Source organism: Terrabacter sp. FW104-15G4B (genome assembly GCF_058790095.1).
In genome coordinates this window covers 1-55,041 of record NZ_JBYTCI010000025.1, presented here as the reverse complement: position 1 = coordinate 55,041, position 55,041 = coordinate 1, and the positions used below count along the sequence as shown (strand labels likewise).

The following is a 55,041-nucleotide window of genomic DNA, read 5'->3' as shown; positions in this document are numbered from 1 at the left end:
TCCGCGCCCCGGCCCCGCAGCCCGAGCAGCCTCCCCCTCCGCCGACCCGCTCCGAGCGCGTCCGGGCCCGGTTGGCCGGTCTCCCCCGTCGCGTCTCGTGGCTCGTCGCGGCCCTCGTCATCGTGGTGGCGGCGACGACGTCGTATGCCGTCACGCGTCCTCCCGGCCCACCCGTCCTCACGCAGCGCGACGTCGACGTGAGCGTCAAGCGCGGCATCGAGAAGCAGGCCGAGGCGGACGCCGCGAGGCCGGCCGACGGGTCGGTCGCGCACGCGGTCATCAGCCCGTCCCTCGTGCTCATCCAGACACGCGACACGGTCGGCGGCCGCCAGGAGGCGGGCACCGGCGCCGGCGTGGTCGTCAACGCCGACGGGACGGTGCTCACGGCGCTGCACGTCGTCGGCGGGTCGACCGCGATCACCGTCACCTTCGCCGACGGCACCGTCTCCCCGGCTCGGATCGCGACCCAGAAGCCGGAGAGCGACACCGCGACGCTCCTGCCGGCGAGGCTGCCCGACACCGTCGTACCGGCCGTGCTCGGCAGCCCGGTGCCGGTCGGGGCGCCGGTCTTTGCCGTCGGCCACCCGCTCGGGCTGGTCGACTCGCTCTCGGCCGGAGTGGTCTCCGCGCTCGACCGGACGGTGACCGTGGAGGGCAAGCGCAAGCTCGAGCACCTCATCCAGATCGACGCCGCGGTCAACCCCGGCAACTCCGGCGGGCCTTTGCTCAACAAGGCCGGTCAGGTCGTCGGCATCGTCACGGGCCTGGCCAACCCCACGGACCAGAGGCTCTTCGTCGGCATCGGCTTCGCGGTCCCGATTGAGACGCCGGGAGGGGCGGCGGGCAGCCCGCCCCGCTAGGAGGCCCGCTGGCACGGGCGTCCCGTAACCCGGACGGTCAGCACACGGCATACGCAAGCGGTCACGACGACGTGACCCGCCACCGGCAGGAGGAGGACGGCATGGACGGACAGGCACCCGCCGGTCAGCAGGGGCCGCAGGTTCGGGCCGCGCTGGAGCAGGCGCTCTACGAGGTGAAGCGCACGATCGTCGGGCAGGACGTGCTCGTCGAGCGGATGCTCGTGGCGCTGCTCGCGCGCGGGCACCTGCTCGTCGAGGGGGTGCCGGGGCTGGCCAAGACGATGGCGGTCAAGACGCTCGCGCAGGCGATCGGCGGCGACTTCCAGCGCATCCAGTTCACACCCGACCTCGTGCCGGCCGACCTCGTCGGGACCCGGATCTACAACCAGAAGGACGGCGAGTTCCAGGTCTCGCTCGGGCCGGTCTTCGCCAACCTCGTGCTCGCCGACGAGATCAACCGCGCGCCGGCGAAGGTGCAGAGCGCGCTGCTCGAGGTCATGCAGGAGCGGCAGGTGACGATCGGGCGCGAGACCTACCCGGCGCCCGACCCGTTCCTCGTCATGGCGACCCAGAACCCCATCGAGTCGGAGGGCACGTATGCGCTGCCCGAGGCGCAGGTGGACCGTTTCATGCTCAAGGTCCTCATCGGATATCCCTCTGCAGCCGAGGAGTTCGTCGTCGTCGAGCGGCAGATCGCGGCGGCGGTGACGACCGTGCAGGTGCTCGACCCGGAGCTCCTGCGCGGCTTCCAGCGCGACGCGGACGCCGTCTACGTCGACCCTGCGGTGATCGAGTACGCCGTCCGGCTGGCCACCGCGACCCGCGAGCCTGCCAGCGTCGGGCGGGACGACCTGGCGCGGTTGCTGACGTACGGCGCGAGTCCCCGGGCGTCGATCAACCTCGTGCTGGCGGCTCGGGCGCTGGCCTTCCTGCGGGGGCGCGACTACGCGCTGCCCGAGGACGTGCGCGACCTCGCGCGCGACGTGCTGCGGCACCGGATCGTGCTGTCCTACGAGGCGCTTGCCGAGGAGCTGTCGGCCGACGACCTGCTGACGCCGCTGCTCGAGGCGGTGCCCGCGCCGACGGTGCCGCTGCGGCAGCCGGCGGGTGTGGGCGGTGATGCGACATGGGCCAGACCGCCCCGCTGACGGCCGAGAGCCTGCTCCGCCGCCTCGAGTGGCAGGTCGTGCGGCGGCTCGACGGGCGGCTGCAGGGCGACTACCGGACGCTCTTCCGCGGCACGGGACTCGACTTCACCGATCTGCGCGAGTACGTGCCGGGCGACGACGTGCGCCACATCGAGTGGAACGTCACCGCCCGACTCGACGAGCCCTATGTGCGCGACTTCATCGAGGACCGCGAGCTGACGGCCTGGCTGCTGCTGGACCACTCGGCATCGATGGGTTTCGGCCCGGTCGACCGGCAGAAGGACCTCGTGCTCGCCGAGATCGCGACGACGCTCGCGCACGTGCTGACCCGTGGCGGCAGCCGGGTCGGGGCTGTCGTGATGGACGTCGGCGTCGAGCTGGTGATCCCGCCCGCGTCGGGTCGAAACCAGGTGCTGCGTATCGCCAAGGCCCTCCTCGACCGCCGCGAAGCCCGCGCCGACCTCGGCTCCTCGTCCTTGAACCGTCGAAAGGCCACGAACCGGGAGGAAGGCGGGTCGCTCCTTCGTCGTGGAGTTCGCCGCGTGCTGGGTCGCCGGGTGCCGGCTGGAGACCCAGCCCGCCCGGGGACGGTCACGGACCTCGGGGTGCTGCTCGCGGCGGCATACGGAATCGCGCGGAGGCGCTCGCTGCTGCTGGTCGTGTCGGACTTCATCGCGGTGGACGGATGGGAGGCGCCGCTGTCACGGCTGGCGCGGCGGCACGAGGTGGTCGCGATCCAGGTGGTCGACCCGCGCGAGAGCGAGCTGCCCGACGCGGGCGCGATCTACGTCGAGGACGCCGAGACGGGCGAGCAGATCTTCGTCGACACGAGCGACGTCGGTTTCCGGGCGCGGCTGGCGGCGGCCGCGGAGGCGCGACAGGCGGACCTCGAGGCGAGGGCGCGGCGGGCCGGCGTGGACCTCTACCCGGTGCGCACGGACGACGACCTGGTGCGCTCGCTGATGCGGATCTCCGAGCTGCGGCGGCGGAGACGGCGATGAGGTGGCGGCGATGAGGTGGCGGCGATGAGCACGGTGTCCCTGACGTGGCCGTGGGCCCTGTTGGGGCTGCTCGTCGTGCCGCTCCTCATCGCCGGCTACCGGCGCGTGCTGCGGGCGCAGGAGGCGCGTCGTGCGGCGCTGGCGGCGGACGGGCTCGTCATGCCCGCGCCGCGCGGGCGGTGGCGGCACCTGGGGCCGGCCCTGCTCATCGCTGCGCTGGCGGCGATGGTGCTGTCACTGACGCGGCCGGTGGCGTCGGTCGCAGAGCCACACCGGGAGGGCACGGTCGTGCTCGCGTTCGACGTGTCCAACAGCATGGCGGCCACGGACGTGAAGCCGTCGCGGCTCGAGGCCGCGAAGGCGGTGGCGCTCGGGTTCGTGGCGAAGCAGCCGGAGTCGGTGCGGATCGCGGTCGTCGCCTTCGGCGGGACCGGGCTCGTGACCCAGCGGCCGACGGACGACCGGGATGCCGTGCTGGCGGCGGTGGCGCGGCTGCGGCCGGCCGGGGAGACGTCGCTGAGTGACGGGATCCTCGGTGGGCTGAGCGCGATCGTCGGCAAGCCGGTCAAGCCGCCGGGCGACGCGGAGAAGGGGACGGACGAGGAGGTGCCGATCGGCTACCACGGCGGGACGGCGATCGTGCTGCTCACCGACGGTGAGGACACGACGGGCCAGGGGTCCTCGGGCGCGGCCGAGCTCGCCTCGGCGGCCGGGGTGAAGGTCGAGCCCATCGGCCTCGGGACGCCGGCGGGGACGACGATCCAGGTGGACGGCTTCAGCATCGCCACGGCCCTGGACGAGTCGGCGCTGCAGTCGATAGCGCAGACGACCGGAGGGACGTATCGACGGGCGTCGGACGCGGCGTCGCTGGCGGCGGTCTATGACGCGATCGAGCTCCAGTGGACGACGCGGACGGTTCCGCACGAGGTGACGTCGTGGGTGGCCGGTCTGGCCGCGTTGCTGCTGCTCGGCGGGGCGACCGTGTCGGTCCTGCGGCAGGGGCGGGTGGTCTGACATGTCGTTCGGGCTCCCGCTGATGCTGCTGGTGCTGGTCTTCGTGCCCTTGTTGCTCGGGATCTACGTGTGGCAGCTGCGGCGTCGTCGGCGGCAGGCGGTGCGCTACTCGAACGTCGCGCTGCTGCAGGTCGCGGGCGCCGGGTCGGCGTCGTGGCGACGGCACGTGCCGATCGCCCTCGTGCTCGGGGCTCTCGCGCTGCTGGGGGTGGCGAGCGCGCGGCCGACGGTGCGGGCGGAGGTGCCGACATCGAGCTCGACGGTCATCCTGGCCCTGGACGCCTCGGGCTCGATGTGCGCCACCGACGTCCTCCCGAACCGGTTGAGCGCGGCGCAGGCGGCGGTCCGGTCGTTCATCGAGGGGCAGGACGACGAGACGAAGGTGGGGCTCGTCGTCTTCTCCGGGTTCGCGCAGCTGGCCGTGGCGCCGACCCGCGACCGGGACGAGCTGCTGGCCGCGCTCGATGCGGTGACGACGGGACGCGGGACGACGATCGGGGCGGCGATCCTGCGCTCGATCGACGCGATCGCCGAGTTGGACGCGAACATCTCACCGGCCGATGCGGTGGACGAGCCGACGACGGACGGGCCCGGTTTTGGGAGCGCGCCTCCTACTCCTCAACCTTCGGTCGCTGCGGGCGGCGGCGGTGCGGGCTCGGCTGGTGGGGGCGCGGGGCCGGTGGCCGTGGCGCCGGAGATCATCGTGCTGCTGACGGACGGCGCGAACACGCGCGGGGTGACTCCTGGAGTGGCAGCGGCCCAGGCAGCGGCTCGAGGGGTGCGGGTCTATCCGATCGGCTTCGGCACGACGCACCCGACACAGATGGCGTGCACCCGCGACCAGTACGGCGGCTTCCAGCCCCCCCGCCTTCGGGACCTCAGTGGTGGCGGTGCAGGGGCGCTGGGTGGCCGAAACTTCCTCGTCGTCGACGAGGCGGCGCTGAAGGGAGTCGCGCAGACGACTGGCGGCGAGTACTTCGCTGCGACCGACGCCGACGGACTGACCAAGGTCTTGGCCGACCTCCCGAAGCACGTCACGGTGAGCAAGCAGGACATCGACCTCAGCGCCGCCTTCGGCCTGCTCGCCGCTGTGCTGCTGTTCAGCGGCCTGGGAGTGGCCGTAAGCAGCGGCCGCCGCCAATGGCGTGCTCGCGTGCAGCGTTGAACCCAGGCGGTCTCGTGGTCCAAGAGCTCGCCGGGCTGGGCGGGACCAGCCGAACCGCCGAACCAGCCGAACAGCCGGAAACGGTGGTGCGTCGATGCGCAGCCTGTTTGGTCGCTCGTCTCCGCGGGGCGCCGAGAACCTGACCGAGGCTCACGACCGCGCGGTGCGTCTCGACTTCAGTCTTGCGGGCAACCGCGCTGGTCGTACCAGTCCAGGACGCGTAGCGCGCGCAGCGTGTTCCAACGGCTCGGTTGCCCGTCGCCGTCCTCGAAGTCGAAGTGCGTTTCTCCCGGGTGGGTGTTCTCCAGCAGCCAGGTGCCATCGGGTCGACGCTTGTCCCGGACCAGGTGCACAGCCTCGGTGATCCGGCTGTCGGGCTCTGCTCCGGAGAGCCTGAAGTAGTCGAGCGCGCGAAGCACGTCGTAATGCCAGCGCGGCGGCCAGGAGAACTGCAGCCACCTCTCGGCCGGCACCTCGCCTGTGCTCTTGCGCCGGAACAGGTGCCGCTGCAACAGGTACTCCTCCGCGTGGCGGCGAGACGCCCCCACGGCGACCTTTCCGCCGAACCGCTCGTACTCGAGCAGGCCCTCGAGCACGCAGATCGTCGAGTCGAAGGACGAGACGGTGGCGCCGTTCTCGCTCTCGCAGTTCCAGCCGCCGTCGCTGAGCTGCTGGTCGAGCAGACCCGAGACCAGCGCGTCGACGTCGACACCGAAATAGGCGCCGATGGACAGTGTCCGGCCGTTGATGCAGGGCTCGACCTCGCCATCGAAGAACGCCTGGCCGTCGTGCTCCCACCGGCAGTTCGCCGCGACCAGCGCGACCGTGTCGCGCGCCGCCGCGCTCTGCGGGTCAAGGCCCAGGTCTCGCAGCAGCACCAGCGTGGGCAACGTCGAGGTCCACGGCTGACCATGTGAGAAGTCCGGCTGGATCCCCGCCCGCCAGTCATCGGCGACGCGCCGCGGGAAGCACGCTCCACCGTCCCACTGGCCATCAGCATCGCGGAGCGCCAGCAGCCGAGCTCCCCACCCCTCCGTCTCGACCCGGGCGCGCTCGGCTGCCACCTGGTCGGGAGGTGCATCGAGCACGTCGCGCAGCACCTGCCACCGAATCGCGGGATCACCCTCGAGCAGCCAGCCGATGACGTCCATGGTCGCGATCCTAGGCACCGGCTGGCCGCATCGGTGATCCGCTCGCCCCTCAGAACGGGCCTGTGCCGCCGCCGCCCAAGGGGACGAAGATCGGTCTGTCGTTCTCGCGTGCCTCGCGGTCCGGGTGGACCGAGGCGTCGAAGCGGTTACGGCCGCAGTCGACGCAGATCCGCTCACGCATCCCGGTGACGGTGGTGGGCTCCCAGCGGTGCCGGCCGATCCTGCATCTCACGCTCTTCTTCGTGTCCATGTCTCGAGAGTCCCCTTGGGACTCCTCCCTGTCTGTGCGCTGGGTGACACAAGGGGACCAGTCCACGGCAGCGTCAGCCCATCCGGGACTTCCGGGGCATGTTGGCGGCCGTCACGACGAGTCTCGGCACCCGCCTGACGCCTTCGCCGGACACCGGACGGAGAGCGGTCCATGCTGGTGAAGGTGCAGCGCTCGGTGAAGGTCGCAGCTCTGGCCGCGTCAGTGTTGGCGCTCGCCGGAGTCGCCTGCAGCCCGTCCGCGACAACGCCGCAAGCGACCACGACGGCCTCGACAGCGACCACCAGAGCCACGACAGCCCCCACGGCCGCCACAGCCCCCACGGCCACGACGGAGACCGCGCCGTCGCGGACGAGCTCCCCCACTGGCGCTTCGGCACCTGCGCCCTCCGCGACCGCCCAGCCGGCACCCCCCACCGCGGCGAGCACGAGCTGGGCCTGCTCTGCCGGGCTCGGCGATGTCTGCGGCGCCTACGACTACCGCGACATCCCGAACAGCAACGGCTCCAACACGTACGTCTCCAACCAGGCGGTCGGGCCCCAGTCCGGCACGACGCAGACGGTCTACGCGAACCACCCCGGCGACTGGAAGCTCGTCGCCCACGGCGTGCCGTTCGGCTACCTCGGCGTGCAGACCTTCCCCGACGTGCAGCAGCTCTTCGACAACTGGTGCGGCTCCGGTTGGGAGGGGTGCGCCAACCCGACCAGCACGCCACTGAACTCGCTGTCCACCCTCAAGGTCACCTACAGCGAGACGTCCCCGACGGACGCGCACAGCATCTACGAGTTCGCGGTGGACGCCTGGAGTGAGAACTACGACTCCGACGTCATGTTCTGGACGGACACGCGCGGCCGCTGCGACGAGGGCGCCTTCGGTGGAACGCTCCTCGGGCATGCCGACCTCGACGGCCAGAAGTGGACGGTGCACCGCTACGGCGATCCTGGGGCGGAGATCATCTTCGTCCTCGACGGCAGTGGTGGATCGGGCACGTGCGCTCGCCAGGGGTCCGGGACGGTGAACGTCAAGGCCGGGTTCGAGTGGCTCGCCGCCAACGGCTTCGCCAAGGGCCCGCACGCGATCACCCAGCTCAACACCGGCTGGGAGATCACCTCCGCAGGCAACTCCACCTTCACGATGCACAGCTACTCCATCCAGGCGGTCCCCACGGCGCAGTGACGCTGCCCAGCCAGCGCGCTCGGCCCCGAACTCCGCTTCAGGCGCCGGGCATCGACGTGTCCACCGAGGCTCCGTCGACGAAGACCGTCGCCGGCCGCCAGAAGCAGACCAGGTCCTTGACAGGGAGCGCGTCGAGCAGCGGTTCGGGGTAGAACCACGCCACGTCCCGGGCGCCCTCAGCGCTGAGGTAGGACGCCACGCCCTTGTAGGCGCAGACGCTGTGGTGCTCGGACGGCGTCAGCAGGTCCACCCGGACGTCGTCGCGCGGCAGGTACCACCGCACCGGCAGGCTGGTCTCGACGAGCATCATCGACCGGGTGGACTCGGCGACGGTGACCCCGTCGACCTCCACGCGCACGTGGCGGTCGGAGTGCAGCACGTCGATCCGCTTGAACGGGTCGTGCGGGTGGCCCATGACGGACTCGTCCTCCTCCAGCCACTCGAACGGCTCCCAGTGCAGCATGACGCGGCCGTCGAGGTCGGGGTCGTCGGGCCGGAAGGCCACCTCGCCGTGGCCGTCCAGGTGCAGCGAGCGCCCCGGCACGGTGTGCCACTCGTTGTGGGTCGGCGGCAGCACCGGCGCCCGCAGCTCGGGCACGGCAGACGGGTCGCGCTCGGTGAGGTCGAGGTGCAGATCGCCGGGCGGGACGGCATACCAGGGCACGACCCGGCGTGGCTCGTAGACGAGCAGCGCGTCCCGGGTGTCGAGCACCGTCTGTCCGTCGAGGAGCGCCCGGACCCGCTTCGGGGTGGCTGCGTAGCGGAGCTGGCTCAAGCCGCGGAACCACTCCTGCTCCAGATTGATGGCCATGCTCCAGTGTGCACGCCGTCCCGCGCTCCCGACCCCGTGTCGGTGCGGATGGCTAGGGTCTCGGACATGGCGGTCCACCGGCTCACTGTCGAGCAAGCGCGTCGCATCGCGGTGCACGCGCAGCTGCTCGACGTGCCGCGGCCGACCCACGTCGTCGCGACGGTCGAGCGGCTGACGTTCCTGCAGATCGACCCGACCGCGGCCATCGCGCCCAGCGCCGACCTCGTCCTGTGGTGCCGGCTCGGCAAGAGCTACGACCCCTCCCACCTGGTCCAGGCGCTCGAGCACGACCGCACCCTCGTCGAGACCGTCGCCTACATCCGCAGCCCGCAGGACGTCCCGGCCGTCATCGCCGAGGCCCGCGACACCGACCCCTACCCGTTCATGGCCGACTGGCTCGCCGCCAACGACTCGTTCCGCCGCGACATCCTCGCGAAGCTCGAGGCCGAGGGTCCGCTGCTGTCGCGCGACATCCCGGACACGAGCGTCGTCCCGTGGCCCTCGACCGGCTGGACCAACAACCGCAACCTCACCAAGATGCTCGAGGCCCTGGCCCTGCGCGGCCAGGTCGCCATCGCGGGCCGCAAGGGCCGTCAGCGCTACTTCGATCTTCCCGAGCGCGTGTACCCGCCCGGCCTGCCGACGCTCACCCTCGACGAGGCGATCCGGCACCGCAACGAGCGCCGCCTCGCCGCCCTCGGCATCGCCCGCGCCACCGGCACCGTCATGCCGGGCGAGCACTCGTATGCAGCCGACGCCGGCGAGCCCGCCGAGGTCGAAGGGCTTCCGGGCTCCTGGCGCGTCCACCCGGCATACCTCGACCTTGCGGACTTCGAGGGGCGCACGGCGCTGCTCAGTCCCTTCGACCGGCTGATCCACGACCGCGTCCGGGCCGAGCAGCTCTTCGGCTTCGAGTACATCCTCGAGATGTACAAGCCCAAGGACAAACGCCGCTGGGGCTACTTCGCGCTGCCGATCCTGCACCACGACCGGCTCGTCGGAAAGCTCGACGCCCAGGCCGACCGCAAGGCCGGCACGCTCGTCGTCAACGCGATCCACGAGGACGTCCGCTTCACCAAGGCCGTTCGCTCTGCCGTCCACCGCGAGATCGCCGACCTCGCCGAGTGGCTCGGCCTGACCCCCAGCGGCCCCGCCGCGCCCTAGGAGACCTCACATGCGCAGGATCGTCCTCTACAGCCTGACCTCGCTCGACGGCGCCGTCGACGACCCGATCCGCTCCTTCCCTGAACACACCGATGACGAGCAGTGCGTCCCGTCGTTCGACGACGTCATGCTCGAGTTCGAGGCCCGCCTCATCGCCGACCAGGACGCCGTCCTGCTCGGCCGGCACATGTACGACCAGTGGTCGCACTACTGGCCGACCTCGGACGAGCAGCCCTTCGCGGACTTCATCAACGGCGTCAAGAAGTACGTCGTCACCTCCAGCCCGCTGCCCGACGCATCGACGAGCGCGTGGGGCGACGCCGAGGCCGTCTCCGGTCCGCTTGCCGACATCGTCCGCGACCTCAAGGCCCTGCCCGGCAAGGACATCGGCGTCCACGGCAGCATCGAGCTCGCCCAGGCACTGCTCGCACAGGGCCTCGTCGACGAGCTCCAGCTCGGGGTCGCGCCCGTCCTCGACCCGCAGGGGCGGCGCCTCTTCGACGGCCTTCCCGAGCTGCAGCGCCTCGCCCTGCACAGCGCGACCCCGACACCCAGCGGCGCGCTGTGGCTCGTCTACCGCTTGGACCGGAGCCGTCCCAGCGAGCCGTTGACGCGGTAGCCACGCACCGCCCGCCTCGACTGCGCCGACAGGATCGACCAGTCGCTCTCGTGCGAAAGGATGGACAGCTTCGACATGTTGGAGAGCAGGCCGAGCGCGCTCATCGACGACCCGATCGACAGGAACGACGCGAACGAGCCCACGTCGCCGATCGACAGCACCGACCCGATGCTCCCGATCGAGAGCACTGATCCCGTGGAACCGATCGACAGGAAGGAGTCACGCGACGCGATCGACCACTTCCCGGTGCGCACCCTCGCCATGCGCCGAGCCTACGAGGGCGTACCCGCGACCGTGGCGGCATACGCGAACCGACCACGCCAGGAGCAGCCATGAGCACGCGCCGCACCGACTGCGCCAACGAGCCGCCCCACATCGTGGAGACGCGGACGGCATACGACACGGTCGCGGTCGACTACACCGCCCTCCTCGAGGGTGAGCTGGCGCGCAGCCCGCTCGACCGCGCCCTGCTCGGGCACTTCGCGGAGCTCGTCCTCGGCGAGGGCGGTGGGCCGGTCGTGGACGTGGGATGCGGACCGGGGCGCATCACCGGCCACCTCGCCGGGCTGGGCCTCGACGTCAGCGGCATCGACCTCTCGCCGGGCATGGTCGCGGAGGCGGCACGGCGTCACCCCGAGATCTTTTTCCGCACCGGCAGCCTCGCCGCCCTCGACCTCGCCGATGCCTCGCTGGCCGGCGTCGTCGCCTGGTACTCGATCATCCACACGCCGCCCGCCCTGCTGCCAGACGTCTTCACCGAGCTGCGCCGCGTCACCCGGTCCGCCGGCATCCTCCTGCTGGCCTTCCAGGCGGGTGGCTTCTCGGTGCGGCACGAGCAGGCCTACGGCCACAAGGTCTCCTTCGAGGCGCACCGCCTCGACCCCGGCCACGTCACGGCGCTGCTGGCCGGTGCCGGCTTCCGGGTGACTGTCCGCACCGAGCGCGCCAGGCAGGACGACGAGAAGACCCCGCAGGCGTTCCTGCTCGCCCGCGCCACCTGAACGGCGACGCGGGCGGGCAGGTGTCGCCGGTGCGGTGCCGCGCATGCCTACGCGGCGGCCGGGTGCAGCAGCACCTTCGTGTAGCCGGCGGCCCGCTCGTCGAACTTCTTGTACGCGTCCACTGCGTCGTCGAGCGACACCTCGTGGGAGACGATGAACGACGGCGTCGCGACCCCGCGGATGATGAGGTCGCGCAGCTGCTCGTTGTAGCGCTTGACCGGGCACTGGCCGGTGCCGATCGCGATTCCCTTGTCGAAGGCGGCGCCGAAGTTGAACTCCACCCGGCCCTCCTTCGCCGGATCGGTCGCGGCCTCGGGGTCCTGGGGGACGTAGACCCCGACGACCCCGATGTGGCCGGTGGCGCGCACCACCTCGACGAGGTTGTCGAGCACCATCGAGGGGTGCTCGTTGCCTGAGGAGTCGTGGGCCTGGAAGCCGACCGCCTCGACGCCGCAGTCGACGCCGAACCCGTCGGTGCCGTCCATGATGCTCTGCACCACGTCGGTGTCGGCGGCGTTGACGGCCGTTGCGCCGGTCTGCTCTGCGAGGGCGAGCCGGTCCGGCTGGTGGTCGACGACGAAGACCTGCGAGGCGCCGCGGATGGCCGCGCTGTGCGCCGCCATCAAGCCCACCGGCCCGGCGCCGAAGATGGCGACCGTCTTGCCTGGGCTGACTCCGGCGAGCTCGGTCCCGTGGTAGCCCGTCGGGAAGATGTCCGACAGCATCGTGAAGTCGGTCTCGTGCTCCTTGCCCTCCGGCAGGTGCAGCAGGTTGAAGTCGGCCCACGGCACGCGCAGGAACTCCGCCTGACCGCCCCAGTAGGGGCCCATCTGCGGGTAGCCGTAGCCGGCGCCCGGCTTGCCGGTCGGGTTGGCACGCAAGCACGCGGAGGTCCAGCCGTCGGTGCAGTTGCGGCAGGTGCCGCAGGCGAGGTTGAAGGGGACCGAGACGCGGTCGCCCTTCTTGATCCGGTTCACTCCCTGGCCGACCTCCTCGACGATGCCCATGTTCTCGTGGCCGAGGACCGTGCCCGCGTCGAGCGGCGCACGGCCCTCGTAGGGGTGCAGGTCGGAGCCGCAGATGTTGGCGGTGCTGATCCGGATGACGGCATCCAGGGGTTCCTCGATCCGCGGGTCCGGCACCTCCTCGACGGAGAGCTCGTAGGGGGCCTTGAAAACGACTGCCTTCATGGGGTTTCCTTCCGCGTCGCTCGAGCGATGGACGTGTCGCGTTCGGGTTGCCCACGCCTGTTACCCGAATGGCTGTGCTGCTCACGCCTCCCGGCGCCGTCCCCGGCCCTGTCTAATGTTCGGAACGAAACCGGCCGCACCGTGGTTGTGCTCGAGGAGCGTCCCGACCGGGACCCGAGCTGAAGGAGGCACCGTGCGCGCGATCTGGAACGGCAAGATCATCGCCGAGAGTGACGACACCGTGGTGGTCGAGGGCAACCACTACTTCCCACGCGAGTCCGTCGACACCAGCGTCCTGGTCGACAGCGACACGCACACGACATGCCCGTGGAAGGGCAAGGCGTCCTACTTCTCCATCGCCGTCGACGGTGACACCAACCGCGATGCCGCGTGGTACTACCCGGATCCCAAGAGGGCCGCGGCCCAGATCCAGGACCGCGTCGCCTTCTGGCGCGGCGTCACCGTCGCCGACTGAGCCAGCCGGCCCCCGCAGAGGCACGAGGGGCATCACCGGATGGTGGCTCAAGCGGGGCGACAAGCACCCTGCCGGTGCATCGCCATACGTCAGTGACCCGCTGGGCGGGTCACTGTCGCAGTTGGAGCGGGTATGCCGTGTCCCGAGCCCGCCGCGGCAGGTAGTCAGCTCAGTCGTCGAGCTCCAGGACGCAGGCGGTGCCGACGTCGACGAAGCCGACCCGGCGGTAGATCTCCGCCGCGGCGTCGGAGCCGGCCGACAGGAAGACGACCTCGACACCCTGTTCGCGACAGGCGGCAACGAGCGTGCTCGTGATCGCCGTGCCGTGACCGCGGCCCCGATGCCCCGGCGGTACGGCGATGCCCATCAGCTCGGCGACGTCTCCACGTGGCGCAGCCGACCCGGCGCCACAGAGCCGGTTGTCCTCGAACGAGGCGACGACCAGGAGGTTGCCGCGCTCCATCAGCTCCGGCCGCTTGCCCGGGTCCTTCGGGACGACCTCGTCCCGCCCGGCGAAGCCCGCCGACACGGTGCCCATCGCCAACGACAGGTGCGGCTCGGACGGGTGCAGCGCACGCGCTCGAGGGTCGGGCGACACCGACACACCGGGCGGCATGACGAGCAGCGGATAGCGCTCCGGTTCGAGCCCGGCCGTCCGCACCGCCGGCAGCAGCGAGGGCGTCACCTCGTCGACCCACTCCACCGCCCGCGGCACCCCGAGCTCCTCCTGGCGCTGGAGCACGCGGCACACGTCCGCGGGGCTGAAGGCACCGTGCCGACCGAGGCGCGGCCGCGCGTAGAACTGCCACCCCGTGCCCCCCTCGGCGGCGAAGAGCGTGAAGGGACCGACCTCCTCCACTGCCGCGACGGCGCGCGGGACGCAGTCGTAGTACGCCTCGATGCGGTCCAACCGCGCGTCGTGAGCCCTCACCGCGCCACCATGACAGCCACCGGCGCCGCCGGGCGACCCAATTGACAGGCGGCCTACCCGTCAGGCGGTCACCAGACGACCTCGCGGACGTCGGCGACCCTCTCCGGCGCGGTTCGCGCTCGGGTGGCGACCGACGGCTCGCGCAGGGAGGCGAACGACAGCGACACCAGCTCCTCGAGCCGCGCGAGGGGGACCTCGTACGTCGCGAAGTCGTCGAGGCTGGACGCGGGCAGCAGCGGCTCGACCAGCTGGGCGAGCACGAAGCAACGTGCGGTGAGGACGCCGTCGAGCACGTAGACGAGGACCTTCCAGAACGCGCCCGGGATCCTCACGTCGCGGTAGACGACATCGGCGCCGGTCAGCACCGGACCGCCGAAGAGCGTCAGACGGCGCCGGTCGAGGTTCGCCAGCTCGAGCACCGCGTTCTCGAGCAGGCCCCAGACGCCGTCCAGCCGCGACTGGTTGAAGTCGTTCATCTGCGGCGAGATGTTCGGGAAGAAGAACGAGTCGTGGTTCGCGGCGCGGGCCTCGGCGAGGGTGCCCCACAGCAGGTCCGAGCGGCGGGCCAGGTGGCCGCGGTCGAGGTCGTTGCCGGTATAGAGGGCATCGCCGGTCTGGGCGTCGGCCGGCAGCCGCGGGTCCAGCCGGAACTGCTCACCGGCCCGCGAGATCGACTCGCCGGGGAAGAGCCGCAGCCCGTCGATGTTCCAGCCGACCCACCGGGCCAGCCGCCGGGAGGCGCTCATCGAGAGCGAGAAGTGCGTGTAGTCCCACCGCGTCGTGCCCTCCACGTGGAGCACGTCGGCGGCGGCCTCCCCCTCCGGCTGGGGCGGCGCGACAACGGTGCCGAGAAACGTCTCATCATACATGGCGGGCTACCTGGCTGCGGCCGTGCAGACTCAGCGACGTCCGCGCCGGGTCCGCAGGTAGTCGGCGACGACGTAGTCGCCGAGCCGGGAGATGTCGGGGGTGAAGACTCGTCCACCGGCCCGCCGCGCCACGGCGTCGACGAACCGGGCGAGGCCGGGATCGTCGCCGAGCATGAAGATGTTGAGCTGTGCGCCCGAGCGCCGCAGCTCGTCGACCTGCGCCACCGTGGCGCGGACGGTCTCCTGCGTGGCCGGCCAGTGGAAGCTCGGCCGCCCGTCCGCCTCGAGGTGCGCGGTCGGCTCGCCGTCGGTGACGACGAGGACGACCGGCTCGGCATCGGGGTGGCGGCGAAGGTGCCGTGACGCAAGCATCAGCGCGTGCTGCAGGTTGGTGCCCTGGACCCACTCCGGCTCCGCCTCGGTGAGCTCGGTGGGAGTGAGCCGTCGTGCCGCCAGGTTGAAGCCGATGATCTGCAGCGCGTCGTGCCGGAACCGGGTCTGCACCAGGTGCGAGAGCGCGAGCGCCGTCTGCTTCATCGGCCCCCAGCGCCCCTCCTGCATCATCGAGAACGACATGTCGACGCACAGCGCGACCGCCGCCACCGATCGCCGCTCCGTCTCGGCCACCTCGAAGTCCTCGACGAGCAGCTCCACCGCACCCGTCGAGTGGGCCCTTTCCCTCGTTCGGGCCTGCCGTTGCAGGGCGTTCGAGACGGTGCGCACCGTGTCGATCGGCAGCTCGTCGCCGAACTCCCACTGGCGCGTGAGCCCGGTCAGCTCGTCGGCCTGGCCTGCTGCGCGGTCGTCGTGGTCGCCGCGTCCAGTCGCGTCGACGCGCTCGAAGACCCGCTTGAGCGCGGTCTCACCGAGGCGGCGGACGGCCCGCGGCGTGAGGCGCAGCCCGTCGTCGCCGCGGGAGACATAGCCCTGGCGTTCGAGCTCGCGCTCGAGCTGGCGCAGGGCCTCCATGTCGCGGGCCGCGTCGGCACCGAGGTACTGCTCCAACCGCTCGACGTCGACGTCATCCAGCGTCGCCCCGAAGTAGCCCTGCCCCAGCTGCTCACCGAGCTGCTCGAGGTCGGCCAGCTCGGCGACCGCTTCAACCCCGTCGCCGTAGCCCATGGGCTCGCCGCCCTGGCCCTGCTGGACGGGACTGCGCCGGTCGAGACCGGGTCGCAGGGCGCGCAGGTTGTCGGAGAGCTGCGCCATCTGCGAGGCGAGGTCGGGGTCCCCCAGGGCGTCGGACATCAGCTGTCCGAGCTGGGCGCGCTGCTCGGGCGTGAGCGACGCCATCAGCCGCTCGGCCGCCGCCTGCCGGCGGGCGAGGGCGTCGATGAGCTCGTCGACGTTCTCGGGCTGCTCGGGGAAGAGGTCGCCGTGCTTGTCCATGAAGTCGCGGAACTGGTCCTCGGTGTCCTCACCGCGGGCATGCGCGGCCAGCAGCTGGTTGAGGTCGGCGAGCATGTCCTTGACCGCCTGCATCGCCTCGGGGTCGTTGCCCGAGAGCGCCTGCTTGAGCCCCTCGAACTGGGCCCCGACGACCTCGCGCTGCAGCATCTGCTGGATCTGCTCGTAGGTCTCGCGTGCCTCCGGCGAGTGCCACTCGTAGTCGCCGAGCGCGCGTACGGCACCGGCGACGTCGTCCGGGATCGTCGCGAGGTCCATCTCCGCCAGGCGTGCGTCGTCCCCCGACTCACCGGCGAGGGTGTCGCGCTCCTCCGCGAGCGCCTGGTCGAGCATCGCCCGAACCTGGTCGAGCGTCCCGCCGAGGTCGCCGCGGCGACGCGCGGCCTCACGCAACCGGCGTACGCGGTCGGCGAGGTCGTCGAGCCCCCGGCGACCGTCCATGCCACGGCGCATCAGCTCCCGCAGCGACTCCCGCAGCGAGCCGCCGGCGAGGACGTCCTGGCCCACCTCGTCCAGGGCCGAACGGACGTCGAAGGGCGGAGCGAGCGGGTCGGGCCCGCCGGACCACGGCGCGTAGCGAAAACGCCCGTGCACGTCACTGCCTCCACCACCGCCGTCGCGTGGGCTCATCGCAAACTCCTGGTCATGGGGCTCATGGCACGACCTACGCCCCGTACACGGTACGGCCGGCGACGGAGTCCTTGTCGATGCGACGCGTCAGGTGCAGGCCCTCGAGGACGAACTCGACGGCCGCCGCGACCTGGCCGGGCGTCGCGTCGTCGCCGTGACCAAGGCGGTCGAGCACCTTCGACAACCCCGGCACCGGACCGACCTGCGCGAGCAGGTCGGTCCCCGGCACGAGCTCGCCGGTCTCGACGACGGCGCCCTCGGCGAAGAGGTTGGTGAAGCCGCTGAGGTCGAGGCCCGACAGCCGCGCCCGGTAGGTCTCGGCGACGGCGAGCCGCAGCAGGTGCGTCAGCACATCCCGCTCGCGCCCCTCCTCGCCCATCTCGAACTCGACCTTCCCGAGCAACGTGGGCACGACGGTGGGGACGTCGCAGACGCGCGCGACGGCATACGCCTCACCGGTGCGGGCGGCGCGGCGTAGCGCAGATCCCGCGACCCCTTCGGCCCCCGCGATCGCGAACCGCGCCGAGACGCCGGAGCGCTGGTCGACGGCCGACGACTCGCGCAGGCCACGGGTGAAGCGGGCCACGACCTCGAGCAGGTGCTCGGGCACGTCGGCGACGAGCGCCGACTCCTGCGCGATGAGGGCGACCTCGTCGACGACCTCGGTGGGGTAGTGGGTGCGGATCTCGGCGCCGAAGCGGTCCTTGAGCGGGGTGATGATGCGGCCGCGGTTGGTGTAGTCCTCGGGGTTGGCCGTGGCGACGAGCAGGAGGTCGAGCGGCAGCCGCAGCGAGTAGCCGCGGATCTGGATGTCGCGCTCCTCGAGCACGTTGAAGAGGGCGACCTGGATGCGCTCGGCGAGGTCGGGCAGCTCGTTGAGGCCGAAGATGCCGCGGTTGCTGCGCGGCACGAGGCCGTAGTGCACCGTCTCGGGGTCGCCGAGGGTGCGGCCCTGCGCGACCTTGACGGGGTCGACATCACCGACGAGGTCGCCGACGCTCGTGTCGGGCGTCGCGAGCTTCTCGGTGTAGCGCTCGCTGCGGTGGCGCCACGCGACGGGCAGGTCCTCACCGAGCTCCCCGGTCAACCGCCGGCACCGCACGCACGACGGCTGGTGGGGGTCGTCACCGATCTCGCAGCCATCGACGACCGGGCTCCACTCGTCGAGCAGGCCCGCGAGCGTGCGCATGAGGCGGGTCTTGCCCTGCCCGCGCTCCCCGAGGAGGACGAGGTCGTGACCGGCGAGCAGCGCCGTCTCGAGCTCGGGCAGGACCGACTCCTCGAAGCCGACCATCCCCGGGAACGCGTCCTCACCCGCGCGCAGCCGGGCCAGCAGGTTCTCGCGGAGCTCGCTCTTGACGCTGCGGTGCACGTGCCCGGAGGCCCGCAGCTCGCCGAGGGTGGTGGCACGACCGGTGTGGGGGTGGGTCATTGCTTCACGCTACGTCCGACTCCCGGCACTGTCGAAGGGTGGACGCCGGCAGCCTGCGGCCCAGTCGGCGCGGAGAGGTGGCGCCGCCGGCCCCTCGGACACTGTTCCGCCCAGCGCACCCGTGACGCAGCGATCGCGCGCTGCCAAGTGGGTACGCGCCGACTGGTTGCCCCGTTCGGGGGCCCACAGCCCAGGACGGTGAGGCGCATGGAGTCCCGGATCACGCTCAACGTCGACGGACGGGCACGTGACGTCGTCGTCGACCACCGCACGAGCCTGCTCGACGCGCTACGCGACCGGCTCGGGGTGACCGCACCGAAGAAGGGCTGTGACCACGGCCAGTGCGGCTCGTGCACCGTGCTGCTGGGCGGGCGCCGCCACCTGTCGTGCCTGACCCTGGCTGTCGCCCAGGACGGTGCCGACGTCACGACCGCCGAGGGTCTTGGCGGCGGTGACGGCCGGCTGCACGCCGTGCAGGACGCCTTCCTCGCGCACGACGGCTACCAGTGCGGCTACTGCACACCGGGCCAGGTCTGCTCGGCAGTGGGCATGCTCGACGAGGTGAAGCAGGGCCACCCGAGCCACGTCACCGCCGACCTCACCGGCGACGTGGAGCTCAGCGACGACGAGATCCGTGAACGGATGAGCGGCAACCTCTGCCGGTGCGGCGCCTATCCCAACATCGTCGACGCGATCCGGGAAGGGGCGGGGACGTGAAGGCCTTCGTTCACGAGATGGCCCGCGACGCTGCCTCAGCGGTCGCCGCCGTCAGCGCCGACCCGGACGCCGCCTTCCTCGCAGGCGGCAGCAACCTCGTCGACCACCTCAAGCTCGGGGTCGCCACACCCAGCCGGCTCGTGGACGTCAGCCGGCTGCCGCTCGCGGAGGTCACCGAGCTGCCGGGCGCCGAGGACACCGGCACCGAGACCAGCACCGGCACGGGCACCGGCCTGCGGATCGGCGCGAACGTCCGCAACAGTGACCTCGCGGCGCACCCTGTCGTGCGGGAGCGGTATGCCGTGCTGTCCCGCGCGCTGCTCTCCGGCGCCTCGGGTCAGATCCGCAACCAGGCCACGACCGCCGGCAACCTGCTGCAGCGCACGCGCTGCGTCTACTTCCAGGACCTCAGCACGCCCTGCAACAAGCGGGAGCCGGGCACGGGGTGCTCGGCCGTCGACGGGTACGGCCGCTACAACGCGATCCTCGGGCACTCGCCGGACTGCGTGACCGTCCACCCCTCCGACCTGGCGGTCGCGATGGCGGCGCTCGACGCGACGGTCGTGGTGCTCGGCCCCGATGGCGAGCGCCGGCTCCCGTTCGAGGAGCTGCACCGCCTGCCGGGCGGCGAGCCGCAGCACGACACGACGCTCGCGCACGGCGAGCTGATCACCGCGGTCGAGCTGCCCCTGATCTCCGCCACCGCGGCCTCGACCTACTACAAGGCCCGCGACCGCGCCTCCTACGCCTTCGCCCTGGTCTCGGCGGCCATCGTGCTCGACCTCGACGGCGACCGCGTCGAGGACGTCCGCATCGCCTGGGGAGGGGTGGCCCACAAGCCCTGGCGCGCCAGACGCGCCGAGGAGGCGCTGCACGGTGGAGCCCTGACACCGGAGTCGATCCGGAAGTCCCTCGACACGGAGCTGGCCGCGGCGTCGCCGACGAGCGAGACGGCATACAAGATCCCGCTGGTGCGGCGGGTCACCACGATGCTGCTCCACCAGCTCGCCAGCACCGCGGGGGAGGCGAGCGCATGACCGCGCAACCGACGGACCACGGGCAGCTCGACGCGGTCGCGATGGGCTCGCGGGTGGCTCGGGTCGAGGGGCCGCTCAAGGTGCGTGGTGCCGCGACCTACGCTGCCGAGGTGCCCGCCGAGGACGCGCTGCACCTCCACATCGTCGGCTCGACCATCGCCAAGGGCACGATCAGCTCGATCGGGACGTCAGCGGCGCTGGCCCACGACGGGGTCGTCGCCGTGATCGACCACACGAACGCGCCACGCCTCGAGCCCGGCGAGAACGCCGAGCTCCAGGTGCTGCAGACGCCCCACGTGGCGTTCCACGGGCAGGTCGTCGCGGTCATCGCCGCCACGTCGCCCGAGGCCGCCCGCGAGGGGGCGCGACTGGTCCGCGTCGACTACGACGTCGAGGAGCACCGGGCGGAGCTGCGCGCCGGCGACCCGGCCGCGTACAAGCCGGACCAGGTCAACCCGGCCCTGCCGACCGACACGAGCACCGGTCGGATGGAGCTCGCGCTGGAGGCGGCCGTCGTGGTCGTCGACGAGACCTACACGACCCCGTTCGAGCACAACAACCCCATGGAGCCGCATGCGACGACGGCCCGATGGGCGCCCGATGATGCACCTCTCGACGAGGGCGAGCCACGGCTGGTCCTCGACGCGTCGACGCAGAGCGTCCACGGCGTGGTCGCCGACCTCGCGCCGGTCCTGGGCCTCGAGCCGGAGGAGATGCGCGTCCGATCCGTCTACGTCGGAGGCGGATTCGGCAGCAAAGGTATGCCGCATGCTCACGACGCCGTCGCCGCGCTCGCCGCGCGGGCCCTTCCCGGGCGCACCGTTCGGCTGGCGCTGACGCGGCAGCAGATGTTCGCGCTCGCCGGCTACCGCACGGCGACGATCCAGCGCTTCCAGCTCGCCGCCGAGGCCGATGGCACGCTGCTGGGGATCAACCACGAGGTGCTCGAACAGACTTCTGCCATCAAAGAGTTCGCCGAGCAGACGGCCATCGCGACGCGACACCTGTATGCCGCGCCGAACCGGCACACGAGCCACCGTCTGGTGAGTCTCGACGTCGCCGTGCCGTCGTGGATGCGCGCGCCGGGCGAGATGCCAGGCATGGCCGCACACGAGATCGCCATGGACGAGCTCGCCGTGGCGTGTGACATCGATCCGATCGAGCTGCGGATCCGCAACGAGCCGGAGGTCGATCCCGACACCGGCCTGTCGTTCAGCCATCGCAAGCTCGTCGAGTGCCTGCGGACCGGGGCGGAGCGCTTCGGGTGGGCGGAGCGCGAGCGCCGTCCCGGCACCCGGCTCGAGGGCGACTGGCTCGTCGGGATGGGCGTCGCGGCGGCGACCTACCCCTACTACCGGCGACCCGTCAACGAGGCGCGCATCGAGGCACTGGAGGGCGGTCGCTACGCCGTCGACATCGGCGCGGCCGACATCGGCACCGGGGCGATGACCGTGCTGGGCCAGATCGCGGCGGACGCCCTCGGCGTCCGGTTCGAGGACGTCGACGTACACCTCGGCGACAGTGCTCTGCCCCAGGCGTCGGTGGCCGGCGGCTCTGCCGGCACGGCGTCGTGGGGAACGGCCATCGTCGGCGCGGCTCGGACCTTCCGCCGCGAGCACGGCGCCGCGCCGGCTGTCGGCGACGTCAGCCAGGACGGACCACCGGACACCCCGGGGATGGAGACCCACTCGCTGCACTCGTTCGGCGCCCACTTCGTCGAGCTCGGCGTCAACGTGTGGACCGGTGAGCCGCGGCTGCGGCGGATGCTCGGCGTCTTCTCCGCCGGGCGCATCGTCAACCCGAGCACGGCTCGCTCGCAGTTCATCGGCGGCATGATCATGGGCGTGGGCGCCGCGCTGCTCGAGGAGTCCGTGCGTGACCCGCGCTTCGGCCACGTGGTGACCCAGGACCTCGCGACCTACCACATCGCCTCGCACGCCGACGTGCCGAACATCGACGCGATCTGGCTCGACGAGTCGGATGCTCTTGCCAATCCGATGGGTGCTCGCGGCATCGGCGAGATCGGTATCGTCGGGTCGCCCGCCGCCGTTGCGAACGCCGCCTGGCACGCGACCGGCATCCGCGTGCGCGACCTGCCGGTCACTCCCGATCGCCTGCTCGACCTGCCCGACCACCTGCCCGCGCTGGCCGGCCACCCAGCCCGGCACGCCTGAGCCACCCGGGCGACGGACGCGGCTCGCCTGACGAGGGGCCGCCGCCATGCGGTTGGGTGGTCCCATGGACACCGAGCACTGGCATGACCGGATCCGGGTGTTCGCTGCCGAGATCGAGCGGGAGGTGCGCGACGATGCGGCGGCAGAGGCGGTGGGCGCCCTGCGCCGCCTCGCCGACGCCCTCGAGGCCGGTGCTGAGTTTCGCCGTTCGGGCCTGACAGGGCGACCGGCTCCGGTCGAGGTCCTCGCTCCGGTGCTCGGCGTGGACGGCTGCTCGGCCGGCTGGGTCGGCGCGCTGCTCGAGCCCGGAGCGCCGCGGCCACGGATCGTGGTGGCGCCGATGGTCGGGGAGCTGGTCGCCATGGTGCGGGAGTCGACCGGCATCCGCGTCGTCGGCATCGACATCCCGATCGGCTTGCCCGACAGCACGATCCGGCAGGCCGACGTCCTCGCCAGACAAGCCCTGCCGGGCAAGGCGTCGTCGATCTTCTCGACGCTGACCCGCTCGGCGTACGCAGCGGCGACCCGCCTCGAGGCCGACGCCGTCAACCGCGAGCTCGTCGGCCAGGGCGTCGGAGCGCAGGCCTTCGCGCTTCGGGGCAAGATCCTCGAGGTCGACGCCTGGCTAGGCACCCGACCGACCGTCACGGTGCTCGAGATCCACCCCGAGGTGTCCTTCGCGACGATGACGGGCGCTCCCATCGCGGCGAGCAAGAAGACCGAGGACGGCCGCGCCCAGCGCCTCGTGGCCCTGGCCGCCGCGGGGATCGCCCGCCCGTCCGTCCTCCAGGGCCAGGGGTATGCCGCCGACGACGTCCTCGACGCCTGCGCGGTCGCGTGGTCGGCTGCCCGCCACGCCGCGGGCCTCGCGCGCTCGATGCCCGACCCGCCGGAGCTCTTCTCCGACGGCATCCCGGCCGCCATCTGGGCCTGAGCCCCACCCGCGCCACGACGCGAACGAGGTATGTCGTCGGGGTGGGGGGCGACGGCATACCTCGAGTCGGGGGTGCCGGGAGTCAGCCGGTGACGGCGGCCCGCAGGGCTCCGGCGGTGGCGTCCCAGCCGGGCTGCGTCGGATGGACGAACTCGGCGACGTCGCGGCCGGGAGTGCCGACGGGGACGAGCCAGGCCTTCGAGTTGTCCGCCACGGTGCGGGGGTCGAGGCCGTGCACGCGGCCGCCCCACGCCGCCTTGACGGTGTCGACGAAGTGGTAGTTGTCGGCGCCCGGCTCGGCGTTGAGCTCGGCGTTGAGCTCGGCGATGCCGCGGGCCTGCAGGTCGTCGCCGAGGCGCTGCAGGTTGTTGAGGGCCTTACCCGCGTCGTAGACGGGCGCGACCCCCGGGATGCCGTAGCTCTCGGTGTTGATCAGGTACGGGTAGCTGAGCAGGTAGACCTGCGCGTGGCCGCCGGAGCGGGCCTCGACGGCGCGCAGGGCGTCCTTGGTGCGCTCGACCATCTCGGGCGCCTTGGCCGTGGCCGCCTCGAGCGACTGGCGGCAGCTCGACGGATCGCGCACGGTCAGGCAGTTGACGACGATCGTGGAGAAGCCGATGTCGTTGCCCCCGATCGTCACGAACACGAGGTCGGTGTCGGGGGTGACGGAGTCGATCTGCGCCCGCGTGACGAGCTGGCACGAGACGGTGCCGGTGTAGAGGTCATTGACGCCCGCACCCGCGACGAACGTGTAGGTGTAGGAGAAGTCGGGCTGGGCCGTCACGCCGCACAGGCGCGCGGTCTGCGCCCGCCGCAGCCACTCGGCCTTCTGGTCGGGGTAGCGCACGGGGTCGATCGAGTAGGTCGCCGTCTTGGTGGAGGCGTTCCCGAGCTTCCGCGGCTGCAGGATGTCGGCGACGACGCCTCCGCTGCACGCGGCGTCGGTGTAGGTGTAGGTGGCGCCGATCGAGGCCGCGACCTGCGACCCGTAGTTGTCCGGCGAGCGGTAGCAGTCGCGCTCCTCGTAGCTCCCGGTGCCGTTGCCGGCCGAGTAGGAGTCGCCGAGCTGGACGATGTGCGGCCTGCTGGTGGCCGCCGCGGACGGAGCGCCCGACGTCAGGGCAGCCGTCGCACCGAGCGCTGCCACCAGGGCGACGGCGCTGCGGGCGAGGCGGCTGGTGCGCGAGGAACGGGGCACGGCGGGACTCCTTCGTCCGGTGACGGTCTCGCAGGAGAACGAGGCCGCCACTCCAGAGGTCACGCGCGCGCCCTTCGAGCGCCACTTCCAGGCATGGTGGGCGCCGACCGGCGTTGTTGATGACGACGTCGAGCCGGCCGATGGTCACGCTTCAGACACGCTCGTGGCGAAGTGGGGCTAGGGAGCCCGGTCCGGGAAAGCGGGCGCCGTGGGTGGCTATACCCTTCGCCTCATGCCTCGCCGCCTGCGCCGATCCGGCGCCCTCCTCTCTGTCCCCGTTGCCATCCTGCTGGCCTCGTGCACCTCCGGTCAGCCGACCTCCGCGGGACAGACCAACGTGCCGGCCAGCACGACCGCGACGTCGAGCACGACGTCCAGCGCAGCAACGACGACGACAACCCCGAGCGCGACCCCAACCACGACGCCTCCGGTCGCGGCAGCCCCCAAGCGCTCCAAGGCTTCGCTCGAGAAGGCCCTGCTGGCGATCGACGACCTGCCCCCCGGCTACTCCGTCGAGCCGGCCGACAAGGCCGACAAGGGAGGCCCGGCCATCTCGTCCAAGGACCCAAAGTGCCGGGCGCTCGTCACCATCATGAACGCCGACAGCGCGCCCGGCGCCCTCGCCACCGCCTCGACGTCGTTCTCCGGAGGGCAGGACGGCCCCTGGGTCGACGAGCAGCTCGCCGCCATGGGCAGCGCCGCTCGTGTCGCGACGTTCCACGACGAGGTCCGCGCGGCCGTGAAGAGCTGCGCCAAGGTGAAGCTGCGCCTCCCGGAGGGCACCTCGACCATGACGGTCCGCACCGTCAAGGCCCCCGACGTGGGCCAGGACGCCGTCGCCTTCCGGATCTCGGCCCAGGGCGGCGTGCTCGACGGCTTCGAGTCGACGCAGGTGGCGACCGGAGTCGACGACGTCGAGCTGATGCTGAGCTTCCTCGGCGCCTACCCCGAGGACATCGAGGGTGGCACCCAGGCCGCGCAGGAGAAGGCCAAGGAGAAGCTCGGGGTCAAGGAATCCAGCTCCAGCTGACGGCTCCCCGCCTCTTGGAGGACCAAGGAGCCGGGTCGAGGTGATGCCGCCATCGACGTGGCTCCCGTCACCACCTCGAACGGGCATAGGCCACACAGCGGGGCTCAGGAGCGGCGCGCCGTCCGGGCCAGCCAGGTGAGGGCGTCCTCGGAGGTGCCCAGCACCGAGATGTGGCCGTCGCCGGGCTGGAGCCGCAGCTCCGCGTCAGGAATCGCGCTCGCGAGCCACCGGCCGTGCGACGCCGGCACGATGCGGTCGGCGCCGCCGTGGACGACGAGGGTCGGCGCCGTGATGTCGAGCGGGTCGACGCCCCAGTCGGAGACGTACGCGAGGTCGTCGTCGATCAGGGCTGCCGGTCCGGCGGCCAGTGCCGGGCCGGCGACCGAGCCGAGCCAGCCCCACCGGCCCGCGAACGCCGCCTCGTCCGCCTCGATGAAGCCGGCGTCGGCCTCGGCCGCAGCGGACGACGACTCGTAGGCCTCCTTGGCCTCACGTCCAGCCGCGGCCGCTCGCAACGACACCTCGCCACCCGACGCCATGCCGGCGAACCAGTCCAGCCCCGGCGCGCCGAACGGAGCAACTCCCGAGACGCTGACGACCGCGCGCACCCGGTCACCGAGCAGCGCGGCAGACGCGAACGCATGCGTCCCACCACCCGAATGACCCATGACCGCAAACGAACCCAGGCCGAGGTGGTCGGCCAGGGCGGTTACGTCTCGTGCGGCCGAGGCGATGTCGCGGCCCGGTCGCGCGGTCGACCCGCCGTAGCCGGGCCGGTCGTAGGAGACCCAGCGGATGCCGAGCCGTGCCGCCGCCCCGAAGAGCGGTCGCGGCGGCGCGCCGATGTTGGGGGTGCCGTGGTGCCACACGACGACGAGGGGCTCGACGTCGGAGCGCTCACTCAGCACGCCGGTGTCGTAGACGTGCAGCACGTGCCCGTCGCCGCGGTCGACGTCACTCTCGGTCACGGCGAACGTCGAGGTGTCGATTACAGGGTCACCCACATGGTCGCTCACAGGGCTTCGGCCTTCCGTCGGAGGTGGTCCTGCTCGGGGATGCTGGTCGTGAGGCGGGACGCGAGCAGGTAGCTCGCCCGCGCGGCGTCGGCGTCTCCCGACATCTCCAGCAGGTGCGCCCGCACGGCGTGCAGGCGGTGGTGCCGGGCGAGGCGCTTGTCCTGCTCGAGGTCGTCCAGCACGGCGAGCCCGGCGGCCGGCCCCTCGACCATCGCCAGGGCGACGGCGCGGTTGAGCGTCACCACCGGCCCGGGCGCCAGCTGATCGAGCAGCCCGTAGAGCGCGAGCACCTGCTCCCAGTCGGTCTCGGCCGACGACGGCGCCTCGTCATGCACCGCCGCGATCGCCGCCTGCACCTGGTAGGGCCCCAGGCGCGTCCGCGTCAGGGCACCGGTCACGAGGGCGACGCCCTCCTGGATGTATGCCGTGTCCCACCGTGAGCGGTCCTGCCCGGCGAGCGGCACGAGCTCTCCCGCGTCGTTCGTACGAGCCGGGCGCCGCGCCTCGGTCAGCAGCATCAGGGCGAGCAGGCCGGCGACCTCGCCGTCGTCGGGAAGCAGGGCGTGCACCTGCCGCGTCAGACGGATCGCCTCTGACGTCAGGTCGATTCGGTGCAGGACGTCGCCACTGGTGGCTGTGTGTCCTTCCGTGAAGACGAGGTAGAGGACGTGCAGGACCTCCCGCAGCCGCTGGGGCACGTCGTCGGGTGGTGGCATCCGGAACTCGGCGCCGGAGTCGCGTATCCGCTGCTTGGCGCGACTGATCCGCTGCGCCATCGTCGCCTCGGGCACGAGGAAGGCGTGAGCGATCTGCGCGGTCGTCAGGCCGCCGACGGCCCTGAGCGTCAAGGCGATCCGTGCCGCAGGGGAAAGCGCAGGGTGGCAGCAGAGAAGGAGGAGCGTCAGGGTGTCGTCGTGGTCACCCGACCCGACGGCATACGGCGCTGGGGCGAGCTGGTCGTCAGCGGGAACCCTTGTCGCGTCGGCAAGCTCGCGCCGCACCCGCGCCTCGTCGCTGCGCAGACCGTCGATGAGCCGACGCGATCCGACCCGGATCAACCACGCCTTGGGGTCCTCGGGCACGCCCTCCTCCGGCCACTGGGCGGCCGCGGCGAGCAACGCCTCCTGGGCGGCCTCCTCGGCGCGGTCGAAGTCGCGGTAGCGGCGCACGAGCGCCCCGATGACCTGCGGCGTCACGCTGCGCCACAGGTCGTCGGTCACGATGGATTCGCCCACGGCTCAGAGGTCCTCGACCGAGCCGCCCATGAGTGGCCGCACCTCGACGGCGGCGAACCGGGCGTCGGGGAAGCGCCCGGCGATCTCCTCGGCGCGCTCGGGCGTCGCACAGTCGACGACGAAGTAGCCCGCCATTTGTTCCTTCGACTCGACGAACGGCCCGTCGGTGACGACGCTCTCACCGTCCCGCACCCGCACACTGCGCGCGGTCAGCGGGTCCGCGAGCGCCTGAGCGGTCACGAGCTCGCCCGACTCGGTGATCTCGCCCATCAGCTCCTCGAAGTCGCGAAGCAGGCGCGCCCGCCCGTCGTCGGGCATCGCCGCCGCCTCGCGAGTGCGCAGGAAGATCGGGTGCCCCCACGTCTGCGGGTTGCTCCAGATCATCAGCAGGTACTTCACGTCGACTCCTTCGTCCGCAGCGCCGGGACGGAACCGTCCCCGTCCGTCAGGGAGACGTCGGAACGGTGACCGCGATCTCGACACGATCTCGACCCTTCCACAGTCAGGTCACCTGCGGCGTGCGCGGTAGCGTCGGCGCGTGTCCGCCGACGACCTCCCGACCCGCCCCGCGACCGCCCTCGACGAGCGGGCCGCCGAGGCCGAGCGGTCAGTCACGGCGCTGTTCGCCGGCTCCCTGGGGCGTATGCCGCGGACGCACCTCGCGGGGATCGTGCACCCCCCACCGGCCGGGTCTCGGACCTTCGGCGGGCTTGGCGGCACATGGCACTACTGGTGGCAGGCGCACTACCTCGACGCGATCGTCGACGCGGGCCTCCGGGCGCTGCGCACCGGCGACCCGGCAGGCGCGGAGCAACACGCGGCTCGCGGGGACCGGCTGCTCTCGACGATCCGGCTGCGCAACCGGGTGCGCTGGGTCAACGACTTCTACGACGACATGGCGTGGCTCGCCCTCGCCTCGGGCCGACTCCAGGACCTCCATGACGAGACCGGGCGCACGGCCAGGCGCCGGCGCCTCCGCTCAGCCAGCCGGCAGCTCACCGCCCAGCTCCGCTCCGCGCACACGGACGACCTCGGCGGCGGCCTCTTCTGGAGCCGGGACCGCGACTTCAAGAACAGCCCTGCCACGGGCCCGGCCGCCCTGCACCTCGCCCGTCTCGGCCAGGCCGACGAGGCCCGCCGGCTCGTCGACTGGCTCTACGCGCGCTTGTGGTCGGCGGAGAGCGGGCTCGTGCTGGACGGCATACGGCTGCAAGGAGGTGCTGAGGTGCTCGTCCCGGACGTCTGGTCCTACAACCAGGGCACGGTGCTCGGGGCGCTCCTGACGCTCGGTGACCCCGAGAGCCTCGGCCGGGCGGCTGCGCTGGTTGCGGCCGTCGAAGCCCGGCTGACGCTCGAGGTCGAGGGCACCCGAGTCCTGCGCACTCACGGCGGCGGTGACGGCGGGCTCTTCACTGGCATCCTCGTGCGCTACCTCGCCCTCGCTGCCCGCACGGCCGAGCTCGACGGCAAGGCGCGGGCGACCGCGCGACTGCTCGTCACCGACATGGCTGAAGCGCTGTGGGCCGGCCGCGGCGGCCTCGCCGTCGAGGGCCGCCGGAACCCGTCGGTCTTCCCGCTGGACCCGGGCGGTCGCGCGCCGGAGCCGCCCCTCGAGCTGTCGCCGCAGCTGCAGGCCTGGACCGTCCTCGAGGCCGCCGCCACCATCCTTGCCTGATCTCGGGTGAGACTGGAGGGGTGCGAACCTCCCGCGTTCTCCTCGCAGGGCTGACCGCCGGCCTGCTGCTCGGTGCCTGCACGGCCACCCCGAGCCCGCCCGAGGCCGGCAGCGCCGGGTCGCGGACGGCATACGCAAGCACGACCGCAGCCCCGTCCCCGGACAGCCCGTCGCCGACCACGCCGGTCCAGCCGGCGCCCTCGCCCAGCGCGACGAAGCCGGCGCCCGACCCGGCGTCCATCGAGGCGCTCATCGCGACCCGCTACGAGGGCGGCCACCTGAGGCTCGGGCCGGAGCGGGGCAGCACGAGCGCCTACCGGCAGTACTACGCGACCTACGAGAGCAACGGCCTGACGATCTCGGGACGCATCAACATCCCGCGCGGCAAGGGGCCGTTCCCGGCCGTCGTCCTCGCGCACGGCTACGTCGACCCGGCGGTCTACACGAACGGCGAGACGATGCTCCGCGAGCGCGAATACCTGGCCCGCAAGGGGTACGTGACGCTGCACATCGACTACCGCAACCACGCGCAGTCCGACCGCGACCCGCGCAACGACGCCAACCTCCGCGCCGGTTACACCGTGGACGCGATCAACGCAGCGCTGGCGCTCAAGAAGGCCGCCTACGTCGATCCCGACCGGCTCGCGCTGATCGGCCGGTCGATGGGTGGAGGGGTGGTCTACAACGCGCTGGTCGTACGCCCCGGGCTCTTCCGCGCGGCGGTGGCCTACGCGCCGGTGAGCTCCGACAGCGTCGACAACTTCGACAAGTGGGTTCGGCGCGACGCCTCGCGTTCCGGTGCGGCGCGCGTTGTCATCGGGCGGCTCGGCACCCCGGAGGCGAAACCGGCGGCGTGGGCGGCCGCGAGCCCGCGCACCTACTTCAGCCGCATCACCGAGCCGCTGCTCATCCACCACGGCACGGCCGACGAGGAGTGCCCGCTCTCGTGGTCGCGCGCCTCGGTAGCGGCGCTCGAGGCGAAGGGCAAGGACGTCGAGCTGCAGGTCTACCCCGGTGGACGTCACACCCTGACATCACCGCAGTGGGACACCTCGATCCGGCGCACCGAGGCCTTTCTCGCGAAGCACATGGCCTGAGGGGCTGCTCAGCGCCCGGGCAGCCCCAGCCGGCGGACGTATGCCGGCACGTCGGCATCCGTCGCCGGGCCGGGTGTCGCCGCGGCTGAGCTGCCGGTCCTCTTCATCGTCCAGATCCCGGTCAGTCCACCACGCCGGACCGCCCGGCGAGCGGGGATCAGCCGGCGAGGGCGCCCATCGGGTCCCAGGCGGGCAGCACGATCGGGTCCTGGCCCAGCGCCTCCTGCAGCTCGGCCGGCAGGGCGTCGCGGCGAACGGCCACCTCGAAGACGAACTCGGCGAACCAGCTGTCGTTCATCGTCATGAAGCCCTTGTCGCCCTTCTCGGTGCCCCAGCTGTTCTCGACGCGCCAACGACGGGGCACGTCGTCGAGCAGGTCGACGCCGGTGAAGAGCATCGCGTGGGTCATCATCGACTCGTGGTGCACGAGGCGGTCGGCCTTGCCCAGGGTCGGCTCGGTGCCGTAGACGGCGGCCAGGTCGTAGAGGCCGGCGTCCCAGAGACCGAGGTCGGCGTTGGACATCTGGCCCGTGTCGCAGCCGAACCACACCGGCTCGCCGCCGACGATCGCCTGTGCGGCAAGCGACTTCATCAGGTCGGCCTCGACGTTGAGGTAGGTCACGGGCAGGGCTCCGACGACGTTGCCGAGGTGCTCGACGGTGAAGGTGCGGCCGTAGGGGCTGCTCGTCCGCGGGTCGTTGACGAGGCAGACGTAGTCCTCGAGCGGGACGGTGACGTAGCGCTCGGCGAACTCGAGCGGCGTCATGGTGCCGTCGCGGTGGAAGCCGCCGTCGGTGTCCTTCCACTGCCAGACGAACGACTCGGGTGGCGTGCCGAGGTGGATGCAGAGCAGGCGGTGGATCGAGGCGAGCACCTGCTCCTTGGCCTCCCGCAGGTCCTCGACCTCAGACCCGTCGGCGGCCTGGGCCCGCAGGTCACGGGCCGCCTGGCGCAGGATCGTGCTGAGGTCGCGGTTCATCCGGCCGGTGTTGCTCGAGCTCTTCGTCTCGGGCATAGCGACCTTGGGCACGAGGCCGTGCTTGACGACGAGCGCGACGAACATGTTCCACTGCCCACCGTCCTCGGCCGGCGTGGCGAGCAGGTGCGCGACCGTGCGGTCGTCGACGTCGCGCTCGGCCGTCGCGATGACCGACTCGAGCCAGTGGTTGGCCTTCTCGAACTTGTCCCAGAAGAGCAGGTGGTTCTGCGAGAACTCGAAGTCCTTGACGCCCAGCTTCTCCCGCGCCCCCGCACGCAGCAGGTTGGTGCCGGCGAAGAGCCAGCAGCGCCCGCTCTTCTCCTGCGACGTCGCGGCCCAGTCGTCGAGCAGGTGCGACACGGAGTGGTCGATGCTCGTCACGACCCTGCGGTCGAGCGCGATGTCGTCGACCGAGGTCGTCGTCACGGCGTTCTGCAGCATCCGGGCGGTGGGATCGGCCTCGAACGCCTTGGTGAGGCGCTCGAGGAGGTCAGGGGCTAGGTCGCGCGGCATGGCCACTCCTTCGAGCTGCTGGGATCCCCCGCATCGTATGCCCGGTCGTTCCTCCACGGCCCACCCGGACGTCACGCTTTGGCCGTGACCACGGCGGGCGGTCCGCGCACGAGGGGCTCACCGCACCGTCAGGCGGAGTTCAGCACGGCGATCGCCGACGTGGCGGCGATCTGACCCGCGGCCGCCGCGGCGATGACCGAGGCCATCGGCAGGTGGTACGCGGGCAGGTGAGCCATGTCGCCGGCGCAGAAGACGCGCTCCCGGCTCGACCGACCGAACTCGTCCACCCTCACGCACCCGGACGTGTTGAGCTCGAGATCGAGCTGGTCGGCGAAGGGCGAGGACTGCCGCAGCTCCGGCTTCACGAAGAGTCCCGCAACCTGCTCGCGCACCTGCTCGCCGTCCGCACCCTCGAGCACCACGCATACGCCCCCGTCGTGCTCCTCCACGGCGATGACCCGTTCCGACCGCACCTTCGGACGGTCGCACCACTCCTGGGGGAGCTCGGCTCCCTCCGTCAGGACGAGCAGGTCGGAGGCGATGGGGCGCAGCATGTCGCACATGTGCTCGGCCACGCCGGCGCCCAGGATCGCGACGCGCTGACCGGTGAGCTCGTGCCCGTGGCAGAACGGGCAGTGCGCGACGAGGCCGCCCCACAGCTCGCCGAGCCCGGGGATCGAGGGCAGGTCGTCGCGCACCCCCGTGGCGAGGATCAGGGCCGTGGCGGTGACGGCGGAGTCGTCGGCCAGTCCCAGGGTGAAGGTGCCGTCGGCCTCCTCGACGGACAGGACGCGCTCCTTCCGCACGGCGATGGTGTCGTATGCCGTCAGCTGCCTGCGTGCGTCGGCCCGGAAGTCCGCCGGCGGGGTGCCGTCGCGCCCCACCACGTTGTTCATCTGGGCGGCGGTGGCATTGCGATACGTACCGTCGTCGAAGAGGACGGCGTCGCGGTGGACGCGACCGAGGGTGAGCGCGGCCTGCAGCCCCGCAGGGCCACCGCCGACGATGGCGATGTCGGTGTGCATGGCGTTTCCCTCACTGTGGTGCGGCGGCGTCTCGGACCTGTCCAGGCCCGACGATTACCCGGCGGCGCGCAGAAGCAACAAACGCCGGTTCCGTTCTGGGCGAACTGCTCTTGGCTCCGCGCCTCCTGACGGCAAGGATCGGCCCATGAGACTCCTCGTGCTCGGAGGCACCCACCACGTCGGTCGCGCGTTCGTCGAGGCGGCCCTGACCCGCGGCGACGAGGTCACCACCGTGACGCGCGGCGTGAGCGGCACACCCGTCGAGGGTGCGCAGCCGCGGCACGCGGACCGTCTGGATCCCGAAGCCCTACGCGCCGCGCTCGGGGACGACGAGTGGGACGCCGTCGTCGACACCTGGTCGGCGGCGCCGGTCGCGGTCCAGGCATCGGCCCGGCTGCTGCGCGGGCGCGCGGCGCACTACACCTACATCTCGTCGTGCTCGGTCTACACCTGGCCGATCGCGCCCGGCTCGGACGAGAGCGCACCGGTCGTCGAGGGCGACGCCTCGTCCACCGAGAGCTCCGACTATGCCGCTGCCAAGCGGGGCGGCGAGGTCGCCGTGCTCAGTGGTTTCGACGGCGACGTGGCGATCGCCCGCGCCGGTCTCATCCTCGGCCCCTACGAGATGGTCGGCCGTATGCCGTTCTGGCTCCGTCGGATTGCTGCGGGCGGGCGGGTGCCCGCGCCGGGTCCGTACGACCGACCGCTGCAGTACGTCGACGGCCGTGACATCGCGGACTGGGTGCTCGGGTCGCGCCCGGTCGGCACCTTCAACACGGTCAGCGAGCCGGGACACACGACGATCGGCGCGCTGCTCGACGAGGCGCGCACCGTCACGCAGAGCGACACGGAGCTGGTGTGGCTCGACCCGGCGACGGTCGAGGCGGCCTCGGTCGAGCCGTGGACACAGCTGCCGATCTGGGTGCCGCCGACCGGCGAGCTCGTGGGGCTGCACGCGCTCGACACCTCGGCGGCCCGGGCGGCCGGGCTGCGGTGCCGGCCGATGGCCGAAACGGTCGCCGACACGTGGTCCTGGCTGCAGCGCGAGGGGCTGCCGGAGCGGCCGACCAACCGTGGCGGAGGCCCCATGGACGCCGCCGACGAGGCCCGCCTGCTGACCCTCCACGACGCCAACGCCTGACGAATCGCTCTCTCGACCAGACAGATCGCTCTCGATCAAGGGCAACCGCCTTTGATCGAGAGAGCGATTCGCCGGCGCGGTCAGCGGCCGCGGTTGCGGCGGCGGACGTCCTTGGGCGGCTTGCCGCCGGCATACGACCGGGAGGGGTCGACGACGTAGCCCTGGCGCAGCGCCTCACGGCCGACGAGCATGCGAAAACCCATCCGGTCGCGCTTGCTCAGCGTCACCTCGGCGGGGACCGTGCGGCCGGCGAGCGCGAGATCGAGGCGCACCACGAGACGCCTGGTCACGTGGCCCGACGAGCTGCGCACGGTGCGGCGGTCGTGCACCGGGCACTCGACCGTGCGGGCGTTCTCGGAGGAGGCCTGCCACGGATGCACGGTGAAGCGGACCCAGGGCTGCCCGTCGCGCTCGAACTCCTCGACATCCTCCGCGTGGAGCGACGACGTGCGGGCGCCGGTGTCGATCTTGGCCTTGAGCCAGGGCAGCTCCAGCGCGGGCATACCGACCCACTCGCGCCACCCAACGGGGGTGCTTGAATAGGCCGGCCCAGACACCCGCCCATCTTGGCAGGACCCTGCATGAAACTCGCGATCCTCTCGCGCGCGCCGCGCGCGTACTCGACGCAGCGACTGCGCACCGCAGCGCTCGACCGCGGACACCAGGTGCGGGTGCTCGACACCCTCCGCTTCGCCATCGACCTGTCCGGGCCCGAGCCGGACCTGCAGTTCCGCGGGCGCCCGATCTCCGACTACGACGCGGTGCTGCCGCGCATCGGCAACTCGATCACCTACTTCGGCACCGCCGTCGTGCGCCAGTTCGAGCAGATGGACGTCTACACGCCCAACACGGCCAACGGCATCTCGAACGCCCGCGACAAGCTCCGCGCCGCGCAGATCCTCTCGCGTCACCAGATCGGTATGCCGGCAACGACCTTCGTGCGCAACCGCGCCGACGTGATGCCCGCCATCGAGCGCGTGGGCGGGGCCCCCGTCGTCATCAAGCTGCTCGAGGGCACGCAGGGCATCGGCGTCATCCTCGCGCCGGACATCAAGGTCGCCGAGGCGATCATCGAGACGCTGCACAGCACGAAGCAGAACGTCCTCATCCAGAGCTTCGTCACCGAGAGCAAGGGCCGTGACATCCGTGCCCTGGTCGTCGGCGACCGGGTCGTCGCCGCGATGCGACGCCGGGCCAGCGGCGACGAGTTCCGCTCCAACGTCCACCGTGGCGGCACGGTCGAGCCGGTGGAGCTGAGCGCGGAGTACGAGCAGGCGGCGGTGCGCTCCGCCCAGATCATGGGTCTGCGCGTCGCCGGCGTCGACATGCTCGAGGGCCACGACGGGCCCCTCGTCATGGAGGTCAACTCCTCCCCCGGGCTCGAGGGCATCGAGACGGCCACCAAGCTCGACGTCGCCGGCGCCATCGTCGACCACATCGCCGGCCAGGTGGCCTTCCCCGAAATCGATGTGCGCCAGCGGCTCACCGTCTCAACGGGATACGGCGTCGCCGAGCTCGTGGTCCACTCCGGCGCCGAGATCATCGGCAAGACGATCGGCGACTCGGGGCTCGAGGAGCACGACCTGCAGGTGCTCACCCTGCACCGGGGCACGAGCGTCATCCCGAACCCCCGCCGACGCGTCGTGCTCGAGGCGGAGGACCGCCTGCTGTGCTTCGGGCGCCTCGAGGAGATGCGCTCGATGATCCCCGAACGCCGCCGACGGCGTGCCAAGGTGCGCAGGCTGCCGAGCGAGCCCATTCACACGGTCGGCTGAGCGGACGCCGCTGGTCGGCTTTCGGTCCGTCCGGAGGCGGCGGGCTAGCGCGAGCCGCTCGCGTGCCTGCGGGCCTCGAGCTCGGTGCGGAGGCGCGCCACCTCTGCCTCGGCCGCGCGAGCGCGCTCGTCGGCCGTTTCGACGTCCTCACGGCGCCCGTCTGAGACCTGGGCCAGCGGGGCAACCGGCTGGTCCGAGTCGGGGGACGTCCGCATCTGGTCGACCTCGGACTTGAAGATGCGGGCGGAGCGCCCGAGGCTGCGTGCCATGTCCGGCATCCGCTTCCACCCGAAGAGGAGCACGACGGCGAGGGCGATGATGCTGAGCTCCGGCCACCCGAGATCTGCCACGGGAACCTCCTGACGATCGGCGGGTCCGGCGGCGGCCGGGCACACGCATGCTGAAGGCACACCGTAGGCGCCGCGGGTGGGAAAGGAGTGGGAAACCGCTGTGACTGACCGGGCGGCGACCCCCAGGACGAAGCGCGCTCATGAGGACGGGCTCAGGACGGTGGCTCATGACGACGCGGTGGACCCGCGAGGGCGCTGCCGCCAGCGCGTCGAGGTCGCGCTCGGCATACAACCGGTGCTGGCGACGGTCCAGCACGAGCTTCAACGCCGCGCCGAGCAGCGTGCGTGCGTGCTGCGTCGCTCATCGTTGTCGTCCTTCCTCGACTCCGGGCGCGCCCGTCGGATCCGCCACTCCGGATACCCGTGGGGGGGTACTTCGCATGCCGGGTGGGAGGGCGGCGTCGCCGTCGCTCATTTCCCTGAGGTGTGCCTAGTTCTCACGCATCGTCCCTGGGGCGCGCGAAGATGGGCGGATGACTGCCGACGCCGGTGCCGACGCGGCGCACCAGCTGCTCCTCGCCCACGCCGACCGCGCCCTGACCGGCCCGCTCGAGGACCCGGCGCTCCTCGCCGCCGTGGTCGGCATCGAGCGCCTGGTCGTCGCCACGGGGACGACCGAGGCACCGACCCTGCGCGCAGCACTCGAAGGCGAGCCGGTTGCCGGGACCGACCCGGGGCAGCTGGCTCGCCTGGTCGCCGAAGGCGAGCGTCACGTAGCGGCAGGGCTGCTGCGACGCGCCTCCGGGCAGGGTGCGGACGCCGGCGTCGTCAACCCGCACTCTGGCGGGTACGAGATCACGACCGATGCGACGCTCCTTCGCGCAGCGGTCCGGGCCGCACAGCGGTCGATCGACGCCATGCCGTACTACGGTGCTCGTTATGGCGAGCGCGGGTCGCGCTTCGCCACGACCGACTCGGCCTGGCTCGTCTCCCTCGCCCGACTCGGGGAGGATCGGGCCGTCCACCAGGTCGAGTGGCTCTCGCGGGTGCTGGCCGCCCGGGGCATGCCGAGCTGGCTGCTCGAGATCCACCTGGACGCACTCGTCGCCGAGGTGCGCACGGTGGCGGGCGCAGACACTGTGGGCGCGTTGCCGCAGGCGGCCCGACGCCTCGCCGATACTCGGCGGCGCCACGTGGATGACGACCTGATGGCCGCGGCGGACGTGTGGGTGGACGCAGCGATCGGCGACGCGGCCCCGGTACTGCGGACGGGGGCCCTCATGGCTGCTGCCGTGGCCGACCAGCAGTCGGGGGTGACCCGGGACGACAGCCCGCTGATGAGCTGGCTCACCGACCCGGCGCGGACCGACCCCGCTGCAGCAGCCGGGCTACGGGCCGTACGCGAGCGCATCATGGGCCGCGCTCACTGACCCGTCGGGAGCCGAATGGCGGGCCGTCGAAAACCTGCCGCGACCACGGCTTGACCTTGACGTAGCGTCAGGGCCGCAACCTTGGCTCATGACCACGAAACCAGCCATCGACATCGTCGGCCTCACCAAGTCCTACGGTGACCACGCGGTGCTGCGGGGTGTCGACCTGCGCGTCCCACCGGGCACCATCTTCGCCCTGCTCGGCTCCAACGGCGCCGGCAAGACCACCATCGTCAAGATCCTGTCCACGCTGCTGAGGGCCGACGCGGGGACCGCCGCCGTCAACGGCCACGATGTCGCAACCGAGCCAGGGCAGGTGCGCGAGTCGATCAGCCTCACGGGCCAGTTCGCCGCCGTCGACGAGGTGCTGACCGGGCGCGAGAACCTCGTGCTCGTCGCCCAGCTGCGACGCCTCGACGGGCCGGGCGGCATCGCCGACGCGCTGCTCGCGCGGTTCGCGCTGACCGACGCGGCAGGCCAGCGGGTCGCGACGTACTCCGGCGGCATGCGCCGCCGCCTCGACATCGCGATGAGCCTCATCGGCAGCCCTCCCGTGCTCTTCCTCGACGAGCCGACGACGGGGCTCGACCCCCAGTCGCGGATCGAGGTCTGGAGGACCGTCCAGGAGCTCGCCGGCCGGGGCACCACGGTGCTGCTGACGACCCAGTACCTCGACGAGGCGGAGCAGCTCGCGGACTGGATAGCAGTCCTCCACGAGGGTCGGATCATCGCCGACGGCACCCTCGCCGAGCTGAAGCAGCTGCTCCCGCCGGCCGAGGTCCAGTACGTCGAGAAGCAGCCCACCCTCGAAGACGTCTTCCTCGCGATCGTCGGTCACGACGGCGTCGTCGACCAAGGAGCCCAGCGATGACCAGCGATGTCCTCCGCGACACCGACGTCCTGCTCAAGCGGTCCCTACGCCACATCCTGCGCAGCCCCGACACCATCATCACCACCGCCGTCACGCCGATCGCCATGCTGCTGCTCTTCGTCTACGTCTTCGGCGGGGCGATCGATGTCGGAAGCGACTCGTACGTCGACTACCTCCTGCCCGGGATCCTGCTCATCACCGTCGCGTCCGGCATCGCCTACACCGCGTTCCGCCTGTTCACCGACGTGTCGGGCGGCATCTTCGAACGGTTCCAGTCGATGCCGATCACCCGGTCTGCCTTCCTCTGGAGCCACGTGCTCACCTCGCTCGTGGCCAACCTGACCTCGCTCGTGCTCGTCGTGCTGGTGGCGCTCGCGATGGGCTTCCGCACCGGGGCCGGCGTCCTAGCGTGGCTGGAGGTCCTCGGGATCATGGTGCTGTTCACCCTCGCGCTCACCTGGCTGGCCGTGATCCCGGGACTGACCGCGAAGACGGTCGACGGCGTGAGCGGGTTCTCCTACCCGCTGATCTTCCTGCCGTTCGTCAGCTCGGCCTTCGTACCCACGGCCGGTATGCCGCCGCCGGTGCGGTGGTTCGCCGAGCACCAGCCCGTCACCCCGATCGTCAACACCATCCGGAGCCTCTTCGCCGGGCAGCCGGTCGGGACCGACGGCTGGGTCGCGCTCGCCTGGTGCGTCGCCCTGCTCCTCGTCGCCTACGCGCTCGCCATGCGCACCTACCGCAGCAAGATCGCCTGATGCAGCACCTCACCGCAGGACAATGACGCCATGCTCACGATCAGCCAGCTTGCGGCATACGCAGGCGTGACGGTGCGCGCGGTCCGGCACTACCACGCCAAGGGGCTGCTGCCCGAGCCGGAGCGGGACCACTCCGGCTACCGACGCTACGACGCGTCCGCGGTGGTCGAGCTCGTCAGGATCCGCGTCCTGGCCGACGCCGGCGTCCCGCTCTCGAGGGTGCGCGAGCTCCTGACGGCGGACGCGGGGGACTTCGCGGCGGCGGTCGAGGAGGTGGACCGCCGCCTGCGCGCCGAGATCCGCGAGCGGCAGCAGCACCGGGAGCGCATCGCCAAGCTCGCCGCCGGGGAGAGCCTCGCGCTGCCGCCCGAGGTGGTGGCCTACCTCGAGCGTATGCGTGAGCTCGGCTTCGCGGAGCGGCTGATCGAGGTCGAGCGCGACAGCTGGATCCTCATCTCGGCGCAGATGCCCGGACACGTCGCCGGGCTCATGCAGATCAAGCAGGCCCAGATCGAGCACGAGGTGCTGCGCCGGCTCTACCTCGACATCGGCGACCTCGTCGACTGCGGCCCGGACGACCCGAGGCTGCCCGCCCTGGCCGACCGGGTGGCGGCCTTCATCGAGGCGGCCGCCGCCGAGCACGCCGAGGTGGAGGACGAGCACCCGGTCAGCGACGAGCTGGTCGCCCTGCTCGACGCGGCGTTCCTCGAGTCCTTCGCCTGTGCCGGGCGCCTGCTCGAGCTGCTCGAGGAGCGGGGATGGACGGGCTGGACCAACATCCGGCGCCTCGACCCGGCAGTGTGAGCGCTGCGCCGGCTACTTTCTCCGCCTGGGCCTGTCACATCCGGCCGGTCCCGACCGTCAGTACTGCAGGACATCCCCACGAGAGAAGGAGCAACGATGAAGACCATGACCTGCCGAGCGCTCGGTGGCCCGTGCGACCTCGAGCACCACGCCGAGAGCGCCGACGACATCATCAAGGCCCAGGACCGTCACCTCAAGGAGGCGGAGAAGGCCGGCGATGCCACCCACCAGGAGGCCCGCCAGGCGATGAAGGGCCGTTGGCTGCACCCCAAGAAGTCGATGGCGTGGTACCAGGACACCAAGACGGCGTTCGCCGGCCTCCCGGACGACTGACGGCGGCCGTCCCTCTCGCGCGGCGCATTCCGCCGGGTGTTCAGCGCCGACGCCTCGAGCGGAACGCCCGCGCAGCCTCCTGCAGCACCGTGACGGGGCCGGGCGGTCGGCTCAGAAGTTGTTGGCCATGTTCGTGAAGCGGCTGAAGTGGCCCTGGAAGGCGACGACGATCGTGTCGGTGGGTCCATTTCGGTGCTTGGCCACGATGAGGTCGGCCTCGCCCTCGCGAGGGGAGTCCTTCTCGTAGGCCGCCTCGCGGTGGAGCAGGATCACCATGTCGGCATCCTGCTCGATCGATCCCGATTCTCTCAGGTCGCTCATGGCGGGCTTCTTGTCGGTGCGCTGCTCGGGACCACGGTTCAGCTGCGAGATCGCGATGACGGGGACCTCGAGCTCCTTGGCGAGAAGCTTGAGCGCACGCGAGAACTCCGAGACCTCCTGCTGGCGCGACTCGACGCGCTTGCCCGAGCTCATGAGCTGGAGGTAGTCGATGACGACGAGCTTGAGGTTCTCGCGCTGCTTGAGCCGGCGGCACTTCGCGCGGATCTCCATCAGCGACATGTTGGGCGAGTCGTCGATGAAGAGCGGGGCGTCGGAGACGCGGCCCATCGTCGAGGCGAGGCGGGTCCAGTCCTCCTCGCGCATGGTGCCCTTGCGCATGTGCTGGAGCTGGATGCCGGCCTCGGCCGACAGCAGACGCATCGTGATCTCGGTGCGGCTCATCTCGAGCGAGAACACGACGGCGGCCATCTTGTGCTTGATCGCGGCCGAACGCACTATGTCTAGGCCAATGGTCGATTTTCCCATCGCCGGGCGGGCGGCGATGACGATCATCTGGCCGGGGTGCAAGCCGTTGGTCAGCGCGTCGAAGTCGGTGAAGCCGGTCGGCACACCGGTCATCTCGCCGGAGCGGCCCGAGGCGACCTCGATCTCGTCGACCGTGGCCTCGATGATGTCGCCGATGGCGTGGTAGTCCTCGCCGCCGCGCTTGTCGGCAACGGCGTAGACCTCGGCCTGGGCCGCGTTGACGATGTCCTCGACGTCGCCGCCGCCCTGGGCGTAGCCGAGCTGCACGATGCGCGTGCCGGCCTCCACGAGGCGGCGCAGCACGGCGCGCTCGCCGACGATCTGGGCGTAGTAACCGGCGTTCGCGGCGGTGGGCACCGAGGCGATCAGCTGGTGGAGGTAGGCCTGGCCACCGACCCGGCCGAGGTCGCCGCGCTTGGTCAGCTCGTCGCTGACGGTGATCGCGTCGGCGGGCTCGCCCCGACCGTAGAGGTCGAGGATCGCGTCGTAGATGAGCTCGTGCGCCGGGCGGTAGAAGTCGGTGCCCTTGAGCTGCTCGACGCAGTCGGCGATGGCGTCCTTGGACAGCAGCATGCCGCCGAGGACGGACTGCTCGGCGCCGACGTCCTGCGGCGGCAGACGGTCGTCGGGTGGCCCCCCGTTACGAGTCGACGACGCGAAAGCGCTCGTGCTCAGCTCGTCGAGCGACACGTGCTCCCCTTCCCCCTGAATGTGAATGACATCGGTGCAACCCGGTCCCGACAGTAGACAACGCAGGACCGACAGCCCCGGACCAGGGGCGGGGACGAGACCTACCCAGCCCGTCCGCTCGCCCTTCCGAGGAGCACCCGCCCCACCGTAGGGGCGTGGTTCGGCCACCACCAACCTGGGAGCGCCCCGCCTGTGGACAACCGGTGGACGGCCAAGGGCGACACGCCGTCAACAGGTGTGGACAAGGTGTGTGTACAACTGTGGGGATGTGGTCCCGGTCACATGACCCCGTGCATGGTGACCTGCACAAACGCGACATCCACCGGTGTGGAGAACAAGTTCCTGGCCCCTGTGCGTCGTCCACAGCCGTGCACGACACGCCCGACAGACGGGCTATGCCGTCCGGCCGCCTCTCACAGTCCTGCGGCGGAGGCGTCGTAGTAGGCGCGGTTGCGCAGTCCTGCTGCGGCGTCCTCGTCGAGGACGGCGGTCGCGTCGGCATGCCACTGGAGCACCGAGGCCGGGCACGAGGCGGACAGCGGCCCCTCGAGGGCTGCCGCGACGGCATCGGCCTTCCCGGGACCGGAGGCGACAAGGACGAGCCGGCGCGCTTCCAGGACGGTGCCGAGGCCTTGCGTCACGCAGTGCGTCGGCACGTCGTCGATCCCGGCGAAGAAGCGAGCGTTGTCCTGCCTCGTCCGGTCCGAAAGGCGTTTGACGCGCGTGCGGGACGACAGTGCGGAGCCCGGCTCGTTGAAACCGAGGTGGCCGTTGGCGCCGATCCCGAGGATCTGGACGTCGACGCCGCCGGCCTCTCGGATGAGGAGCTCGTACCGGATCGCGCCCGCCACGAGCTCCTCCTCGTCGCGACCGGAGCCGTCAGGCACGTGGAGCCGCTCGGGCGGCAGCCCCAGCGGCTCGCACACCTCGCGCAGCAGGACCTCCCGGTAGGACTGCGGGTGACCGGCCGGCAGGCCGACGTACTCGTCGAGCGCGAAGCCGACGGCCCTGCCGAGATCGAGGCGGCCGGCGCGCACGGCCCCGGCCAGCTCGGCGTAGAGCCCGAGGGGAGACGACCCGGTGGCGAGCCCGAGCACGGGCTCGGGACGGTCAGCGGCAGCGAGTCCGTCGATGACGACCGCCGCGGCTCGGCGGGCGACGTCGGCCGGCGTGGGCAGGACCAGAACCTCCATCCGCCCACCTTCTCACCGGTTCCCCATCGACGCGGCTCGAGGTGATCTCGGCACCGCCGTCGCCCCCGCGGTCACCTCGACCGCGAAGAGGTGTGCGCGCGAGCGTGGCGACCTAGAGTCGAGGCATGTGCCGCAACATCCGACAGCTCCACAACTTCGAGCCCGCCGCCACGTCGGAGGAGGTGCAGGCCGCCGCCCTCCAGTACGTCCGCAAGGTCAGCGGGAGCACGAAGCCCAGCCTGGCCAACCAGGCCGCGTTCGACGAGGCGGTCGAGGCGGTGGCGCACGCGACCGCGCACCTGCTCGAGCACCTCACCACCACCGCACCGCCCAAGGACCGTGAGGTCGAGCGCCAGAAGGCCCGAGAGCGCAACGCCGTCCGCTTCGGCACGCCCGCCTGACGCATACGTCCTCCGTATGAACTTCTGGTCGACCCAGGTCACGCCGCGGCTGGTCGCTGCCGCCGGGGACGAGGGCGGCCTCAGCACCCTGCGGGCACGGGCCTGCGAGGGCTTGCGCGGTGACGTGGTCGAGCTGGGCTTCGGCAGCGGACACAACATCGGGCTCTATCCTCCGGAGGTCACCCGGGTCATCGCCGTGGAACCGTCCGACGTCGCCTGGGAGCTGGGGGCCGGTCGCCGCGAGTTGAGCACGGTCCCCATCGTCCGGGGCGACCTCGACGGGCAGTGGCTGAGCCTGCCGGACGCGAGCGCCGACGCCGTCCTCGTGACGTTCACGCTGTGCACCATCCCGGACGTGCACCGGGCGCTCGGCGAGGTGCGGCGCGTCCTGCGCCCCGGCAGTGCGCTGCACTTCCTCGAGCACGGCATCGCTCCGGAGGAGGGGGTGCAGCGCTGGCAACGGCTCATCGAGCCGGTGCAGAAGATGGCGTTCGACGGCTGCCACCTCACGCGCCCGATCGACCGGCTCGTGGAGGATTCCGGGCTCGTCCTCGAGACGATCGAGCGCGCGTACGCCCCAGTGCCGGCGTTCATGCGGCCGTGGGCCTTCGGCTACCTCGGCCGCGCCCGTCGCGCAGCCTGAGGCGCGCAACCGACGCCCGAGTGCGCGGTTCTGGACGCCCGACCGGGACGTCCGGACCCACGGATACCGTGGGCGCATGACGAGCGGCGCGCACCTCGAGCTCGTGTCACGGGTGGAGGCCGCCCTCGTCGCCCGGGCCGATCCCGAGCGAGCGGCCGGGCAGCAGCGCTACATGAAGTCGGCCATGCCCTTCTTCGGCCTCACCTCCCCGCAGCTCAAGGCGGCCCTCGCTCCCCTGCTGCGCGACCCTGACCTGGGCATCCAGTCACGCGAGCAGTGGGAGGCGACGATCCGTGCCCTCTGGGACGGCGCGACCCACCGGGAGCAGTGGTATGCCGCCATCGCCCTCGCACGTCACCGCGCCTATCGCTCATGGGTCGACAGCGACGCAATGCCTTTGTGGGAGAGCCTCATCCGCGCCGGCGCGTGGTGGGACGTCGTCGACGACATCGCGACGCACCTCGTGCGCGACGCCGTGCTCGCCCACCCGACGGTCGAGGCCGTGCGCATGCGCGAGTGGGCTGCCTCGGACTCGCTGTGGGTGCGGCGGGCGGCGGTCCTCTGCCAGGTCGGGGCACGTGAGCGCGTCGACCAGGCGCTGCTGGCCGACGTCATCGAGCCCAACCTCGACGACCCGGACTTCTTCAGCCGCAAGGCGATCGGCTGGGCGCTGCGCGACCACGCCCGCACCGACGCGGAATGGGTGTGGTCGTTCGTCACTGCACATCCCGGCCTCTCCGCCCTCTCCCGACGCGAGGCGCTCAAGCACCTGGAGCCGCGCCCATGAGGCCTGCCGCGCCACCCCACCCCAGCCACCGCCGCGAGATCGTCCGCCTCGCGGTGCCGGCCTTTCTCGCCCTCATCGCCGAGCCGCTCTTCCTCCTCGCCGACTCGGCGATCATCGGCCACCTCGGCACCGCCGAGCTGGCCGGGCTCGGGGTCGCGAGCGCCGCGCTCGTGACGGCGGCCGGCATCTTCGTCTTCCTCGCCTACGGCACCACCAGCGTCGTGGCGCGGCACCTCGGCGCCGGTGACGAGCCGTCCGCGGTGAGCGCCGGCATCGACGGGCTCTGGCTGGCACTCAGCCTCGGGGCCGTCACGGCAGCGGCCGTCGCGGTCTGGGCCGGACCGATCAGTGCGGCGTTCGGCGCCTCCCCGGCAGCGATCGAGCAGGCGACGACCTACCTGCGCATCTCGGCGCTCGGCATCCCCGCGATGCTCGTCATCCTCGCCGTCACGGGGGTGCTCCGGGGGCTCCAGGACACCACGACGCCCCTCGTCGCGTCCGTCGTCGGCTTCGGCGCCAATCTCGTGCTGAATCTCGTCTTCGTCTACGGGTTGCACTGGGGCATCGCCGGATCCGCATGGGGCACCGTCATTGCCCAGACCGGCATGGGCGTCGCCCTCGTCGCCGTGCTGCTCGTCAAGGCCAGGGCCCGGCACGCCCGGCTCCGCCCGCACCCGGCACGTGTCCTCGCGGCTGCACGCACCGGCATACCCCTGCTCGTGCGCACCCTTGCCCTGCGCGCGACGCTGCTCGTCACGACGTGGGTCGCGGCCTCGCTCGGCGACGTGCCGCTCGCGGCCCACCAGGTCGCGCTGACCGTCTGGTCTTTCCTCGCCTTCGCCCTCGACGCGCTCGCGATCGCGGCTCAGGCTCTCACCGGGCGGGCGCTCGGCGCCGGTGACCGTACGGGCGTCCGGCTCGCGATGGGCACCATGGTGCGCTGGGGGGTGTGGGGCGGCCTCGCGCTCGGACTCGTGCTCGTCGCGCTGCACTCGGTCGTCCCGCCGCTCTTCAGCACCGACCCGGCCGTGCAGGAGGCCCTCGGTGCCGCCCTCGTCGTCGTGGGGCTCGGGCAGGCGGTCGCCGGCTACGTCTTCGTCCTCGACGGCGTGCTCATCGGCGCCGGTGACGGCACCTGGCTCGCGGGCGGCATGGTGGTGACCTTCCTCGTCTACCTCCCGCTGATCCTTGCCGTGCGGGCCGCCGGCTCCAGCGGGTACCCCGCCCGGGACGTCGTCGTGCTCTGGGTCGCGTTCACCGTGTTCATGGTCGTCCGCGGCGCGACGCTCGGCTGGCGCGCCCGGCGCGAGGACTGGATGGTCGTCGGGACCCGCTGACGGACCTGGACGGCTGGACCGAGGCGCTCGCTGCCACCGCCCGGCCCCGTTCGTCAGGGCTGCCCGCGCCGGACCTGCCACGCCTTCCGGGCAGCCGCGCTCCGGCGGGCCCGCTCGAGCTCACGCGCCCGCTCGGCGCGGCGCTCGGCAGCCGCCTCGCGGCGCCGCTCACGCTCGAGCACCGCCTCAGACCGCACCGGCCAGACGTAGGGCAGGTCCGGCGGCACGTCGGGGAAGGTAGCAGCGTAGTGAGCCGGGTCCTTGCGCACGAGCGCGGAACGGTGGCTGAGCTGGACGGCCTCGTCGAAGAGCCAGGTTGGCAGCGCCCCGGCCTCGAGCAGCTCGTGGTAGGTCCGCAAGGGACCCACGCCCGACGCCGCGAGATCCGCAGTGATCGTCGCGGCGCACGTGTCGCCGAAACCCCGCAGCAGCCACTGCTCGCACATCGCCAGCCCGTAGCGGCCGAGCGCCTCCTCGTGCCCCTTCCACATCAGGACCGCCGGGTGCGACGCCCAGGCATATCCGGGCACCGTGAGGGCGCGCACGATCTGGATGACCTCGACCCGCTGCTTGCCGAGCCGCTTGGAGTCCAGCACCCGGGCCGTGCGGTCGAACTCGGCGTACGGCACGAACGTCTGCACCGTCCGCCTCCTTCACCCCGCCGTCCCGGCGCCGACCACGCCCTCGCCCCCGCCGTACCCCCACGCAGGGCGGCCGTCACCGGAACGGCCGGAAGGACGAGTGCAGAAGTCAGGGCCAACTGCTACGGGTTTCCCAGCCTTCTTTAAGGTCCGGCGGTCATAGTCGTTCTCGTGAGTTGCTCCTGTGCGACTCGGTGATCTCCTCCCCTGTCGGATCACCGGGTCAAAGGGCACCCGCTCCTGCTGGTCGAGTTCGGCGACGTGACCAGCAGGGGCGGGTTTTCTCATGTCCGGCCTCCCGTGCCTACCGTCCGGGTCGCTCGGGCGCCAGGGGCGTTCGGGTCGGTCGCGCAGGCGGCGGCCTCAGAAGGCCCCGTCGGCCACCTCGACGTCCGAGAGCAGCGCCTGCACCTCCGCGGTCGTCGGCATCGCCGTCGCGCACTCGAGCCGGCTGGCGACGAGAGCGCCAGCGACGGCGGCGAAGTGGAGCGTGCGCTCGAGATCCCAGCCCTCGAGCAGGGCATGCACGAGCGCTCCGCCGACGGCGTCACCGGCACCGAGGGCGTTGACGACGGTCACGGGAAAGGCGTCGACGGCGACCTGCTCGCTCGCGGTCATCCCCAGCACGCCACGCGGACCCTGCTTGACGACGGCAAGCGCCACCCCGGTCTCGAGAAGGGCCTGAGCCGCGCGGAGCGGGTCGGACTCTCCCGTCACGACCTCGCACTCCTCGAGGGTGCCGACGGCCACGGTGGCGTGCCGCAGCGCCTCGCGGGCCTCGGCGCGAGCCTCGGCGTCGTCGGCCCAGAACTCCGGCCGGTAGTCGAGGTCGAGGATGGTCAGGGGTGCGCGACCCCGCTCCTGCCAAGCCGCCAGGTGGGCTGCGCGGCTCGGCTCCTGGCTGAGGCCCGTCAGCGTTGCCCAGTAGACGCGTGCCTCCCGGATGGCCTGCAACGGAAGGGATTCCGCGGTGAGCATGAGGTCCGGCGCCGTCGGGTAACGGTAGAACCAGATCGGGAAGTAGTCGGGCGGGAAGACCTCGCAGAAGGTGACGGGCGTCGGCGCCCCGGATGTGATCGTCTGCACGTGAGCGTCGTCGACGCCGAGCTGGAGCAGCTCCCGGTGCACGAATCGTCCGAAGGCGTCGTCGGCCGTGGCACTGACCAGGGCCGCGCGCCGGCCGTGGCGTGCGGCCGCGACGGTCACGTTCGCCGCCGTGCCACCGAGGAACTTCTCGAAGGTGCGGGCCTCGTCCAGCGTGACGCCGTACTCGAGCGGGTACAGGTCGACGCCCACTCGGCCGATCGCCACGAGGTCGTAGACGGTCATGAGGAGCCTCCGCCGGTATCGGGGACTGAGCCGTGCCTGCCGCTTCCACGGTAGCCGCTGCCAAGGTCACGGATTGGTCACGGCCCTTGACCAATCCCCGGACCGGCCGCCATCCTGCTCGTGAGAGCGCTCTCACAGTCGCGTTACACGCATGGAGAGCGCTCCCACACCCACACTGGGGTTGAGACCAAAGGAGCTCTCCATGACATCCCGTTCCACCCGGATCGGTGCACCGTCCGTGCGCTCACGCCATGCCGTCCTCGCCACCCTCGCCGTCGGACTGATGGCCTTCTCGGCCTGCAGCTCGTCCTCGGCCGGCGACAGCCCCGCCACGCAGGCGGCCGGGAGCACCGGCGGAGGTGGGGCGCCCGTCACCCTGACCCTCGCCACCTTCAACCAGTTCGGCTACGAGGAGCTCATCCCGGAGTTCGAGAAGTCGCACCCCAACATCAAGGTCACCCACAAGAAGGCCGCGACCTCCAACGAGGCCCGCGACAACTTCTTCACCCGCCTGTCGGCCGGCAGCGGCATGGCCGACGTCGAGGCCGTCGAGGTCGACTGGCTGCCGGAGATGCTCCAGTACTCCGACAAGTTCACCGACCTGAACTCCGCGGACGTCCAGGGCCGCTGGCTCGACTGGAAGGCCAAGGCCGCCACGGACACCGAGGGCCACCTCATCGGCTACGGCACCGACTCCGGCCCCGAGGCCATCTGCTACCGCGGCGACCTCTTCAAGGCCGCCGGCCTGCCCAGCGACCGCGAGTCGGTCGCGAAGCTGTTCGGCACCACCTGGGAGAGCTACTTCGCCGCCGGCAAGCAGTTCAAGGCGAAGTCGAAGGTCCCCTTCTTCGACAGCCTCGGCGCGACCTACCAGGGCATGGTGAACCAGCTCGACGCCGCCTACGAGAACCCCACCGACGACAGCATCACCGCCACGGACAACCCGGCCGTCAAGAAGGTCTACGACCAGGTCATCGCGGCCGGCATGACCGACGGCCTCTCGGGCAAGCTCCAGCAGTGGGGCGACGACTGGACCGCGAGCTTCCAGAAGGACGGCTTCGCGACGATGCTCTGCCCGGGATGGATGGTCGGGGTCATCGAGGGCAACGCCAAGGGCGTCAAGGGCTGGGACGTCGCCAACACCTTCCCCGGTGGCGGCGGCAACTGGGGCGGCAGCTACCTGACGGTCCCCAAGCAGAGCGCCCACCCCAAGGAGGCCCAGGAGCTCGCTGCTTGGCTGACCGCACCGGAGCAGCAGGTCAAGGCCTTCAAGAAGGTCGGCGCGTTCCCGAGCCAGAAGCAGGCGCTCGAGAGCCCGGACCTGCTCTCCTTCAAGGTCGCCTCGTTCAACAACGCACCGACCGGCGAGATCTTCGCCGACCGGGCCAAGGCCGTCACGATGACGCCGTACAAGGGCACGCACTACTTCGCGATCAACGACGCGATGCAGCAGGCGCTGACCCGCGTCGAGCAGGGCACCTCGCCGCAGGAGTCCTGGGACACGTGGGTCAATGACGTCAAGGCCCTCGGCTGACCCTTCCGACCCGCGGGTGGCCCGGTGACCTCTCACCGGCTCCGGGCCACCCGCCCGACGAGCGGAACTCACCGTGACCGTCCAGTCCCCCGAGCAGCCCCCGGACACCAGCCCTCCCACACCGGGTATGCCGTCCGCCACGAGCACGCACGCCCCCCGCCGCCCCATCGAGTCGCCGGCCTTCGTGCAGCGCTCGCCGCGACAGCCGCGCTCGAGCTGGCGCCGGCGTCTGACCAGGCTCGACGAGAAGGGCGCGCCGTACGCCTACGTCTCGCCGTTCTTCATCCTGTTCGGCGTCGTCGGGCTCTTCCCGCTGCTCTACACGGCGTGGGTCTCCCTCCACAAGTGGAGCCTCATCGGCGGCCAGGGCAGCTTCGTCGGCCTCAAGAACTACACCGACGTCCTCGCGCAGCCGTACTTCTGGAACGCCCTGAAGAACACCGTCAGCATCTTCCTGCTCTCGAGCGTCCCGCAGGTCATCGCCGCCCTGCTCATCGCAGCGGCCCTGGACAGCGGCCTGCGGGCCCGGACCTTCTGGCGGATGGGCGTGCTGCTGCCCTACGTGGTCGCGCCGGTCGCCGTCGCCCTCATCTTCAGTGACCTCTTCGGCGACAAGTTCGGGCTCGTCAACCACCTGCTCGGCCTCGTCGGCGTCGACCCGGTCCAGTGGCACAAGGAGGTCCTGCCCAGCCACGTCGCGATCGCGACGATGGTCAACTTCCGGTGGACCGGCTACAACGCCCTGATCTTCCTCGCCGCGATGCAGGCGATCCCGCGTGACTACTACGAGGCCGCGATGATCGACGGAGCCGGCCGCGTCCGCACCTTCTTCTCGATCACCGTCCCGCAGCTGCGCGCAACGATCATCTTCGTCGTCATCACCTCGACGATCGGCGGCCTGCAGATCTTCGACGAGCCGCGGATGTACGACCAGTACGGCCTCGGTGGCGCCGACCGCCAGTGGCAGACGCTGACGCTCTACCTCTACCAGCTCGGCTGGACGCAGAAGAACTTCGGCCGGGCCGCCGCCGTCGCCTGGATGCTCTTCCTCATCGTCATCGTCTTCGCGATCGTCAACTTCCTCGTCACCCGCCGGATCGCCTCGAAGGGACAGCGATGAGCACCCCGACCCTGCGCCGCCGCACCAGGCTGGTGCGCCGCACCCAGGCCAGCCCCACGGCATACGTCGTCCTCGTCGTCGTCCTGCTCGCCTCGGCGTTCCCGCTGTGGTGGTCCTACGTCATCGGCAGCAAGGACTCGGCCGCCATCGTGCAGGACCCGTACTCGCTCATCCCCGGCGGGCACTTCCTGCAGAACGCCGGCACGGTCGTCACGACCATCCCGTTCTGGAAGGCGCTGGGCAACAGCATCTTCGTCAGCTCGACCGTCGCGCTGCTTGTCGTGCTCTTCTCGGCCATGGCCGGGTTCGCCTTCGCCAAGCTGCGCTTCCGGGGCCGGAACGGGCTGCTCGTCTTCGTCATCGCGACCATGGCCGTGCCGACGCAGCTCGGGATCGTGCCGCTCTTCATCGTGATGAGCAAGCTCGGCTGGATCGGCAGCCTCTGGGCCGTCATCCTGCCCAGCGCCGTCAGCGCGTTCGGCGTCTTCTGGATGACGCAGTACCTCGCGGAGGCGCTGCCCGACGAGCTCATCGAGGCCTCGCACGTCGACGGCGCCTCCACGCTTCGGACCTTCTGGTCCGTCGCCCTGCCTGCCGCGCGCCCCGGTGCGGCGATGCTCGGCCTGTTCACCTTCATCGCGACGTGGACCAACTTCTTCTGGCCGTTCATCATCCTCGACCCGGGCAACCCGACCCTGCCCGTCGCCCTGCAGCAGCTGCAGGCGGCGTACTTCGTCGACTACTCGCTCGTGCTCAACGGGGTCGTCCTCATGGCACTGCCCCTCATCGTCCTGTTCGTCTTCGCCGGGAAGCAGCTCGTCTCCGGCATCATGCAAGGAGCAGTCAAGGGATGACCTCCCCGACGCACAGCCACCAGCCCCCGCTCGTGTCGGCGGCCGATCTCGCTCTGGCACAAGCCCGCCCACTCCCGCCGGACTTCATTTTCGGCGTGGCGACGGCTGCCTACCAGATCGAGGGCGCCTCCCACGAGGACGGCCGCACCGACTCCATCTGGGACACCTTCGCGCACACCCCCGGGGCCGTCGTCGATGGCGACACGGGGGACGTGGCCTGCGAGCACTACCACCGGTATGCCGCCGACGTGGCCCTGATGAAGTCGCTCGGGATGCAGTCCTACCGCTTCTCGACCTCGTGGGCGCGCGTGTGCCCCGACGGCGGGCCAGTCAACGCCAAGGGCCTTGACTTCTACGAGCGGCTCGTCGACTCCCTCTTGGAGTCCGGCATCGCGCCGTGGCTGACGCTCTACCACTGGGACCTGCCGCAAGCCCTCGAGGACCGCGGCGGTTGGACGGTGCGCGACACGTCTGACCGCTTCGTCGACTACGGCCTCGCCGTCCACGACCGGCTCGGCGACCGAGTCCACACCTGGACGACGCTCAACGAGCCGTGGTGCTCCTCGTTCCTCGGCTACACCGGGGGCGAGCACGCCCCAGGGGGCACCTCGCCCGCCGACGGCCTCGCCGCCGCACACCACCTGCTGCTCGCACACGGGCAGACCGTCCATGCGCTGCGCCAACGCGATGCCGCCCTGCGACTGGGACTCACGCTGAACTTCACCGTCGCCGACCCCGTGGATCCCGGCGATGCCGGTGACCGCGACGCCGCCCGCCGCATCGACGCGCAGATGAACCGCATCTTCCTCGACCCGATCTTCCGCGGCGCCTACCCGCCCGACCTGCTCGAGGACGTGCGCGGTCTGGGGCTCGAGGACCACATCCGGGACGGTGACCTCGAGGTCATCTCGAGCCCGATCGACGTGCTCGGCGTCAACTACTACAACGGCTCCCTGGTCAGCGCTCGTCCGGCACCCGCTGCGACCGCGCCGGCCTCGGTGCCGGCCACCGGCCGCCCGACCCGCTCCCCCTTCCCGGCAGCCGACGGCGTGCACACCCACCCCAGCGGGCTTCCCACGACCTCGATGGGGTGGCCGGTGCAGCCGGACGGCCTGACTCGGCTGCTCGTCCGCCTCCAGCGGGAGTATGCCGGACCCGCCGGGGTCGACCTGCACGTCACCGAGAACGGTGCCGCCTTCGACGACGTGGCCGACGAGGACGGCTTCGTCGACGACCGCGACCGGACGGCATACGTCCGCGCCCACCTCGGTGCGGTCCTCGACGCGATCGGCGCGGGGGTGCCCGTGCGCGGCTACTTCTACTGGTCGCTGCTCGACAACTTCGAGTGGGCCTGGGGCTACGCCAAGCGCTTCGGTATCGTCCGAGTCGACTACGAGACCCAGGTGCGCACCCCCAAGGCGAGCGCCCTCGACTACGCCCGCATCATCGCCACGCGCCAGCTCCCTGCCCCGCAGGCCGATCTGGGCATGACCGGCCGCGGCGACGAAACAGCGGGAGAATTCCACTCATGAGCGACGGGCCGCTGGCCACCCACGCTGGTCGACCCACCCTCGAGGAGGTCGCCCGGGTGGCCGGAGTGTCCCGTGCCACGGTCTCCCGCGTCATCAACGGCTCACCCCGCGTCAGCCCCGACGTGCTCGCCGTGGTCGAGAAGGCCATCGCCGAGCTGAACTACGTGCCCAACCGGGCCGCCCGGTCGCTCGTCGCGCGGGCCACGATGTCGATCGCCCTCGTCGTGCCCGAGGACACCCACCGCTTTTTCGGCGACCCCTACTTCGCCGACGTCGTGCAGGGCATCAGCGACCGGCTCGACGACAGCGACTACGTGCTCAACCTGCAGCTGACGCACCCGAGCTCACCGTCGGAGAAGACGAGGCGATACCTGCTCGGCGGCAACGTCGACGGCGCCATCGTCGTGTCCCACCACTCGGGCGACCACTTCCTCACCTCGCTCAGCCGGTCGCTGCCCGTGGTCTTCGGTGGGCGGCCGATCGGCGAGACCGCCACGGAGAGCGACTACTACATCGACGTCGACAACCGGATCGGTGGCCAGACCGCCACCCAGCACCTCATCGACCGCGGCCGCCGGGCGATCGCGACGATCACCGGACCGGCCGACATGCCCGCCTCCGTCGACCGCGAGCAGGGGTGGCACGACGCCCTGCAGGCGGCCGGCCTGCCGGACCACCGCGTCGCGCACGGCGACTTCACCGAGGCCGGCGGCATCCGGGCGGCACTGTCCCTCGTCGACACGTCTCCCGACGTCGACGCGATCTTCGTCGCCAGCGACCTCATGGCCAGTGGTGCGCTGCTCGCCCTCGAGGAGCGCGGGCTGCGCGTGCCCGACGACGTGGCGATCGTCGGCTTCGACGACAGCGAGTACGCGACGCGCGGCAAGGTGGGGCTGACCACCGTCGCCCAGCCGGCCCAGGAGATGGGGGTCGTCATGGCCGACACCCTGCTGCGGCTGCTCGCCGGCGAGTCGCCGCCCCGCGTCACCACCCTCGACACGCACCTCGTCATCCGCGACTCCACCTGACCCCTCCCCTCGTCGAGTGGGCACTTCCCCCCGTCGAGTGGGCCCTTTCCCGTTCCCGCCCAAGCCCGGCCGCCCTCCCAAGTCGAGTGGGCAGTTTCACCCGGCGTGAAACACCAAGGACGCTGTGACAGCTTGGTCGACGTGGCTCGGCGAACGGGCTCGGTAGACGAAGGGAATCGCGACCCAGAACGTTACAGGCACGTTCGTCGCAAGCGGCTTCCTCGCCGTATCCCGCTGCGTCAAGTCCGAGTCGCCGAGCCACGAGTCAGTCCCAGCGGCGTGCGCCCCGCTGCATCTCGCGCTGGAGGGCAAGATCCATGGCGTGCGTGGAGAAGAAGCGCGGACTCGCCCTGCTCAGGTCGAGCCGCGACCTCGGGATCTTCAGCGCCTCCGCGAACCGCATGACGCAGTCCTCACGAGCCCCCGAATCCGCCATGTCGCCCTTCCAGATCTCCTCCACCGGCACACCACCGCGACGCTCGAACCGACGTCGCCCGGGCCGCGTCACGGGCACGCTCCTCCTCGCCGTCGTGGAACTCCTCGCCCTGGTACTCGCCAGCGACAGCTTCTTCCTCCCAGAGCATGTCGGCGATCCCCAGGAGATGCCCTGCCGGATCGCGGACCGGGCTGTTGAGGGCTGGCTCCGGCAGTCCAGCGGGGCCACGTTCGCGAGCCTGTGGACGGACGAGGTAAGGACGGAAGGGATGGGGACAAACACTGGTGGGAAACGGCCCACTCGACGTGACGGGAGCCGGGGTGGGGCGGTCTCAAACGTCCCAGGTGGGTGGGGAAGTGCCCACT

General features: G+C 71.4%; 56 protein-coding genes (1 of these 56 only partly in view). 34 read left to right on the top strand and 22 right to left on the bottom strand.

All coding sequences use genetic code 11. The annotated features are described in order from the left end of the window. The 5 genes from AC3WRT_RS16710 to AC3WRT_RS16690 form a co-directional block, all read left to right on the top strand. Nucleotides 1–860: the 3' portion of a S1C family serine protease gene (locus AC3WRT_RS16710; RefSeq protein WP_492723914.1), read on the top strand. Its footprint begins 61 nt before the window's first position; the window shows 860 of its 921 coding nt (coding positions 62–921); its start codon lies beyond the left edge, outside the window; it ends in the stop codon at nt 858–860. Between the two features lie 101 nt (nt 861–961). Beyond that, the gene (locus tag AC3WRT_RS16705) at nt 962–2,008 is read left to right on the top strand and encodes an AAA family ATPase (protein ID WP_492723913.1); all 1,047 of its coding nucleotides are present in this window, start codon (nt 962–964) and stop codon (nt 2,006–2,008) included. Beyond that, nucleotides 1,987–3,009 (top strand): DUF58 domain-containing protein, encoded by a 1,023-nt coding sequence (locus AC3WRT_RS16700; RefSeq protein WP_492723911.1) that lies wholly within the window; start codon nt 1,987–1,989, stop codon nt 3,007–3,009. The genes AC3WRT_RS16705 and AC3WRT_RS16700 overlap by 22 nt, the downstream gene beginning before the upstream one ends. Before the next feature lie 24 nt (nt 3,010–3,033). Next, entirely contained in the window at nt 3,034–4,023 is a 990-nt protein-coding gene (locus AC3WRT_RS16695; RefSeq protein ID WP_492723909.1) for a VWA domain-containing protein, read from the top strand. 1 nt (nt 4,024) lies between these two features. Continuing rightward, complete coding sequence (locus tag AC3WRT_RS16690; protein WP_492723907.1) at nt 4,025–5,188, top strand: VWA domain-containing protein; 1,164 nt, start codon at nt 4,025–4,027, stop codon at nt 5,186–5,188. A gap of 176 nt (nt 5,189–5,364) precedes the next feature. Here AC3WRT_RS16690 and AC3WRT_RS16685 read toward each other — a convergent pair whose 3' ends face one another. Then, nucleotides 5,365–6,339: a hypothetical protein gene (locus tag AC3WRT_RS16685; RefSeq protein WP_492723905.1), complete on the bottom strand. Its 975-nt coding sequence runs from the start codon at nt 6,337–6,339 to the stop codon at nt 5,365–5,367. Between the two features lie 49 nt (nt 6,340–6,388). Continuing rightward, the gene (locus AC3WRT_RS16680; RefSeq protein WP_492723903.1) at nt 6,389–6,589 is read right to left on the bottom strand and encodes a hypothetical protein; all 201 of its coding nucleotides are present in this window, start codon (nt 6,587–6,589) and stop codon (nt 6,389–6,391) included. A 171-nt stretch (nt 6,590–6,760) separates the two neighbouring features. Here AC3WRT_RS16680 and AC3WRT_RS16675 point away from each other — a divergent pair, with 171 nt between their 5' ends. Continuing rightward, the gene (locus tag AC3WRT_RS16675) at nt 6,761–7,783 is read left to right on the top strand and encodes a glycoside hydrolase family 12 protein (protein WP_492723901.1); all 1,023 of its coding nucleotides are present in this window, start codon (nt 6,761–6,763) and stop codon (nt 7,781–7,783) included. A gap of 37 nt (nt 7,784–7,820) precedes the next feature. On the opposite strand, the gene AC3WRT_RS16670 is transcribed toward AC3WRT_RS16675, so the two are convergent. Beyond that, nucleotides 7,821–8,594: a DUF427 domain-containing protein gene (locus AC3WRT_RS16670; protein ID WP_492723899.1), complete on the bottom strand. Its 774-nt coding sequence runs from the start codon at nt 8,592–8,594 to the stop codon at nt 7,821–7,823. A 66-nt stretch (nt 8,595–8,660) separates the two neighbouring features. On the opposite strand from AC3WRT_RS16670, the gene AC3WRT_RS16665 reads away from it, so the two are divergent. Beyond that, nucleotides 8,661–9,758, top strand: coding sequence for a DNA glycosylase AlkZ-like family protein (locus AC3WRT_RS16665; protein WP_492723897.1), 1,098 nt, complete (start codon nt 8,661–8,663; stop codon nt 9,756–9,758). A gap of 10 nt (nt 9,759–9,768) precedes the next feature. Next, nucleotides 9,769–10,377 (top strand): dihydrofolate reductase family protein, encoded by a 609-nt coding sequence (locus tag AC3WRT_RS16660; protein ID WP_492723894.1) that lies wholly within the window; start codon nt 9,769–9,771, stop codon nt 10,375–10,377. Here AC3WRT_RS16660 and AC3WRT_RS16655 read toward each other — a convergent pair. Then, entirely contained in the window at nt 10,332–10,640 is a 309-nt protein-coding gene (locus AC3WRT_RS16655) for a hypothetical protein (RefSeq protein WP_492723893.1), read from the bottom strand. The genes AC3WRT_RS16660 and AC3WRT_RS16655 overlap by 46 nt on opposite strands. Before the next feature lie 69 nt (nt 10,641–10,709). Between AC3WRT_RS16655 and AC3WRT_RS16650 the strand changes: the two genes are divergently transcribed. Continuing rightward, nucleotides 10,710–11,378, top strand: a complete 669-nt coding sequence (locus AC3WRT_RS16650; protein WP_492723891.1) for a class I SAM-dependent DNA methyltransferase — start codon at nt 10,710–10,712, stop codon at nt 11,376–11,378. Nucleotides 11,379–11,425: 47 nt separating this feature from the next. Here the strand turns inward: AC3WRT_RS16650 and AC3WRT_RS16645 are convergent, their stop codons facing one another. Then, nucleotides 11,426–12,568 (bottom strand): glutathione-independent formaldehyde dehydrogenase, encoded by a 1,143-nt coding sequence (locus AC3WRT_RS16645; RefSeq protein ID WP_492723889.1) that lies wholly within the window; start codon nt 12,566–12,568, stop codon nt 11,426–11,428. 193 nt (nt 12,569–12,761) lie between these two features. Here AC3WRT_RS16645 and AC3WRT_RS16640 point away from each other — a divergent pair, with 193 nt between their 5' ends. Continuing rightward, nucleotides 12,762–13,043 carry a DUF427 domain-containing protein gene (locus tag AC3WRT_RS16640; RefSeq protein ID WP_492723888.1) on the top strand — a complete coding sequence of 94 codons (282 nt, stop codon included), beginning with the start codon at nt 12,762–12,764 and terminating at the stop codon, nt 13,041–13,043. A 169-nt stretch (nt 13,044–13,212) separates the two neighbouring features. Here AC3WRT_RS16640 and AC3WRT_RS16635 read toward each other — a convergent pair whose 3' ends face one another. The 4 genes from AC3WRT_RS16635 to AC3WRT_RS16620 form a co-directional block, all read right to left on the bottom strand. Continuing rightward, entirely contained in the window at nt 13,213–13,974 is a 762-nt protein-coding gene (locus AC3WRT_RS16635) for a GNAT family N-acetyltransferase (protein WP_492723887.1), read from the bottom strand. A gap of 68 nt (nt 13,975–14,042) precedes the next feature. After that, complete coding sequence (locus AC3WRT_RS16630; protein WP_492723885.1) at nt 14,043–14,843, bottom strand: DNA/RNA non-specific endonuclease; 801 nt, start codon at nt 14,841–14,843, stop codon at nt 14,043–14,045. Nucleotides 14,844–14,873: 30 nt separating this feature from the next. Then, on the bottom strand, nt 14,874–16,880 hold the full coding sequence (locus AC3WRT_RS16625; RefSeq protein WP_492723884.1) for a vWA domain-containing protein: 2,007 nt from the start codon (nt 16,878–16,880) through the stop codon (nt 14,874–14,876). A gap of 34 nt (nt 16,881–16,914) precedes the next feature. Then, entirely contained in the window at nt 16,915–18,312 is a 1,398-nt protein-coding gene (locus AC3WRT_RS16620; RefSeq protein ID WP_492723882.1) for a sigma 54-interacting transcriptional regulator, read from the bottom strand. Between the two features lie 207 nt (nt 18,313–18,519). Between AC3WRT_RS16620 and AC3WRT_RS16615 the strand changes: the two genes are divergently transcribed. From AC3WRT_RS16615 to AC3WRT_RS16600, 4 genes are all read left to right on the top strand, one after another. Beyond that, complete coding sequence (locus tag AC3WRT_RS16615; RefSeq protein ID WP_492723881.1) at nt 18,520–19,029, top strand: 2Fe-2S iron-sulfur cluster-binding protein; 510 nt, start codon at nt 18,520–18,522, stop codon at nt 19,027–19,029. Further along, a complete protein-coding gene (locus tag AC3WRT_RS16610) occupies nt 19,026–20,066 on the top strand; it encodes an FAD binding domain-containing protein (protein WP_492723879.1) in 1,041 nt (346 codons plus the stop codon). The genes AC3WRT_RS16615 and AC3WRT_RS16610 overlap by 4 nt, the downstream gene beginning before the upstream one ends. Further along, on the top strand, nt 20,063–22,240 hold the full coding sequence (locus tag AC3WRT_RS16605; protein WP_492723877.1) for a xanthine dehydrogenase family protein molybdopterin-binding subunit: 2,178 nt from the start codon (nt 20,063–20,065) through the stop codon (nt 22,238–22,240). The genes AC3WRT_RS16610 and AC3WRT_RS16605 overlap by 4 nt, the downstream gene beginning before the upstream one ends. A gap of 64 nt (nt 22,241–22,304) precedes the next feature. Next, the gene (locus AC3WRT_RS16600) at nt 22,305–23,174 is read left to right on the top strand and encodes a DUF429 domain-containing protein (protein ID WP_492723875.1); all 870 of its coding nucleotides are present in this window, start codon (nt 22,305–22,307) and stop codon (nt 23,172–23,174) included. 82 nt (nt 23,175–23,256) lie between these two features. On the opposite strand, the gene AC3WRT_RS16595 is transcribed toward AC3WRT_RS16600, so the two are convergent. Continuing rightward, nucleotides 23,257–24,372 (bottom strand): SGNH/GDSL hydrolase family protein, encoded by a 1,116-nt coding sequence (locus AC3WRT_RS16595; RefSeq protein ID WP_492723873.1) that lies wholly within the window; start codon nt 24,370–24,372, stop codon nt 23,257–23,259. A 19-nt stretch (nt 24,373–24,391) separates the two neighbouring features. On the opposite strand from AC3WRT_RS16595, the gene AC3WRT_RS16590 reads away from it, so the two are divergent. Together AC3WRT_RS16590 and AC3WRT_RS16585 are read left to right on the top strand one after the other, a co-directional pair. Next, nucleotides 24,392–24,553, top strand: a complete 162-nt coding sequence (locus AC3WRT_RS16590) for a hypothetical protein (RefSeq protein WP_492723871.1) — start codon at nt 24,392–24,394, stop codon at nt 24,551–24,553. 51 nt (nt 24,554–24,604) lie between these two features. Further along, nucleotides 24,605–25,402 (top strand): hypothetical protein, encoded by a 798-nt coding sequence (locus AC3WRT_RS16585; RefSeq protein ID WP_492723869.1) that lies wholly within the window; start codon nt 24,605–24,607, stop codon nt 25,400–25,402. A 104-nt stretch (nt 25,403–25,506) separates the two neighbouring features. Here AC3WRT_RS16585 and AC3WRT_RS16580 read toward each other — a convergent pair whose 3' ends face one another. Genes AC3WRT_RS16580 through AC3WRT_RS16570 form a run of 3 tightly spaced genes read right to left on the bottom strand, consistent with a single transcriptional unit; the run spans nt 25,507 to nt 28,052 of the window. Further along, a complete protein-coding gene (locus tag AC3WRT_RS16580) occupies nt 25,507–26,418 on the bottom strand; it encodes an alpha/beta fold hydrolase (RefSeq protein WP_492723867.1) in 912 nt (303 codons plus the stop codon). Next, nucleotides 26,415–27,653 carry an RNA polymerase sigma factor gene (locus AC3WRT_RS16575; protein ID WP_492723866.1) on the bottom strand — a complete coding sequence of 413 codons (1,239 nt, stop codon included), beginning with the start codon at nt 27,651–27,653 and terminating at the stop codon, nt 26,415–26,417. The genes AC3WRT_RS16580 and AC3WRT_RS16575 overlap by 4 nt, the downstream gene beginning before the upstream one ends. A 3-nt stretch (nt 27,654–27,656) precedes the next feature. Then, complete coding sequence (locus AC3WRT_RS16570; RefSeq protein WP_492723864.1) at nt 27,657–28,052, bottom strand: YciI family protein; 396 nt, start codon at nt 28,050–28,052, stop codon at nt 27,657–27,659. A gap of 139 nt (nt 28,053–28,191) precedes the next feature. On the opposite strand from AC3WRT_RS16570, the gene AC3WRT_RS16565 reads away from it, so the two are divergent. Together AC3WRT_RS16565 and AC3WRT_RS16560 are read left to right on the top strand one after the other, a co-directional pair. Next, nucleotides 28,192–29,328 carry a glycoside hydrolase family 76 protein gene (locus AC3WRT_RS16565; protein WP_492723862.1) on the top strand — a complete coding sequence of 379 codons (1,137 nt, stop codon included), beginning with the start codon at nt 28,192–28,194 and terminating at the stop codon, nt 29,326–29,328. Nucleotides 29,329–29,348: 20 nt separating this feature from the next. Next, nucleotides 29,349–30,425 carry an alpha/beta hydrolase family protein gene (locus AC3WRT_RS16560; RefSeq protein WP_492723860.1) on the top strand — a complete coding sequence of 359 codons (1,077 nt, stop codon included), beginning with the start codon at nt 29,349–29,351 and terminating at the stop codon, nt 30,423–30,425. A gap of 157 nt (nt 30,426–30,582) precedes the next feature. On the opposite strand, the gene AC3WRT_RS16555 is transcribed toward AC3WRT_RS16560, so the two are convergent. Together AC3WRT_RS16555 and AC3WRT_RS16550 are read right to left on the bottom strand one after the other, a co-directional pair. Next, complete coding sequence (locus AC3WRT_RS16555; RefSeq protein ID WP_492723858.1) at nt 30,583–31,917, bottom strand: C1 family peptidase; 1,335 nt, start codon at nt 31,915–31,917, stop codon at nt 30,583–30,585. 128 nt (nt 31,918–32,045) lie between these two features. Next, nucleotides 32,046–32,942 (bottom strand): NAD(P)/FAD-dependent oxidoreductase, encoded by an 897-nt coding sequence (locus AC3WRT_RS16550; protein WP_492723856.1) that lies wholly within the window; start codon nt 32,940–32,942, stop codon nt 32,046–32,048. A 145-nt stretch (nt 32,943–33,087) separates the two neighbouring features. On the opposite strand from AC3WRT_RS16550, the gene AC3WRT_RS16545 reads away from it, so the two are divergent. Beyond that, nucleotides 33,088–34,083 (top strand): NAD-dependent epimerase/dehydratase family protein, encoded by a 996-nt coding sequence (locus tag AC3WRT_RS16545; protein ID WP_492723854.1) that lies wholly within the window; start codon nt 33,088–33,090, stop codon nt 34,081–34,083. 80 nt (nt 34,084–34,163) lie between these two features. Here the strand turns inward: AC3WRT_RS16545 and AC3WRT_RS16540 are convergent, their stop codons facing one another. Beyond that, the gene (locus tag AC3WRT_RS16540; protein ID WP_492723853.1) at nt 34,164–34,640 is read right to left on the bottom strand and encodes an ATP-dependent zinc protease family protein; all 477 of its coding nucleotides are present in this window, start codon (nt 34,638–34,640) and stop codon (nt 34,164–34,166) included. Nucleotides 34,641–34,664: 24 nt separating this feature from the next. Here AC3WRT_RS16540 and AC3WRT_RS16535 point away from each other — a divergent pair, with 24 nt between their 5' ends. Continuing rightward, entirely contained in the window at nt 34,665–35,858 is a 1,194-nt protein-coding gene (locus AC3WRT_RS16535) for a RimK family alpha-L-glutamate ligase (protein WP_492723851.1), read from the top strand. Nucleotides 35,859–35,902: 44 nt separating this feature from the next. Here the strand turns inward: AC3WRT_RS16535 and AC3WRT_RS16530 are convergent, their stop codons facing one another. Continuing rightward, nucleotides 35,903–36,208, bottom strand: coding sequence for a Sec-independent protein translocase subunit TatA (locus tag AC3WRT_RS16530; protein WP_492723849.1), 306 nt, complete (start codon nt 36,206–36,208; stop codon nt 35,903–35,905). Between the two features lie 473 nt (nt 36,209–36,681). Here AC3WRT_RS16530 and AC3WRT_RS16525 point away from each other — a divergent pair, with 473 nt between their 5' ends. The 5 genes from AC3WRT_RS16525 (at nt 36,682) to AC3WRT_RS16505 (ending at nt 40,344) form a co-directional block, all read left to right on the top strand. Next, a complete protein-coding gene (locus AC3WRT_RS16525) occupies nt 36,682–37,578 on the top strand; it encodes a hypothetical protein (RefSeq protein ID WP_492723848.1) in 897 nt (298 codons plus the stop codon). 88 nt (nt 37,579–37,666) lie between these two features. After that, a complete protein-coding gene (locus AC3WRT_RS16520) occupies nt 37,667–38,449 on the top strand; it encodes an ABC transporter ATP-binding protein (RefSeq protein WP_492723846.1) in 783 nt (260 codons plus the stop codon). Further along, entirely contained in the window at nt 38,446–39,207 is a 762-nt protein-coding gene (locus tag AC3WRT_RS16515) for an ABC transporter permease (RefSeq protein WP_492723845.1), read from the top strand. The genes AC3WRT_RS16520 and AC3WRT_RS16515 overlap by 4 nt, the downstream gene beginning before the upstream one ends. A gap of 30 nt (nt 39,208–39,237) precedes the next feature. Next, nucleotides 39,238–40,011: a MerR family transcriptional regulator gene (locus AC3WRT_RS16510; RefSeq protein WP_492723844.1), complete on the top strand. Its 774-nt coding sequence runs from the start codon at nt 39,238–39,240 to the stop codon at nt 40,009–40,011. A 96-nt stretch (nt 40,012–40,107) separates the two neighbouring features. Next, nucleotides 40,108–40,344 (top strand): DUF1059 domain-containing protein, encoded by a 237-nt coding sequence (locus AC3WRT_RS16505; RefSeq protein WP_492723842.1) that lies wholly within the window; start codon nt 40,108–40,110, stop codon nt 40,342–40,344. A gap of 111 nt (nt 40,345–40,455) precedes the next feature. Here the strand turns inward: AC3WRT_RS16505 and dnaB are convergent, their stop codons facing one another. Then, nucleotides 40,456–41,841 (bottom strand): replicative DNA helicase, encoded by a 1,386-nt coding sequence (gene dnaB, locus AC3WRT_RS16500; RefSeq protein WP_492723840.1) that lies wholly within the window; start codon nt 41,839–41,841, stop codon nt 40,456–40,458. Nucleotides 41,842–42,254: 413 nt separating this feature from the next. Continuing rightward, a complete protein-coding gene (locus tag AC3WRT_RS16495; protein WP_492723838.1) occupies nt 42,255–43,034 on the bottom strand; it encodes a glucosamine-6-phosphate deaminase in 780 nt (259 codons plus the stop codon). Between the two features lie 125 nt (nt 43,035–43,159). Between AC3WRT_RS16495 and AC3WRT_RS16490 the strand changes: the two genes are divergently transcribed. The 4 genes from AC3WRT_RS16490 (at nt 43,160) to AC3WRT_RS16475 (ending at nt 46,202) form a co-directional block, all read left to right on the top strand. Then, complete coding sequence (locus AC3WRT_RS16490) at nt 43,160–43,435, top strand: DUF2277 domain-containing protein (RefSeq protein ID WP_492723836.1); 276 nt, start codon at nt 43,160–43,162, stop codon at nt 43,433–43,435. 16 nt (nt 43,436–43,451) lie between these two features. Then, entirely contained in the window at nt 43,452–44,078 is a 627-nt protein-coding gene (locus AC3WRT_RS16485) for a class I SAM-dependent methyltransferase (protein WP_492723835.1), read from the top strand. 76 nt (nt 44,079–44,154) lie between these two features. Then, a complete protein-coding gene (locus AC3WRT_RS16480; protein WP_492723833.1) occupies nt 44,155–44,865 on the top strand; it encodes a DNA alkylation repair protein in 711 nt (236 codons plus the stop codon). Further along, nucleotides 44,862–46,202 carry an MATE family efflux transporter gene (locus tag AC3WRT_RS16475; protein ID WP_492723831.1) on the top strand — a complete coding sequence of 447 codons (1,341 nt, stop codon included), beginning with the start codon at nt 44,862–44,864 and terminating at the stop codon, nt 46,200–46,202. The genes AC3WRT_RS16480 and AC3WRT_RS16475 overlap by 4 nt, the downstream gene beginning before the upstream one ends. Before the next feature lie 53 nt (nt 46,203–46,255). Here the strand turns inward: AC3WRT_RS16475 and AC3WRT_RS16470 are convergent, their stop codons facing one another. Together AC3WRT_RS16470 and iolC are read right to left on the bottom strand one after the other, a co-directional pair. Next, the gene (locus tag AC3WRT_RS16470; RefSeq protein ID WP_492723829.1) at nt 46,256–46,843 is read right to left on the bottom strand and encodes an MSMEG_6728 family protein; all 588 of its coding nucleotides are present in this window, start codon (nt 46,841–46,843) and stop codon (nt 46,256–46,258) included. Nucleotides 46,844–47,206: 363 nt separating this feature from the next. Continuing rightward, nucleotides 47,207–48,172 carry a 5-dehydro-2-deoxygluconokinase gene (gene iolC, locus AC3WRT_RS16465; RefSeq protein WP_492723827.1) on the bottom strand — a complete coding sequence of 322 codons (966 nt, stop codon included), beginning with the start codon at nt 48,170–48,172 and terminating at the stop codon, nt 47,207–47,209. A gap of 202 nt (nt 48,173–48,374) precedes the next feature. Between iolC and AC3WRT_RS16460 the strand changes: the two genes are divergently transcribed. The 5 genes from AC3WRT_RS16460 to AC3WRT_RS16440 all read left to right on the top strand — a co-directional run bounded on the left by AC3WRT_RS16460 (nt 48,375) and on the right by AC3WRT_RS16440 (nt 54,240). Next, nucleotides 48,375–49,706 (top strand): extracellular solute-binding protein, encoded by a 1,332-nt coding sequence (locus AC3WRT_RS16460; protein ID WP_492723825.1) that lies wholly within the window; start codon nt 48,375–48,377, stop codon nt 49,704–49,706. Between the two features lie 73 nt (nt 49,707–49,779). Beyond that, nucleotides 49,780–50,826 (top strand): carbohydrate ABC transporter permease, encoded by a 1,047-nt coding sequence (locus AC3WRT_RS16455; protein WP_492723823.1) that lies wholly within the window; start codon nt 49,780–49,782, stop codon nt 50,824–50,826. Further along, a complete protein-coding gene (locus tag AC3WRT_RS16450; protein WP_492723822.1) occupies nt 50,823–51,680 on the top strand; it encodes a carbohydrate ABC transporter permease in 858 nt (285 codons plus the stop codon). Before AC3WRT_RS16455 ends, AC3WRT_RS16450 begins: the two co-directional genes overlap by 4 nt. Then, nucleotides 51,677–53,212: a GH1 family beta-glucosidase gene (locus tag AC3WRT_RS16445; RefSeq protein WP_492723820.1), complete on the top strand. Its 1,536-nt coding sequence runs from the start codon at nt 51,677–51,679 to the stop codon at nt 53,210–53,212. The genes AC3WRT_RS16450 and AC3WRT_RS16445 overlap by 4 nt, the downstream gene beginning before the upstream one ends. Beyond that, nucleotides 53,209–54,240, top strand: a complete 1,032-nt coding sequence (locus AC3WRT_RS16440; protein ID WP_492723818.1) for a LacI family DNA-binding transcriptional regulator — start codon at nt 53,209–53,211, stop codon at nt 54,238–54,240. Before AC3WRT_RS16445 ends, AC3WRT_RS16440 begins: the two co-directional genes overlap by 4 nt. A gap of 265 nt (nt 54,241–54,505) precedes the next feature. On the opposite strand, the gene AC3WRT_RS16435 is transcribed toward AC3WRT_RS16440, so the two are convergent. Continuing rightward, nucleotides 54,506–54,748, bottom strand: coding sequence for a hypothetical protein (locus tag AC3WRT_RS16435; protein WP_492723816.1), 243 nt, complete (start codon nt 54,746–54,748; stop codon nt 54,506–54,508). Between the last annotated feature and the right edge of the window lie 293 nt (nt 54,749–55,041).

Bases quoted from the DNA above. Each gene is read 5' to 3' on its own strand.
- iolC (WP_492723827.1), bottom strand. From the start codon at position 48,172: ATGACCGTCTACGACCTCGTGGCGATCGGCCGAGTGGGCGTCGACCTG.
- AC3WRT_RS16680 (WP_492723903.1), bottom strand. From the start codon at position 6,589: ATGGACACGAAGAAGAGCGTGAGATGCAGGATCGGCCGGCACCGCTGG.
- AC3WRT_RS16665 (WP_492723897.1), top strand. From the start codon at position 8,661: ATGGCGGTCCACCGGCTCACTGTCGAGCAAGCGCGTCGCATCGCGGTG.
- AC3WRT_RS16460 (WP_492723825.1), top strand. From the start codon at position 48,375: ATGACATCCCGTTCCACCCGGATCGGTGCACCGTCCGTGCGCTCACGC.
- AC3WRT_RS16690 (WP_492723907.1), top strand. From the start codon at position 4,025: ATGTCGTTCGGGCTCCCGCTGATGCTGCTGGTGCTGGTCTTCGTGCCC.
- AC3WRT_RS16480 (WP_492723833.1), top strand. From the start codon at position 44,155: ATGACGAGCGGCGCGCACCTCGAGCTCGTGTCACGGGTGGAGGCCGCC.
- AC3WRT_RS16535 (WP_492723851.1), top strand. From the start codon at position 34,665: ATGAAACTCGCGATCCTCTCGCGCGCGCCGCGCGCGTACTCGACGCAG.
- AC3WRT_RS16700 (WP_492723911.1), top strand. From the start codon at position 1,987: ATGGGCCAGACCGCCCCGCTGACGGCCGAGAGCCTGCTCCGCCGCCTC.
- AC3WRT_RS16485 (WP_492723835.1), top strand. From the start codon at position 43,452: ATGAACTTCTGGTCGACCCAGGTCACGCCGCGGCTGGTCGCTGCCGCC.
- AC3WRT_RS16650 (WP_492723891.1), top strand. From the start codon at position 10,710: ATGAGCACGCGCCGCACCGACTGCGCCAACGAGCCGCCCCACATCGTG.
- AC3WRT_RS16605 (WP_492723877.1), top strand. From the start codon at position 20,063: ATGACCGCGCAACCGACGGACCACGGGCAGCTCGACGCGGTCGCGATG.
- AC3WRT_RS16705 (WP_492723913.1), top strand. From the start codon at position 962: ATGGACGGACAGGCACCCGCCGGTCAGCAGGGGCCGCAGGTTCGGGCC.
- AC3WRT_RS16655 (WP_492723893.1), bottom strand. From the start codon at position 10,640: ATGGCGAGGGTGCGCACCGGGAAGTGGTCGATCGCGTCGCGTGACTCC.
- AC3WRT_RS16450 (WP_492723822.1), top strand. From the start codon at position 50,823: ATGAGCACCCCGACCCTGCGCCGCCGCACCAGGCTGGTGCGCCGCACC.
- AC3WRT_RS16495 (WP_492723838.1), bottom strand. From the start codon at position 43,034: ATGGAGGTTCTGGTCCTGCCCACGCCGGCCGACGTCGCCCGCCGAGCC.
- AC3WRT_RS16505 (WP_492723842.1), top strand. From the start codon at position 40,108: ATGAAGACCATGACCTGCCGAGCGCTCGGTGGCCCGTGCGACCTCGAG.
- AC3WRT_RS16600 (WP_492723875.1), top strand. From the start codon at position 22,305: ATGGACACCGAGCACTGGCATGACCGGATCCGGGTGTTCGCTGCCGAG.
- AC3WRT_RS16625 (WP_492723884.1), bottom strand. From the start codon at position 16,880: ATGAGCCCACGCGACGGCGGTGGTGGAGGCAGTGACGTGCACGGGCGT.
- AC3WRT_RS16620 (WP_492723882.1), bottom strand. From the start codon at position 18,312: ATGACCCACCCCCACACCGGTCGTGCCACCACCCTCGGCGAGCTGCGG.
- AC3WRT_RS16490 (WP_492723836.1), top strand. From the start codon at position 43,160: ATGTGCCGCAACATCCGACAGCTCCACAACTTCGAGCCCGCCGCCACG.
- AC3WRT_RS16445 (WP_492723820.1), top strand. From the start codon at position 51,677: ATGACCTCCCCGACGCACAGCCACCAGCCCCCGCTCGTGTCGGCGGCC.
- AC3WRT_RS16615 (WP_492723881.1), top strand. From the start codon at position 18,520: ATGGAGTCCCGGATCACGCTCAACGTCGACGGACGGGCACGTGACGTC.
- AC3WRT_RS16475 (WP_492723831.1), top strand. From the start codon at position 44,862: ATGAGGCCTGCCGCGCCACCCCACCCCAGCCACCGCCGCGAGATCGTC.
- AC3WRT_RS16660 (WP_492723894.1), top strand. From the start codon at position 9,769: ATGCGCAGGATCGTCCTCTACAGCCTGACCTCGCTCGACGGCGCCGTC.
- AC3WRT_RS16555 (WP_492723858.1), bottom strand. From the start codon at position 31,917: ATGCCGCGCGACCTAGCCCCTGACCTCCTCGAGCGCCTCACCAAGGCG.
- AC3WRT_RS16545 (WP_492723854.1), top strand. From the start codon at position 33,088: ATGAGACTCCTCGTGCTCGGAGGCACCCACCACGTCGGTCGCGCGTTC.
- AC3WRT_RS16675 (WP_492723901.1), top strand. From the start codon at position 6,761: ATGCTGGTGAAGGTGCAGCGCTCGGTGAAGGTCGCAGCTCTGGCCGCG.
- AC3WRT_RS16645 (WP_492723889.1), bottom strand. From the start codon at position 12,568: ATGAAGGCAGTCGTTTTCAAGGCCCCCTACGAGCTCTCCGTCGAGGAG.
- AC3WRT_RS16440 (WP_492723818.1), top strand. From the start codon at position 53,209: ATGAGCGACGGGCCGCTGGCCACCCACGCTGGTCGACCCACCCTCGAG.
- AC3WRT_RS16685 (WP_492723905.1), bottom strand. From the start codon at position 6,339: ATGGACGTCATCGGCTGGCTGCTCGAGGGTGATCCCGCGATTCGGTGG.
- AC3WRT_RS16550 (WP_492723856.1), bottom strand. From the start codon at position 32,942: ATGCACACCGACATCGCCATCGTCGGCGGTGGCCCTGCGGGGCTGCAG.
- AC3WRT_RS16515 (WP_492723845.1), top strand. From the start codon at position 38,446: ATGACCAGCGATGTCCTCCGCGACACCGACGTCCTGCTCAAGCGGTCC.
- AC3WRT_RS16630 (WP_492723885.1), bottom strand. From the start codon at position 14,843: ATGTATGATGAGACGTTTCTCGGCACCGTTGTCGCGCCGCCCCAGCCG.
- AC3WRT_RS16585 (WP_492723869.1), top strand. From the start codon at position 24,605: ATGCCTCGCCGCCTGCGCCGATCCGGCGCCCTCCTCTCTGTCCCCGTT.
- AC3WRT_RS16510 (WP_492723844.1), top strand. From the start codon at position 39,238: ATGCTCACGATCAGCCAGCTTGCGGCATACGCAGGCGTGACGGTGCGC.
- AC3WRT_RS16695 (WP_492723909.1), top strand. From the start codon at position 3,034: ATGAGCACGGTGTCCCTGACGTGGCCGTGGGCCCTGTTGGGGCTGCTC.
- AC3WRT_RS16520 (WP_492723846.1), top strand. From the start codon at position 37,667: ATGACCACGAAACCAGCCATCGACATCGTCGGCCTCACCAAGTCCTAC.
- AC3WRT_RS16670 (WP_492723899.1), bottom strand. From the start codon at position 8,594: ATGGCCATCAATCTGGAGCAGGAGTGGTTCCGCGGCTTGAGCCAGCTC.
- AC3WRT_RS16525 (WP_492723848.1), top strand. From the start codon at position 36,682: ATGACTGCCGACGCCGGTGCCGACGCGGCGCACCAGCTGCTCCTCGCC.